The sequence below is a fragment of the Fusibacter tunisiensis genome (assembly GCF_016908355.1).
Lineage (GTDB): Bacteria > Bacillota > Clostridia > Peptostreptococcales > Acidaminobacteraceae > Fusibacter_D > Fusibacter_D tunisiensis.
This window is the reverse complement of the sequence record NZ_JAFBDT010000008.1, coordinates 1-57,671: the sequence shown is the minus strand read 5'-3', so window position 1 is coordinate 57,671 and position 57,671 is coordinate 1. Positions and strand designations below refer to the sequence as shown.

General features: G+C 39.1%; 59 protein-coding genes and 1 other annotated feature (1 of these 60 running past the window's edge). Of the genes, 2 read left to right on the top strand and 57 right to left on the bottom strand.

Annotated elements, in window-relative coordinates; translation table 11 throughout:
- From rplR to JOC49_RS06510, 44 genes are all read right to left on the bottom strand, one after another.
- A protein-coding gene (rplR, locus tag JOC49_RS06725; RefSeq protein WP_204663676.1) for a 50S ribosomal protein L18 crosses the window boundary here: on the bottom strand, positions 1-176 show its start. Its footprint begins 190 nt before the window's first position; only the first 176 of its 366 coding nucleotides appear in the window; its start codon is at positions 174-176; its stop codon lies off the left edge, out of view.
- A 17-nt stretch (positions 177-193) separates the two neighbouring features.
- Positions 194-739 carry a 50S ribosomal protein L6 gene (gene rplF / locus JOC49_RS06720; RefSeq protein ID WP_204663675.1) on the bottom strand — a complete coding sequence of 182 codons (546 nt, stop codon included), beginning with the start codon at positions 737-739 and terminating at the stop codon, positions 194-196.
- A gap of 25 nt (positions 740-764) precedes the next feature.
- Positions 765-1,163, bottom strand: a complete 399-nt coding sequence (gene rpsH, locus JOC49_RS06715) for a 30S ribosomal protein S8 (protein ID WP_204663673.1) — start codon at positions 1,161-1,163, stop codon at positions 765-767.
- Between the two features lie 24 nt (positions 1,164-1,187).
- A complete protein-coding gene (locus JOC49_RS06710) occupies positions 1,188-1,373 on the bottom strand; it encodes a type Z 30S ribosomal protein S14 (RefSeq protein ID WP_204663671.1) in 186 nt (61 codons plus the stop codon).
- Between the two features lie 13 nt (positions 1,374-1,386).
- Positions 1,387-1,926, bottom strand: coding sequence for a 50S ribosomal protein L5 (gene rplE / locus JOC49_RS06705; RefSeq protein WP_204663669.1), 540 nt, complete (start codon positions 1,924-1,926; stop codon positions 1,387-1,389).
- Between the two features lie 26 nt (positions 1,927-1,952).
- Positions 1,953-2,264 carry a 50S ribosomal protein L24 gene (rplX, locus tag JOC49_RS06700; RefSeq protein WP_204663667.1) on the bottom strand — a complete coding sequence of 104 codons (312 nt, stop codon included), beginning with the start codon at positions 2,262-2,264 and terminating at the stop codon, positions 1,953-1,955.
- Between the two features lie 16 nt (positions 2,265-2,280).
- Complete coding sequence (gene rplN / locus JOC49_RS06695) at positions 2,281-2,649, bottom strand: 50S ribosomal protein L14 (RefSeq protein ID WP_204663665.1); 369 nt, start codon at positions 2,647-2,649, stop codon at positions 2,281-2,283.
- Positions 2,650-2,672: 23 nt separating this feature from the next.
- Complete coding sequence (rpsQ, locus tag JOC49_RS06690) at positions 2,673-2,927, bottom strand: 30S ribosomal protein S17 (RefSeq protein ID WP_204663663.1); 255 nt, start codon at positions 2,925-2,927, stop codon at positions 2,673-2,675.
- A 17-nt stretch (positions 2,928-2,944) separates the two neighbouring features.
- The gene (rpmC, locus tag JOC49_RS06685) at positions 2,945-3,115 is read right to left on the bottom strand and encodes a 50S ribosomal protein L29 (RefSeq protein WP_423875320.1); all 171 of its coding nucleotides are present in this window, start codon (positions 3,113-3,115) and stop codon (positions 2,945-2,947) included.
- A gap of 26 nt (positions 3,116-3,141) precedes the next feature.
- Entirely contained in the window at positions 3,142-3,573 is a 432-nt protein-coding gene (gene rplP / locus JOC49_RS06680) for a 50S ribosomal protein L16 (RefSeq protein ID WP_204663659.1), read from the bottom strand.
- Between the two features lie 30 nt (positions 3,574-3,603).
- Complete coding sequence (rpsC, locus tag JOC49_RS06675) at positions 3,604-4,362, bottom strand: 30S ribosomal protein S3 (protein WP_204663657.1); 759 nt, start codon at positions 4,360-4,362, stop codon at positions 3,604-3,606.
- Between the two features lie 15 nt (positions 4,363-4,377).
- Positions 4,378-4,713 carry a 50S ribosomal protein L22 gene (gene rplV, locus JOC49_RS06670; RefSeq protein ID WP_204663655.1) on the bottom strand — a complete coding sequence of 112 codons (336 nt, stop codon included), beginning with the start codon at positions 4,711-4,713 and terminating at the stop codon, positions 4,378-4,380.
- Between the two features lie 29 nt (positions 4,714-4,742).
- Positions 4,743-5,015, bottom strand: a complete 273-nt coding sequence (gene rpsS / locus JOC49_RS06665; protein WP_204663653.1) for a 30S ribosomal protein S19 — start codon at positions 5,013-5,015, stop codon at positions 4,743-4,745.
- A 30-nt stretch (positions 5,016-5,045) separates the two neighbouring features.
- Positions 5,046-5,876, bottom strand: coding sequence for a 50S ribosomal protein L2 (gene rplB / locus JOC49_RS06660; RefSeq protein ID WP_204663651.1), 831 nt, complete (start codon positions 5,874-5,876; stop codon positions 5,046-5,048).
- A 27-nt stretch (positions 5,877-5,903) separates the two neighbouring features.
- Positions 5,904-6,194, bottom strand: a complete 291-nt coding sequence (gene rplW / locus JOC49_RS06655; RefSeq protein ID WP_204663649.1) for a 50S ribosomal protein L23 — start codon at positions 6,192-6,194, stop codon at positions 5,904-5,906.
- On the bottom strand, positions 6,194-6,820 hold the full coding sequence (gene rplD, locus JOC49_RS06650; protein WP_204663647.1) for a 50S ribosomal protein L4: 627 nt from the start codon (positions 6,818-6,820) through the stop codon (positions 6,194-6,196). Before rplD ends, rplW begins: the two co-directional genes overlap by 1 nt.
- Positions 6,821-6,844: 24 nt before the next feature.
- Entirely contained in the window at positions 6,845-7,477 is a 633-nt protein-coding gene (rplC, locus tag JOC49_RS06645; RefSeq protein WP_204663645.1) for a 50S ribosomal protein L3, read from the bottom strand.
- Positions 7,478-7,579: 102 nt separating this feature from the next.
- On the bottom strand, positions 7,580-7,891 hold the full coding sequence (rpsJ, locus tag JOC49_RS06640; protein ID WP_204663643.1) for a 30S ribosomal protein S10: 312 nt from the start codon (positions 7,889-7,891) through the stop codon (positions 7,580-7,582).
- Positions 7,892-8,159: 268 nt separating this feature from the next.
- Positions 8,160-9,350, bottom strand: coding sequence for an elongation factor Tu (gene tuf / locus JOC49_RS06635; RefSeq protein ID WP_204663617.1), 1,191 nt, complete (start codon positions 9,348-9,350; stop codon positions 8,160-8,162).
- 19 nt (positions 9,351-9,369) lie between these two features.
- Positions 9,370-11,436 (bottom strand): elongation factor G, encoded by a 2,067-nt coding sequence (fusA, locus tag JOC49_RS06630; protein ID WP_204663641.1) that lies wholly within the window; start codon positions 11,434-11,436, stop codon positions 9,370-9,372.
- 64 nt (positions 11,437-11,500) lie between these two features.
- The gene (rpsG, locus tag JOC49_RS06625; RefSeq protein ID WP_204663639.1) at positions 11,501-11,971 is read right to left on the bottom strand and encodes a 30S ribosomal protein S7; all 471 of its coding nucleotides are present in this window, start codon (positions 11,969-11,971) and stop codon (positions 11,501-11,503) included.
- A gap of 133 nt (positions 11,972-12,104) precedes the next feature.
- Complete coding sequence (gene rpsL / locus JOC49_RS06620; protein WP_204663637.1) at positions 12,105-12,521, bottom strand: 30S ribosomal protein S12; 417 nt, start codon at positions 12,519-12,521, stop codon at positions 12,105-12,107.
- 34 nt (positions 12,522-12,555) lie between these two features.
- A complete protein-coding gene (locus JOC49_RS06615) occupies positions 12,556-12,804 on the bottom strand; it encodes a ribosomal L7Ae/L30e/S12e/Gadd45 family protein (protein ID WP_341534662.1) in 249 nt (82 codons plus the stop codon).
- A 95-nt stretch (positions 12,805-12,899) separates the two neighbouring features.
- Positions 12,900-16,406 (bottom strand): DNA-directed RNA polymerase subunit beta', encoded by a 3,507-nt coding sequence (rpoC, locus tag JOC49_RS06610; protein WP_204663635.1) that lies wholly within the window; start codon positions 16,404-16,406, stop codon positions 12,900-12,902.
- A gap of 32 nt (positions 16,407-16,438) precedes the next feature.
- Positions 16,439-20,122, bottom strand: a complete 3,684-nt coding sequence (gene rpoB, locus JOC49_RS06605) for a DNA-directed RNA polymerase subunit beta (protein WP_204663633.1) — start codon at positions 20,120-20,122, stop codon at positions 16,439-16,441.
- Between the two features lie 259 nt (positions 20,123-20,381).
- Positions 20,382-20,747, bottom strand: coding sequence for a 50S ribosomal protein L7/L12 (gene rplL, locus JOC49_RS06600; RefSeq protein WP_204663631.1), 366 nt, complete (start codon positions 20,745-20,747; stop codon positions 20,382-20,384).
- Between the two features lie 40 nt (positions 20,748-20,787).
- Positions 20,788-21,285 (bottom strand): 50S ribosomal protein L10, encoded by a 498-nt coding sequence (gene rplJ, locus JOC49_RS06595; RefSeq protein ID WP_204663629.1) that lies wholly within the window; start codon positions 21,283-21,285, stop codon positions 20,788-20,790.
- 12 nt (positions 21,286-21,297) lie between these two features.
- Positions 21,298-21,430 (bottom strand) — a sequence feature (ribosomal protein L10 leader region).
- Between the two features lie 36 nt (positions 21,431-21,466).
- Entirely contained in the window at positions 21,467-22,159 is a 693-nt protein-coding gene (gene rplA / locus JOC49_RS06590; RefSeq protein WP_204663627.1) for a 50S ribosomal protein L1, read from the bottom strand.
- A gap of 53 nt (positions 22,160-22,212) precedes the next feature.
- Positions 22,213-22,638 carry a 50S ribosomal protein L11 gene (gene rplK, locus JOC49_RS06585; RefSeq protein WP_204663625.1) on the bottom strand — a complete coding sequence of 142 codons (426 nt, stop codon included), beginning with the start codon at positions 22,636-22,638 and terminating at the stop codon, positions 22,213-22,215.
- A gap of 23 nt (positions 22,639-22,661) precedes the next feature.
- The gene (gene nusG / locus JOC49_RS06580) at positions 22,662-23,186 is read right to left on the bottom strand and encodes a transcription termination/antitermination protein NusG (protein ID WP_204663623.1); all 525 of its coding nucleotides are present in this window, start codon (positions 23,184-23,186) and stop codon (positions 22,662-22,664) included.
- 49 nt (positions 23,187-23,235) lie between these two features.
- Positions 23,236-23,445 carry a preprotein translocase subunit SecE gene (secE, locus tag JOC49_RS06575; protein ID WP_204663621.1) on the bottom strand — a complete coding sequence of 70 codons (210 nt, stop codon included), beginning with the start codon at positions 23,443-23,445 and terminating at the stop codon, positions 23,236-23,238.
- A 34-nt stretch (positions 23,446-23,479) separates the two neighbouring features.
- The gene (gene rpmG, locus JOC49_RS06570) at positions 23,480-23,629 is read right to left on the bottom strand and encodes a 50S ribosomal protein L33 (RefSeq protein WP_204663619.1); all 150 of its coding nucleotides are present in this window, start codon (positions 23,627-23,629) and stop codon (positions 23,480-23,482) included.
- Between the two features lie 273 nt (positions 23,630-23,902).
- Positions 23,903-25,093: an elongation factor Tu gene (gene tuf / locus JOC49_RS06565; protein WP_204663617.1), complete on the bottom strand. Its 1,191-nt coding sequence runs from the start codon at positions 25,091-25,093 to the stop codon at positions 23,903-23,905.
- Between the two features lie 65 nt (positions 25,094-25,158).
- Positions 25,159-25,788 carry an RNA polymerase sporulation sigma factor SigH gene (gene sigH, locus JOC49_RS06560; RefSeq protein WP_204663615.1) on the bottom strand — a complete coding sequence of 210 codons (630 nt, stop codon included), beginning with the start codon at positions 25,786-25,788 and terminating at the stop codon, positions 25,159-25,161.
- Positions 25,789-25,867: 79 nt separating this feature from the next.
- Entirely contained in the window at positions 25,868-26,608 is a 741-nt protein-coding gene (gene rlmB, locus JOC49_RS06555; protein WP_204663613.1) for a 23S rRNA (guanosine(2251)-2'-O)-methyltransferase RlmB, read from the bottom strand.
- Positions 26,609-26,623: 15 nt separating this feature from the next.
- Positions 26,624-27,382, bottom strand: coding sequence for an FAD-dependent thymidylate synthase (thyX, locus tag JOC49_RS06550; RefSeq protein WP_204663611.1), 759 nt, complete (start codon positions 27,380-27,382; stop codon positions 26,624-26,626).
- On the bottom strand, positions 27,379-27,696 hold the full coding sequence (locus JOC49_RS06545; RefSeq protein ID WP_204663609.1) for a hypothetical protein: 318 nt from the start codon (positions 27,694-27,696) through the stop codon (positions 27,379-27,381). Before JOC49_RS06545 ends, thyX begins: the two co-directional genes overlap by 4 nt.
- On the bottom strand, positions 27,686-28,132 hold the full coding sequence (locus JOC49_RS06540; RefSeq protein ID WP_204663607.1) for a Mini-ribonuclease 3: 447 nt from the start codon (positions 28,130-28,132) through the stop codon (positions 27,686-27,688). Before JOC49_RS06540 ends, JOC49_RS06545 begins: the two co-directional genes overlap by 11 nt.
- A gap of 62 nt (positions 28,133-28,194) precedes the next feature.
- Positions 28,195-29,682, bottom strand: coding sequence for a glutamate--tRNA ligase (gene gltX / locus JOC49_RS06535; RefSeq protein WP_204663605.1), 1,488 nt, complete (start codon positions 29,680-29,682; stop codon positions 28,195-28,197).
- A gap of 33 nt (positions 29,683-29,715) precedes the next feature.
- A complete protein-coding gene (locus JOC49_RS06530) occupies positions 29,716-29,973 on the bottom strand; it encodes a cysteine-rich small domain-containing protein (RefSeq protein WP_204663603.1) in 258 nt (85 codons plus the stop codon).
- Positions 29,974-30,453, bottom strand: coding sequence for a 2-C-methyl-D-erythritol 2,4-cyclodiphosphate synthase (ispF, locus tag JOC49_RS06525; RefSeq protein WP_204663601.1), 480 nt, complete (start codon positions 30,451-30,453; stop codon positions 29,974-29,976).
- On the bottom strand, positions 30,450-31,172 hold the full coding sequence (gene ispD / locus JOC49_RS06520; protein WP_204663599.1) for a 2-C-methyl-D-erythritol 4-phosphate cytidylyltransferase: 723 nt from the start codon (positions 31,170-31,172) through the stop codon (positions 30,450-30,452). The genes ispF and ispD overlap by 4 nt, the downstream gene beginning before the upstream one ends.
- A gap of 86 nt (positions 31,173-31,258) precedes the next feature.
- Positions 31,259-32,356 carry a PIN domain-containing protein gene (locus JOC49_RS06515; protein ID WP_204663597.1) on the bottom strand — a complete coding sequence of 366 codons (1,098 nt, stop codon included), beginning with the start codon at positions 32,354-32,356 and terminating at the stop codon, positions 31,259-31,261.
- Positions 32,357-32,460: 104 nt separating this feature from the next.
- Complete coding sequence (locus JOC49_RS06510) at positions 32,461-32,943, bottom strand: CarD family transcriptional regulator (RefSeq protein ID WP_204663595.1); 483 nt, start codon at positions 32,941-32,943, stop codon at positions 32,461-32,463.
- Between the two features lie 219 nt (positions 32,944-33,162).
- On the opposite strand from JOC49_RS06510, the gene JOC49_RS06505 reads away from it, so the two are divergent.
- Entirely contained in the window at positions 33,163-33,558 is a 396-nt protein-coding gene (locus JOC49_RS06505; RefSeq protein ID WP_204663594.1) for a nucleoside triphosphate pyrophosphohydrolase family protein, read from the top strand.
- 49 nt (positions 33,559-33,607) lie between these two features.
- On the opposite strand, the gene radA is transcribed toward JOC49_RS06505, so the two are convergent.
- From radA to JOC49_RS06450, 11 genes are all read right to left on the bottom strand, one after another.
- Positions 33,608-34,966: a DNA repair protein RadA gene (gene radA / locus JOC49_RS06500; RefSeq protein WP_204663592.1), complete on the bottom strand. Its 1,359-nt coding sequence runs from the start codon at positions 34,964-34,966 to the stop codon at positions 33,608-33,610.
- Positions 34,953-37,382: an ATP-dependent Clp protease ATP-binding subunit gene (locus JOC49_RS06495; protein ID WP_204663590.1), complete on the bottom strand. Its 2,430-nt coding sequence runs from the start codon at positions 37,380-37,382 to the stop codon at positions 34,953-34,955. Before JOC49_RS06495 ends, radA begins: the two co-directional genes overlap by 14 nt.
- Positions 37,383-37,504: 122 nt before the next feature.
- A complete protein-coding gene (fusA, locus tag JOC49_RS06490) occupies positions 37,505-39,586 on the bottom strand; it encodes an elongation factor G (protein WP_204663588.1) in 2,082 nt (693 codons plus the stop codon).
- A 158-nt stretch (positions 39,587-39,744) separates the two neighbouring features.
- Positions 39,745-40,563, bottom strand: a complete 819-nt coding sequence (locus JOC49_RS06485; protein ID WP_204663586.1) for a Nif3-like dinuclear metal center hexameric protein — start codon at positions 40,561-40,563, stop codon at positions 39,745-39,747.
- A gap of 14 nt (positions 40,564-40,577) precedes the next feature.
- Entirely contained in the window at positions 40,578-42,929 is a 2,352-nt protein-coding gene (gene nrdJ, locus JOC49_RS06480; RefSeq protein WP_204663584.1) for a ribonucleoside-triphosphate reductase, adenosylcobalamin-dependent, read from the bottom strand.
- 206 nt (positions 42,930-43,135) lie between these two features.
- Complete coding sequence (locus tag JOC49_RS06475) at positions 43,136-44,434, bottom strand: glucose-6-phosphate isomerase (RefSeq protein WP_204663582.1); 1,299 nt, start codon at positions 44,432-44,434, stop codon at positions 43,136-43,138.
- A 20-nt stretch (positions 44,435-44,454) separates the two neighbouring features.
- Positions 44,455-45,399, bottom strand: coding sequence for an ROK family glucokinase (locus JOC49_RS06470; RefSeq protein WP_204663580.1), 945 nt, complete (start codon positions 45,397-45,399; stop codon positions 44,455-44,457).
- A gap of 29 nt (positions 45,400-45,428) precedes the next feature.
- A complete protein-coding gene (locus JOC49_RS06465; protein ID WP_204663578.1) occupies positions 45,429-47,789 on the bottom strand; it encodes a glycogen/starch/alpha-glucan phosphorylase in 2,361 nt (786 codons plus the stop codon).
- Between the two features lie 46 nt (positions 47,790-47,835).
- Positions 47,836-50,007 (bottom strand): glycoside hydrolase family 31 protein, encoded by a 2,172-nt coding sequence (locus JOC49_RS06460; RefSeq protein ID WP_204663575.1) that lies wholly within the window; start codon positions 50,005-50,007, stop codon positions 47,836-47,838.
- Positions 50,008-50,019: 12 nt separating this feature from the next.
- On the bottom strand, positions 50,020-51,039 hold the full coding sequence (locus JOC49_RS06455) for a LacI family DNA-binding transcriptional regulator (protein ID WP_204663573.1): 1,020 nt from the start codon (positions 51,037-51,039) through the stop codon (positions 50,020-50,022).
- A gap of 83 nt (positions 51,040-51,122) precedes the next feature.
- Complete coding sequence (locus JOC49_RS06450) at positions 51,123-51,929, bottom strand: DinB/UmuC family translesion DNA polymerase (RefSeq protein ID WP_204663571.1); 807 nt, start codon at positions 51,927-51,929, stop codon at positions 51,123-51,125.
- 134 nt (positions 51,930-52,063) lie between these two features.
- Between JOC49_RS06450 and JOC49_RS06445 the strand changes: the two genes are divergently transcribed.
- Positions 52,064-53,776: a recombinase family protein gene (locus JOC49_RS06445; protein ID WP_204663569.1), complete on the top strand. Its 1,713-nt coding sequence runs from the start codon at positions 52,064-52,066 to the stop codon at positions 53,774-53,776.
- A 188-nt stretch (positions 53,777-53,964) separates the two neighbouring features.
- On the opposite strand, the gene JOC49_RS06440 is transcribed toward JOC49_RS06445, so the two are convergent.
- Positions 53,965-56,823 (bottom strand): efflux RND transporter permease subunit, encoded by a 2,859-nt coding sequence (locus JOC49_RS06440; protein WP_204663567.1) that lies wholly within the window; start codon positions 56,821-56,823, stop codon positions 53,965-53,967.
- Positions 56,820-57,389 carry a TetR/AcrR family transcriptional regulator gene (locus JOC49_RS06435; RefSeq protein ID WP_204663565.1) on the bottom strand — a complete coding sequence of 190 codons (570 nt, stop codon included), beginning with the start codon at positions 57,387-57,389 and terminating at the stop codon, positions 56,820-56,822. Before JOC49_RS06435 ends, JOC49_RS06440 begins: the two co-directional genes overlap by 4 nt.
- Between the last annotated feature and the right edge of the window lie 282 nt (positions 57,390-57,671).

Sequence of the window (57,671 nt, the reverse complement as noted above, 5' to 3'; positions counted from 1 at the left end):
TCAAGGGTAGAAGCAGCAATTAAAGTGTTTCCTGTAATATCGTCAATGATTTGAGCATAAATATTCTGGTTTGATCTGTAAACATTAAGTCTTGGTTTTTCAGTTGACCCAGAAATTTTCTTACGCACTCTTGCATGACGCGCTTTTCTATTTTCATTTCTACTTTTAGAAGCCATTTTACGCTACTCCTTTCTTATTTTTTCTTACCGGTCTTTCCTTCTTTTCGGATTACGCGCTCATCAGAATATCGAACACCTTTTCCTTTATAAGGTTCAGGCTTTCTCCACTCTCTGATTTTAGAAGCATAATTTCCAACCAGTTGTTTATTGATTCCTTTAACAACAATTTCTGTTTGTGTTGGAACCAAAGTTTCAATACCATCTGGATCTTCCATCACAACTGGATGAGAATGTCCCAATGATAGTTCAAGTTTTTTACCATTTTTAGCAGCTCTATAACCAACACCTACAATTTGGAGTTTTCTCTCAAAACCATTTGTAACACCAACTACCATATTGTTGATTAAAGCTCTTGACAAGCCGTGTAAAGCTCTATGTCGCTTATTGTCAGATGGACGCGTAACTGATAATGTTTCGCCATCAATTTCAATTTTAATGTCTTTGTCGATTTGCTCTGACAATTCTCCTAGAGGTCCTTTAACAGTGACGAGATTCTTATCAGAAACGTTCACTTGAACCCCTTGAGGTATTGTAATAGGCAATTTACCTACTCTTGACATTGTCACACCTCCTAGTTATTCATGATTACCAAATGTAGCAAATTACTTCGCCACCAACGCCAAGTTTTCTAGCTTCTCTATCTGTAATAATACCATTAGAAGTAGAAATAATTGCACAACCTAATCCACCAAGGACTCTTGGAACATCGGTTTTCTTAGCATAAACTCTAAGTCCTGGCTTAGAAATACGCTTGAGCCCTGTGATAACACGCTCTTTATTTTCACCATATTTTAGTTCGATTCTGATAAGACCTTGCTTTCCGTCTTCTATCACATCAAATCCCTTGATATAGCCTTCTTCCATAAGAATCTCTACAATTCTCTTTTTTACATTTGATGCCGGTATATCTACTGAAGTATGCTTAACCATGTTAGCATTTCTGATACGGGTCAGTAGATCAGCAATTGGATCTGTCATTGCCATGAGTAATTACCTCCTTCCGATTTCTTACCAGCTGGCTTTTCTTACGCCAGGAATTTGTCCTTTATATGCCAATTCTCTAAAGCAGATACGGCAAATTCCATATTTTCTGATATATGCATGTGGTCTACCACAAATTTTACATCTATTGTATTCTCTCGTAGAATATTTTTGCGGTCTTGATTGTTTTACTTTAAGACTGGTCTTAGCCAATGTAAATCCCTCCTTACTTGCTAAATGGCATCCCCATCAATTTAAGTAACTCTCTAGCTTCTTCATCCGTTTTAGCTGTGGTTACAAAAGTGATGTCCATGCCTCTAACAGTTTCTACCTTGTCAATATCGATCTCAGGGAAAATCAACTGTTCTTTAACGCCAAGCGTATAGTTTCCTCTACCGTCAAATGAATTTGGATTTACACCTCTAAAGTCTCTTACTCTAGGCAATGCGATTGTAATGAATCTATCGAGGAATTCATACATTCTGCTACCTCTCAAAGTAACTTTAGCACCAACGCTCATGCCTTCTCTTACTTTAAAGTTCGCAACAGATTTCTTAGCTTTGGTAACAACTGGTGCCTGACCTACGATTGTTGTCAGTTCATCTACTGCAGCCTTAATTACTTTTGGATTGTCTTTTCCATCGCCGAGGCCCATGTTGATAACAACTTTTTCAATTTTTGGAATTTCCATAACGTTGCTATAGCTGAATTTTTCCATCATTGCTTTCGCAACTTCATTATTGTATTTATCTTTAAATCTCGCCATGAGTCAAACCTCCTTTCTCACTGGTTTTAGTCAATTACCTCACCAGTTTTCACTGATACTCTGACTTTTTTACCATTTTCTAATTCTTTAAATCTAACTCTTGTACCAGCTTTCGCTTTTGCATCATACAAAAGAACATTTGAAACATGGATTGCTGCTTCTTTATGAATACGACCACCTTGTTGCACCTTCATTGAAGGCTTTTGGTGTTTTGTTACCATGTTTACGTTTTCTATGATGATTCTTTCAGTTTTTGGGTTTACGCTCAATACTTTACCTTTTTTGCCTTTATCTTTACCAGCAATAACGATAACTGTATCGCCTTTCTTAATATGCATACTACACCTCCTAAGTTTAAAGAACTTCTGGAGCTAGAGAAACGATTTTCATGAATTTCCTGTCTCTTAACTCTCTAGCAACTGGTCCGAAGATACGAGTTCCTACTGGAGATAAATCATCTTTTATGATAACCGCTGCGTTCTCATCAAATTTAACGTAACTGCCATCTGGTCTTCTCAAACCGTAGTTGCTTCTTACAATAACAGCCTTGACAACGTCGCCCTTCTTGACAACCCCGCCAGGTGTTGCATTTTTGACGGTCGCTACTATAACATCTCCGATATTTCCATATTTTCTCTTTGATCCTCCGAGTACACGGATACAAAGTATTTCTTTCGCACCAGAGTTATCAGCAACTTTTAAACGAGTTTCGTTTTGGATCATGCCTTTGTCCTCCTTCCGACCGACTACTTAGCTTTTTCTACGACTTCAATAAGTCTCCATCTTTTATCCTTGCTAAGTGGTCTAGTTTCCATAATTCTTACTTTATCACCAATGCCACATGTATTTTCTTCATCATGCGCTTTGAATTTCTTTGTTCTTTTTACTCTTTTACCATAGAGTGGATGACGGATGAATTCTTCAACTGTAACGACGATAGTCTTATCCATTTTATCGCTGGTTACATATCCAACTCTAACTTTTCTTCTGCCTCTTTCCACAGCATTACCTCCTTTGCTTACGCGTTGATCTCTTTATCTCTCAAGATCGTTTTTACACGAGCAATGTCTTTTTTAATGGCTTTAATTTGCATAGGATTCTCCAATTGTCCTGTAGCCAATTGGAATCTCAAGTTGAAAAGCTCGTTTTTCAACTCTACCACTTTATCATTCAACTCTTGAGTTGTCATTTCTCTTATTTTAGTTGCTTTCAACTTTATTCACCACCCTTTTCGATAGCGTCTTCTTTCTTGACAAATTTACACTTAATTGGCAATTTGTTTGCAGCAAGTCTCATCGCTTCTCTTGCAAGTTCCTCATCTACACCTGAAAGTTCAAACAAAACTCTGCCAGGCTTTACAACTGCAACCCAATACTCCGGTGAACCTTTACCAGCACCCATTCGTGTCTCAGCAGGTTTTTGAGTAATTGGCTTGTGAGGGAAAACTTTAATCCAAACTTTACCGCCTCTTTTGATTCTTCTATTTATAGCAATCCTGGCTGATTCAATTTGATTTGAAGTGAGCCAAACTGGTTCCATAGCAACTAGACCGTAATCTCCGTAAGTTACTGTGTTACCCTTTTGAGCAGTACCCGACATTCTACCTCTGTGAACTCTGCGGCGTTTTACTCTTTTAGGCATTAACATGGTAATTGCCTCCTTTCACAAAACTCTATATTAATTGTTGTTATTTCTAGGCTTTCTCGGTCCTCTGTTTTGTCCCGAATTATTTCTTCCGCCTCTTGGACGCTTGTCAGATGCTTTTCTAGCTTCTTTTCTTTGAAGTCTTGTTTCTTCACTGACACTCGGCAACACTTCGCCTTTATTAATCCAAACTTTGACACCGATTTTACCATAAGTTGTATCCGCTTCAGCAAAACCATAATCAATATCAGCTCTTAAAGTTGAAAGTGGTACATTGCCCTCTGAATAACCTTCAGTTCTTGCCATTTCAGCGCCACCGAGTCTACCAGATGTTTGTACTTTAATACCTTCTGCACCAGCTTTAAGTGCTCTCCCGATTACTTGTTTCATAGCTCTTCTGAATGAAACTCTTCTCTCAAGTGAAAACGCAACATTTTCTGCAACCAATTGTGCATCATTGTCAATGTTATCTACTTCAGAAATATCCAACTGGATAGATTTCTTTGTCATTCTTTCAAGTTCTTCTCTCAAAACTTTAATGTTTTCGCCACCCTTACCAACTACCATACCTGGTTTTGCAGTAAAGATATTAATGTGGACCTTGTCATTTGCAGTTCTATCAATATAAATTCTAGAAATTCCAGCTGTAAACAACCTTTTTTTGATGTATTTACGAATCTCAAAATCTTCAATTAACAAATCTGCGAAATTTCTCTTATTTGCATACCATTTTGAGTCCCAATCTTTGATGACTCCAACTCGGAGTCCGTGTGGGCTAACCTTTTGACCCATTCAGCATACCCTCCTTTACTCTTTTTCAGCGACAACAACGCCTACATGGCTGCTTCTTCTTAAAATAGGGTTTGCTCTCCCCATTGAACCGGCTTTCCATCTTTTCATTGTTGGTCCTTGATTTGCATAAATGTCTTTTACAATCAAAGTTTCAACATCCATGTGATGATTGTTTTCAGCATTAGCAACTGCTGAATTCAATACTTTTAAAAATATTTCAGCACCTTTTCTAGGTGTAAACTTTAAGATTGCTTGTGCATCTTTAACGCTTTTACCTCTAACCAAGTCTGCGATAGGCTTCATTTTACGAGGTGAGACTCTAATATACTTAGCTTCTGCTTTAGCTTGCATTCTCAATACCTCCTTTCGGATTAGTGAAATTATTTACTTTTTTTATCGCCAGCGTGACCTCTGAACGTTCTAGTTGGTGCAAATTCACCAAGCTTGTGTCCAATCATGTCTTCTGTAATATAAACTGGAACATGTTTCTTTCCATCGTGAACCGCAATTGTATGACCAACCATTTGTGGGAAAATAGTTGATGCTCTCGACCATGCCTTAACGACTCTCTTTTCGCCGGATGCATTCATTTCTTCTATTTTTCTCAATAGGCCTTTGTGGACAAATGGACCTTTTTTAAGAGATCTTCCCATGAAATGTCCTCCTTTCAGTTGTAAATCGGATTATTTCTTTCTTCTTGAAACAATATATTTGTTTGATTGCTTGTTTTTCTTTCGAGTTTTGTAACCAAGAGCCGGCTTACCCCATGGTGTAACCGGAGATGGTCTACCAATTGGTGATCTACCTTCACCACCACCGTGAGGGTGATCGTTAGGATTCATTACAGAACCTCTGACTGTTGGTCGAATGCCCATATGTCTTTTACGTCCAGCTTTACCAATTGTAATGTTCTCGTGATCGATGTTACCTACTTGTCCAATTGTAGCGCGACATTCTTTTCTGACATAACGCGTCTCACCTGATGGCAATCTAAGAAGTGCATAGTTTCCTTCTTTCGCCATAAGTTGAGCAGAGTTACCAGCAGATCTAACGAGTTGTGCGCCTTTTCCTGGCTTCATTTCAATGTTGTGAATAATTGTACCTACAGGCATATTCATAAGTGGCATTGCGTTCCCCACTTTAATATCCTGATATTCGCCAGATATAATAGTATCTCCAACTTTCAAACCGTTTGGATGTATGATATATCTTTTGTCACCATCTGCATAGTGTAACAATGCAATATTTGCACTTCGATTAGGATCGTACTCTATTGCCGCCACTTTTGCAGGGACATTGTCTTTATTTCTTTTGAAATCAATGATTCTGTATTTTTTTGTTGTTCCGCCACCTCTATGACGAACAGTGATTTTACCCTGGTTGTTACGACCAGAATTTTTCTTCAATGAAACTACCAAAGACTTTTCAGGTTGCTTTTTTGTAATTTCTTCGAAAGTAGACACTGTCATTTGTCTTACAGCAGGTGAAGTCGGTTTATATCCTCTAATACCCATGGTTTTACCTCCTTCGAGTCTTTTTGATTACATACCTTCAAAGAATTCGATTGTTTTACTGTCTTCAGTCAATTTGACAATCGCTTTCTTCCAGCTTCTTGTGTATCCTTCATTTCTGCCTTGTCTCTTAAGTTTTCCTTTTACGTGCATTGTGCTGATTTTTTCAACTTTTACACCGAAAACTTCCTCAACGGCTTTTCTAATTTCTGTTTTATTGGCATCCTTTAGCACTTCGAATGTATACTTTCGATCTGAAGTCTGCATCATGGAATTTTCCGTTACGATAGGTCTAACTATCACATCATAAGAGGTTCTCATTATGCGTACACCTCCTCGATTTTTTCAACCGCATTTTTAGTAACAACACAATAATCGTGATTCAAAATGTCATAAACATTGATTGAACCAACAAATGTTGTGCTAACGCCTTCAATGTTGTTAGATGCTTTTATCACATTGTTTTCAACATCTCCTGTAACAAAAAGAACTTTCTTTCCATTCACTTTAATGTTGTTAATGATGTTAAGCATATCTTTTGTTTTTGGAGCTGCCATTACAAGCTCATCTAAAACAATTAGTTCTTGATCCCTAACTTTTGCACTTAATGCAGATTTAAGACCAAGTCTTTTTACCTTCTTAGGCAAAGTATATCTGTAACTTCTTGGCTTCGGCGCGAAAACAACACCACCACCTACATAATGAGGGGCTCTGATTGTTCCTTGTCTCGCATTACCTGTTCCTTTTTGTCTGAACGGCTTTCTTCCGCCGCCTCTTACTTCTGCTCTTGTCTTAGCAGATTGTGTACCTTGTCTTTGATTTGCAAGATAATTTTTAACAATTTCGTGCATAACAGGTACATTTGGCTCTATTCCGAAAATAGTTTCGTTTAATTCTATTTCAGTCACTTTCTGACCGGAAACGTTTAATACTTCTAATTTAGGCACTGTGCTTCCTCCTTTCTCAAGCTATTATAGTGTTGCCTTAACAGCTTTGCTAATTACCAGTTGACCACTCTTAGGGCCTGGCACCGCACCTTTAACGAGCAACAGATTTCTTTCTGCATCAATCTTGACTACCTCAAGATTTTGAACAGTAACTGTTTCATTACCCATTCTACCCGCCATTGGCATTCCTTTGAAAACTCGAGCTGGATACGAAGCCGCTCCAATTGATCCGCCACCTCTATGGTATTTAGAACCGTGAGTTTCTGGACCCCTTGACTGATTATGTCGCTTAATTGGGCCGGCAGTTCCTTTACCTTTAGATGTACCAGTTACATCAATTTTTTGTCCGTTTTCAAAAATATCAACTGCGATTTCCTGACCAATTTTGAACTCAGCAGGATTGTCAACTCTAAACTCTTTAAGGGTCTTTTTGTACGCTGTTCCAGCTTTGTCAAAATGACCTTTCATAGGTTTGTTGACATGTTTTTCTTTGATGTCTCCAGAAGCAACTTGAATCGCATTGTAACCATCTGTCTCCACAGTTTTAATTTGAGTAACCACCATAGGTGTCACTTCAAGAACTGTTACAGGAGTTACGATGCCTTCTTCGTTGAATACTTGGGTCATACCGATTTTTTTACCGATAATTCCTACCATGCTTTTGCACCTCCTAATATTCTTACAGCGGATTACCGAAGTAATCATCCTAAGAAAACAGGTTTATCTATTTAAACCGAAATCTTAGTCTCTTTTAGTCGCTTATAACTTGATTTCCACATCAACTCCAGCAGGGAGTTCAAGTTTCATAAGCGCGTCTACAGTTTTTTGTGCAGGATTTAAGATGTCAATCAATCTCTTGTGCGTTCTAATTTCAAATTGCTCTCTAGAATCTTTATATTTGTGTACTGCTCTCAAGATTGTAACAACTTCTTTTTTTGTTGGCAACGGAATGGGTCCTGCTACATCCGCACCAGTGGTTTTAGCCACTTCTACAATTTTTTGTGCTGTGTTATCAAGCACTTTGTGATCAAATGATTTCAATCTGATTCTAATCTTTTGCTTATTAGCCATTTGCTAAACCTCCTTATTTTTTTATCGCATGCCTACTGCATTCATACGACCAAGACAAACATCGTCCACACCGCCAGGTGTTTCGTAATCGTTTGGACAAAAAACTCGTCGTTCATATCCAGTATGAACAATTCTCCGTGGAAATTTTCTCGCAGCATAGTAACTTTCCACATCATCGCATTAGTGCACCACAATATTATACAACAACCCCTTGTAAATTACAAGGGGTTGTTTTTCACTAATTGTATTTAGATTTAGAAACAATTTATTATTCGTAAATCTTGATAACAGATCCAGCACCAACTGTTCTTCCACCTTCACGGATTGAGAATCTTAAACCTTCTTCAATCGCAATTGGTGAAATCAATTCGATGTTCATTTCTACGTTATCACCAGGCATACACATTTCAACGCCTGCTGGAAGATCAATTGATCCAGTTACGTCTGTTGTTCTAAAGAAGAACTGTGGTCTATAGCCTTTGAAGAATGGTGTGTGTCTTCCGCCCTCTTCTTTTGTCAAAACATAAACTTGAGCTTCGAACTTTGTATGTGGGTGAATTGTACCTGGCTTTGCAAGTACTTGGCCTCTTTCAATTTCTGTTCTTTGAATTCCTCTAAGAAGAAGGCCTACGTTATCGCCTGCCTGTCCTTCATCAAGAAGTTTCTTGAACATCTCTACGCCTGTTACTACAAGCTTTCTTGGCGCTTCTGATAATCCAACAAGCTCAACTTCCTCAGAAACCTTTACGATTCCTCTTTCAATTCTTCCTGTTGCTACTGTTCCTCTTCCTGTAATTGAGAATACGTCCTCTACTGGCATAAGGAATGGCTTATCTGTATCTCTTTCAGGTTGTGGGATGTATTCATCGATAATTTCAAAAAGTTCGATGATTTTTTCTGTCCACGCTTCTTCACCTTCAAGAGCTTTAAGAGCTGAACCTCTTACGATAGGTGTGTCATCGCCTGGGAAGTCATACTCTGAAAGCAAATCTCTTACTTCCATTTCAACGAGTTCAAGCAATTCTTCGTCATCTACCATGTCACATTTGTTAAGGAATACAACGATATATGGTACGCCAACTTGTCTTGAAAGCAAGATATGCTCTCTTGTTTGTGGCATTGGACCATCTGCTGCTGATACAACTAGGATTGAACCATCCATTTGCGCAGCACCTGTAATCATGTTCTTTACATAGTCGGCGTGACCTGGACAGTCAACGTGTGCATAGTGTCTCGCTGGTGTTTCGTACTCAACGTGAGCTGTAGAGATTGTAATCCCTCTTTCTCTCTCTTCTGGTGCTTTGTCGATATTTTCAAAATCAACTTTTTCACCAAATCCGTATTTTTCAAACAATACTTTTGTAATTGCCGCTGTAAGCGTTGTTTTACCGTGGTCAACGTGACCGATTGTTCCAATGTTACAGTGTGGTTTAGTTCTTTCAAACTTTTGCTTAGCCATTTTTTATTCCTCCCCAGGATTATTTTTTGCCGATGAGATCATCAGCGATATTTTTAGGTACTTGCTCATAATGACTGAATAACATTGTATATGTTCCACGACCTTGAGATTTCGATCTTAAGTCAGTGGCATATCCAAACATTTCAGACAATGGGACATGTGCATTGATAACTTGTGCACCATGAACCACTTCCATACCTTCAAGTTTTCCACGTCTAGAGTTTATATCACCCATAACGTCACCAAAGTATTCTTCTGGAACTGTAACTTCAACTTTCATGAAAGGCTCAAGAAGAACAGCGTCTCCTTTTTTCATAGCCTCTTTAACTGCCATGGAAGCTGCAAGTTTAAATGCCATTTCATTGGAGTCAACTTCGTGATAAGAACCATCATAAAGATTTGCAGTGATATCTACAACTTCATAACCACCAAGTATTCCCGCTTTCATAGCACCTTGCACACCGTCATCAATTGCACTGAAGTATTCTTTTGGTACTGTACCACCAGTAACAGTCGTTTCAAAGGCATACCCTTTTCCAGACTCATTTGGTGCAAACTTGATTTTAACGTGACCATATTGACCTCTACCACCAGACTGCTTAGCATACTTGTAGTCGATATCAACTGGTTTCGTAATTGTTTCTTTATATGCAACTTGTGGTGCACCAATGTTGGCTTCCACTTTAAACTCTCTCAATAGTCTATCTACGATGATTTCAAGGTGAAGTTCACCCATACCGGCAATAATGACTTGGCCAGTTTCTTCATCTGTATAGGTTCTAAATGTTGGGTCTTCCTCTGCAAGTTTCGCAAGCGCAATGCCCATTTTTTCTTGACCTGCTCGGGTCTTTGGTTCAATTGCAACACGTATAACAGGCTCTGGGAATTCCATAGACTCAAGTACAATCACGTTGTCAGGGTCACAAAGCGTATCACCTGTCGTTGTGTACTTAAGGCCTACTGCTGCAGCAATATCTCCAGAATAAACTCTTTGAATTTCTTCTCTCTTATTGGCGTGCATCTGAAGAATTCGACCAACTCTTTCTTTCTTCTGTTTCGTTGAATTGTATACGTATGATCCTGAATCCAACATACCAGAGTATACTCTAAAGAAAGTAAGTTTTCCTACATATGGATCTGTCATAATTTTAAAAGCCAAAGCAGAGAAAGGAAGCTCATCACTTGAAGCTCTTTCAGCTTCATTGCCGTCTTCATCAAGACCTTGAATTGCCGCTACATCAGTTGGCGCTGGCATAAAGTCAACAACACCATCCAACATTCTCTGAACACCTTTATTTTTATATGCTGACCCACAGAATACTGGTACAATTTCATTATTGATTGTTGCTTTACGAAGTGCAACCTTGAGTTCATCTACATTTAATGCTTCGCCCTCAAGATATTTCTCCATCAATTCTTCATCAGTTTCAGCTATAGATTCCATCATGCTGTGTTGATATTCTTCTGCAAGTTCTACCATATCAGCTGGGATGTCTTCAATATCAATCTGCTCACCAAATTCGCCTCTATAGTAAACTGCTTTCATTTCCATCAAGTCAACCAAACCAACAAAATTATCTTCAGCACCAATTGGCAACTGAAGTGGAACCGCATTGGCTTTAAGTCTATCCTTCATCATTTTAATAACTCTGAAGAAGTCCGCACCAGTTATGTCCATTTTGTTAACAAAAGCCATTCTTGGTACGCCATATTTATCTGCTTGTCTCCAAACTGCTTCTGATTGAGGCTCTACGCCACCTTTAGCACAGAACACAGCTACTGAACCATCTAGTACACGAAGTGATCTTTCAACTTCAACAGTGAAGTCAACGTGACCTGGCGTATCAATAATATTGATTCGCTTTTCTCTCCATGCACAAGTCGTTGCAGCAGAAGTAATTGTAATACCTCTCTCCTGCTCCTGCTCCATCCAGTCCATGGTAGCGCCACCCTCATGAGTTTCACCGATTTTATAGTTGATACCTGTATAATAGAGGATTCTCTCAGTGGTAGTTGTTTTCCCGGCATCGATGTGCGCCATGATCCCGATGTTTCTCGTATTCTCTAGCGAGTAACTTCTACTCATCTATATCCTCCTTTCAAGACAATGCATAAACCCGGCTACCCGAGTTTACACAGTATTTTTAATTTTAGAAACGATAGTGTGCAAATGCTTTGTTAGACTCTGCCATTTTATGAGTGTCTTCTCTCTTCTTAACTGCAGCACCTGTGTTGTTTGCGGCATCCATAATTTCCTTTGCAAGTCTATCTTGCATTGTACGCTCGCCTCTTTTTCTGGCATAAGTTGTAAGCCATCTAAGTCCTAGCGTTTGTCTTCTTTCAGGTCTTACTTCGATTGGAACCTGATAGTTTGAACCACCAACTCTTCTCGCTTTAACTTCTAAAACAGGCATGATATTATTCATTGCTGTTTCAAATACCTCTAACGGTTCTTTGCCAGTTTTTTCTTTCACATTCTCAAAGGCACCATAAACAATGCTTTGAGCAACGCCTCTTTTTCCATCATACATAATGCTGTTGATCAACTTAGTGACAACTTTGCTTCCGTACAGCGGATCAGGCAATACTTCTCTTTTAGGAACACTTCCTTTTCTAGGCACTTTGCTTCCCTCCTTATAATTCGTTTTGGTCATTCATCGGTACTCGACATTTAACTGTCGTTGTGCGGATCTGCTTATTGAATTGTATTTACTATATAAAGCCCCTTCCTTACGGAAGAGGCCAATTTATGCATTACTTTTTCTTAGGTCTCTTAGCGCCATATTTTGATCTTCCCTGCATTCTGTTGTTAACACCAGAAGTATCAAGTACGCCTCTCACGATGTGATATCTACAACCTGGCAAGTCTTTAACTCTACCGCCTCTGATAAGCACAACACTGTGCTCTTGCAAGTTGTGACCTACACCTGGAATGTAAGCTGTAACCTCAAAACCGTTTGTAAGTCTAACTCTGGCAACTTTTCTCAAAGCCGAGTTTGGCTTCTTAGGCGTTACTGTCTTTACGCTCGTACACACGCCTCTTTTTTGAGGGGAGCTAATTTTAACTTGCTTTCTCTTCAAAGTGTTCATACTTCTTTGTAAAGCAGGTGAAGTAGATTTAGTTTCAACTTCTTGTCTTCCTTTTCTCACTAACTGATTAATAGTAGGCATTCTTTCTCTGCACCTCCTTTCATTTTTAAGATGTCTATTTTTCAATAACCGCTGTCGCAGCACCAACGTCAATATTACAGGCTTTTCCCAACTCTTTCATAGACTCCACGAAGACAATATCAACTTCTTGATCTGTCGCCAATTGAATGACACGTCTAACAACATGTTGTTCAGCATCTTTAGCCACAAAAACAACTACAGCTTGATGCGACATTAAAACCTTTGTCGTCTGCTTAACACCTATAACAAGTTTTGGGTTTTTAGCCAGTTCATTTAACTGCACACTGTATCCTCCTTAAAGTCGGCAATATGCACTTCATCATTTTAACACCATAGAAAATGGCTGTCAATAAATATTATGTTAAATACTTTTAAAGCTTAAAGGCTGTCTAAATCGAACTCATCGTTTGATTTTACAGTCATTTCACGGTAATATCGCATACCAGTACCTGCTGGAATCAATTTACCAATAATGACATTCTCTTTAAGTCCCAAAAGTCGATCCTCTTTGCCATTAATAGCCGCTTCCGTAAGAACTCTTGTCGTTTCTTGGAAAGATGCCGCAGAAAGGAATGAGTCAGTCGCCAACGAAGCCTTTGTAATCCCTAGTAAAGTACGCGTTCCTTCAGCTGGTTCTCCGCCTTCACCAACAACTTCATCGTTGATTTTATTAAATTCTTTCAAGCTTATGACATTTCCAGGCATGAGCAAGGTGTCCCCAGACTCATCAACTTTGATTTTAGACAGCATTTGCTTCACAATGATTTCAATATGCTTGTCATTAATATCAACACCTTGAAGTCTATAAACTTTCTGAACTTCTTTAATAATATACTCTCTTACCCCTTTTACGCCTACAACACGCAAAAGATCATGTGGATTAATAGAACCTTCTGTTAAAGGTTGACCGTTAACAACTCTGTCACCTTCTTTTACCTTTACTTTAGCACCAAACACAACCAGAGATGCATGTTGCTCGCCCGTTTCTTCATTTGTAATGACAACTTCACGCTTTTTCTTTGTTTCTTTAAATGAAACAACACCATCAATTTCTGCAATTACTGCCAAACCTTTTGGCTTTCTGCCTTCAAAAAGTTCTTCAACTCTAGGAAGACCCTGAGTAATATCGCCACCAGCGACACCACCCGTGTGGAAAGTTCTCATTGTTAACTGTGTTCCTGGTTCACCAATGGATTGAGCTGCTATAATTCCAACAGATTCACCTACATGTACAGGTTTACCTGTTGCAAGGTTAAGGCCATAACATTTTGCACAAACACCGTATTGAGTTTCACAAGCCAATACAGATCTTATTTTAAGAGATTTAAATCCTGCTTTGATAATTTGATCTGCAAGTTTTTCGGAAATCATTTGATGTTTCGGACAAATCACCTCACCTGTTTCAGGATGAACAACATCCTCAACTGGATAACGTCCTAAAATACGTTCTTCAAGCGGCTCAATCAGTTCATTGCCTTCTCTAAACTCAACAACTTCAATACCTTCGTTTGTATGACAATCCACTTCACGTACAATCACTTCCTGGCTTACATCCACAAGACGTCTTGTAAGGTATCCCGAGTCTGCTGTTCTAAGGGCAGTATCAGCCAACCCTTTACGCGCGCCTGTCGTTGATATAAAGTATTCAAGAACTGTCAGTCCTTCTCGGAAATTGGACACGATTGGAATCTCTACTGTTTTACCAAGTGCGTTGGCCATAAGTCCACGCATACCAGCAAGTTGTCTAATTTGATTTTTAGAGCCCCTTGCACCAGAATCCGCCATGATCTTAATGTTGTTTAAGTTGGAAAGATTCTTCATTAAGGCCTCTGTAACATCTTCTGTTGTTTTGGTCCAAGTCTGAATAACCTTTTCGTATCGCTCATCTTCAGAAATCAAACCTCTTCTATATGCTTTTTGATACTTATCAACTGTATCTCGCGCACTTTCAATCAACAGTTTCTTTGCTTCTGGGATTACCATATCTGAAACCGATACAGTAACTGCACCCTTAGTTGAAAATCTGAATCCCATGTCCTTCATATGGTCCAAAAGTTGGGCAGTTACTGTGTTTCCATATTCTGTAAAACACTTTGCGATAATATCTTCCAAATCTTTTTTCTTGCATAAGAAATCAATTTCAAGTCCGTATGGATTTTCAGTTCGATCTACAAAACCAAGGTTTTGAGGAATCTTCTCATTGAAAATAAAACGACCAACTGTACTTTCTATAATAATGCTACGATTCTCTTCTGGAAGGTATTTTCTAAGTTTAACGCGTTCTTGCAAGTGTACACTTCCGTTGAAGTATGCAAGATTCATCTCATCGTAATCTTTATAAACCTTTATAGGCCCTTCTTGATCTTCTTTTTCAAAGGTCAAATAGTAAGCACCCAAAACCATATCCTGCGTTGGCGTTGTTATTGGGCGACCATCTTTAGGCGCCAAAATATTGTTTACAGAAAGCATCAAAAATCTCGCTTCAGCTTGAGACTCTACAGACAATGGCACATGTACCGCCATTTGGTCTCCGTCAAAGTCAGCATTGTAAGCTGTACATACTAGCGGATGTAATCGAATCGCTTTACCTTCAACTAAAACTGGCTCAAATGCTTGAATACCAAGTCTATGAAGTGTCGGTGCTCGGTTTAGAAGCACTGGATGCTCTCTAATAACTTCCTCAACAATACTCCAAACTTCGGGTTTTACACGCTCAACCATTCTTTTGGCACTCTTAATATTGTGTACATAACCATCTTTAACCAGACGTTTCATTACAAAAGGCTTGAATAGCTCAAGCGCCATTTTTTTTGGCAATCCACACTGGTAAAATTTCAGCTCAGGGCCAACTACAATAACTGAACGTCCTGAATAATCCACACGTTTACCAAGAAGGTTTTGTCTAAACCGACCTTGCTTCCCTTTTAACAAATCCGAAAGGGACTTAAGTGGTCTATTTCCAGGACCCGTTACCGGTCTTCCTCTTCTGCCATTATCAATAAGCGCATCTACAGCTTCCTGAAGCATACGTTTTTCATTTCTAACAATTATATCTGGTGCGCCAAGCTCTAACAGACGTTTTAATCGATTGTTTCGGTTAATTACACGTCTGTACAAATCATTAAGGTCTGCTGTCGCAAAACGACCACCATCGAGTTGAACCATCGGACGCAAATCCGGTGGAATAACAGGTACTACATCTAGAATCATCCACTCAGGATCATTACCAGATTGTCTGAAGGCGTCTACGACCTCAAGTCTCCTTACAATTCGTATACGCTTTTGACCAGTGCTTTCTTTAAGTTGAGATTTTAACTCTTTTGCCAAAGCTTCTAGATCTACTTGACCTAAAATCTCTTTGACCGCTTCAGCACCCATCATTGCTCTAAAAGCGTTTCCATATTTTTCTCTATACTGTGAATATTCACTTTCTGTCAAAAGTTGTTTGTGTTCAAGGCTCGTTTCGCCAGGTTCTATAACAATATAGGAAGCAAAATACAATACTTTTTCCAAGGCTCTTGGAGACAGGTCTAATAGGATACCCATTTTAGACGGAATTCCTTTAAAGTACCAGATGTGTGATACAGGTGCAGCCAATTCAATATGGCCCATTCGTTCACGGCGCACTTTAGATTTAGTTACCTCTACACCGCATCTGTCACAAACAACACCTTTATATCTTACTTTCTTGTACTTACCACAATGACATTCCCAGTCTTTAGTAGGTCCGAAAATCTTTTCACAGAACAACCCTTCTTTTTCAGGTTTTAATGTTCTATAGTTAATTGTTTCTGGCTTTTTAACTTCACCTTTTGACCACGATCTAATTTTATCTGGTGATGCCAAGCCAATTCTTATGGAGTCAAAATTGTTAAATTCGATCAAGGGCTACCTCTCCCTTCTCTAATAAAAGTTGATTAATCTTCAAATTCGTTTTCAGAATCATACGTCTCGTCCTGATTCATATCTTCCTGCTTCAAAGCACCTTCTTCTGACGGATCAAGTGGCGCGTCAATAAAAGCACCTTTTTCAACATCATTCGATATTTTGCTTTCTTTGAGAGCTGCATTGTAATCCAAGCTGTCGTCGTCATCATCAACAAGCTCAATTTCAATTTCGCCTGCATCATCTCTAAGCACTTTTACATCGAGCGCTAGAGCTTGTAGTTCTTTGATTAAAACCTTAAACGACTCCGGAATACCTGGTTCCGGTATGTTCTCTCCTTTAACGATAGCCTCATACGCTTTAACACGTCCAACAACATCATCGGATTTAACTGTGAGAATTTCTTGAAGTGTGTGCGCAGCGCCGTATGCTTCAAGCGCCCATACTTCCATCTCACCAAATCTTTGACCGCCAAATTGAGCTTTTCCACCCAATGGCTGTTGTGTAACAAGCGAGTAAGGACCAGTACTTCTGGCATGAATTTTGTCATCAACCAAGTGGTGAAGTTTCAACATATACATGTAGCCCACAGTTACTGGATTATCAAACGCCTCTCCAGACCGACCATCTCTGACCAATAACTTTCCATTAGCTGGGTATCCTGCATTCTCAAGAATATCCATAATTTGAAGCTCTGTAGCGCCATCAAAAACAGGTGTCGCGATTTTCCAACCATTTTTCTTTGCAGCAAGGCCCATGTGAACCTCTAGAACCTGTCCGATATTCATACGCGATGGAACGCCTAGGGGATTTAAAACAATTTGAAGTGGTGTTCCATCTTCGAGGAACGGCATGTCTTCAACAGGTAAAATTCTTGAAACAACACCCTTGTTACCATGTCGACCTGCCATTTTATCGCCAATGTTGATCTTGCGTTTCTTTGCAATATAAACTCGAATCAACTTGTTAACACCTGGGGACAATTCGTCGCCATTTTCTCTTTCAAATTTCTTAACATCAACTATTATACCTGATTCACCATGTGGAACTCTTAAAGAAGTATCTCTTACCTCACGCGCCTTTTCTCCAAAAATTGCGCGAAGTAACCTTTCCTCTGCAGTTAATTCAGTCTCACCTTTTGGCGTGACCTTACCGACTAAGATATCACCTGAATTTACTTCAGCACCAATGCGAATAATGCCTTCAGCATCTAAGTTTTTAAGCGCATCTTCTCCAACATTCGGAATATCACGCGTAATTTCTTCAGGCCCAAGCTTTGTATCTCTTGCTTCGGATTCATACTCTTCAATATGGATAGAACTCAGTTTGTCTTCCATAACCAACTCTTCACTCAGGAGTATTGCATCTTCATAGTTATAACCTTCCCAAGTCATGAAACCTATCAAGAGATTTGTACCAAGTGCAATTTCGCCATTATCTGTTGAAGGGCCATCTGCAACAATATCGTCAACTCTTACCACTTCACCTTTTTTTACCAATGGCTTTTGATTGATACATGTGCCTTGATTGGATCGCTTAAATTTTAAAAGTTTATATCTGTATTTTCTTTTATCTTCATTTGCTCGGATCACAATTTCATCTGCAGATACGTACTCGACGACACCATCTACAGGCGATTTAATCACAGCGCCGGAATCCTTTGCAGCAATGTGTTCAATTCCAGTTCCAATAATTGGCGCCTCTGCTCTAACAAGCGGCACAGCTTGACGCTGCATGTTTGAACCCATCAAAGCTCTGTTTGCGTCATCATTTTCAAGGAACGGAATCATTGCAGTTGCTACAGAAACCATCTGTTGCGCTGAAACTTCAACCAACTCGATTTCTGAAGCCGGGAACTCTTTAATATCCGAACGTCTTCTTGCAACGATTCGATTGCTAATAAATTTATTATCGTCGCCGATTGGTTCATTTGCCGGAGCTACAATATACTTTTCTTCCACATCTGCTGTAATATAGATGATTTCATCTGTTATTACGTTTGTCTTTCGATCTACTTTACGATATGGCGATTCAATAAATCCATACTCATTAATTCTAGCAAATGTACTTAAAGATCCAATAAGTCCAATGTTTGGACCTTCTGGTGTCTCAATCGGACACATTCTACCATAGTGGGAATGGTGAACGTCACGGACCTCAAAACCCGCACGCTCTCTAGAAAGTCCGCCTGGTCCAAGAGCAGACAATCTTCTTTTATGCGTCAACTCAGTCAAGGGGTTGGTTTGATCCATAAATTGAGATAACTGCGAACTTCCAAAAAATTCCTTTATTGCAGAAACAACAGGTTTAATGTTTATAAGTGCTTGTGGGGTAATTGCTTCCATGTCTTGAATGGTCATTCTTTCTCGAACAACTCTTTCCATCCTAGACAGACCAATTCTGAATTGGTTCTGGAGCAATTCGCCTACCGATCTAATTCTTCTATTTCCCAAGTGATCAATATCATCTACATTTCCGATACCTGAATTCAAATTGAGTATATAACTAAATGTTGCCAGTATATCAGCAGGGATAATATGTCTTGGTACAAGTTCAGACATACGATCTTGCATAAGCTGAACACGTTCATCTTCTGTCTCATACGTATCCAGAATTTCTTTCAAAACTGGATAGTATACTTTTTCTTTTAAAATGATTTTATCAGAACTGAAATGCTTCTTAATGTCGACAAACTGGTTTCCAATTACACGTACGACTTTATCGTCTTCACCGATAATATCGACCTGTTTTACACCTTCGTCTTCAATATCTTGAGCCATTTCCAAAGTGATTTTATCACCTTTTTCTACAAGTATCTCTCCCGTAATAGGACTGACGATATTCTCTGCAGCAATTCTATCATCAATTCGGTTGGAAATCCCAAGTTTTTTGTTAAATTTATACCGGCCTACTTTTGCAAGGTCATACCTTTTTTCGTCAAAGAACAGAGAATTAATTAAATTTTTAGCACTTTCAACGGTTGGTGGTTCACCAGGACGTAATTTCTTATAAATCTCTATAAGGCCTTCTTCCTGATTGGTTGTGCTATCTTTGTCCAAAGTTTTAATTAGCTTGTCATCTTCACCGAATAAGGTTAAAATCTCATGATTTGATTGATAGCCAAGTGCTCTGATCAAAGTTGTTGCTGGTAATTTTCTTGTTCTGTCGATACGAACAGATACAATATCATTTGAATCAGTTTCATACTCCAGCCAAGCCCCACGATTTGGAATGATAGTACTTGAATAGAGTTTGGTGCCCACTTTGTCAATTTTCACATCATAATAAGGCCCTGGTGATCTCACCAATTGACTTACAATAACACGTTCAGCACCATTAATGATAAATGTACCGTTTTCCGTCATTAACGGAAAGTCTCCCATGAAAACTTTTTGTTCTTTGATTTCGCCTGTTTCACGGTTGATAAATCTTACTTGCACCCTAAGCGGGACCGCATAATTAACATCGCGCTCCTTACATTCTTCGACGTCATATTTGGGATCTTCATCAAATTCATAGTCGATAAACTCCAAAATCAACGCACCAGTATAGTCTTCTATTGGCGAAATATCATTGAATGCTTCCTTAAGTCCTTCCGCTAAAAACCAATCGTATGACTTTTTTTGGATTTCAATTAGGTTGGGCTTTTCAAGCAATTCATTAATTCGCGCAAAGCTGACTCTTTCAGTTCTTCCGAGCATTACAGGTTGTGGCATTAAATTTTCACCCCTTGTGTAATAAAATCATTGTATTATAAAAGGAACAAACTCCTTTTTTGCCTAACATGCTACCTCTTTTAGAAGCGAAAAAACTCCATTCTAAACATACTTATAGCATTATAAAATGGTATCACACAGCACAAGTAATGTCAACCACTTTTTATAAGTTTGATTAGAATAGAGTCCTATGATGTTGTCATTTTTCATAAAAAGATAAATAGCCACCATTACTTTGGTGGCTATTTCATTATAAATACTACTTCAATTCAACTGCAGCGCCAGCTTCTTCCAACTTAGCTTTGATTTCTTCTGCTTCTTCTTTAGAAACGGCTTCTTTAACTGCTTTTGGCGCATTGTCAACAAGGTCTTTTGCTTCTTTAAGGCCTAGTCCTGTAATTTCTCTTACAACTTTGATAACGCCAATTTTCTTAGCGCCAGCATTTGCAAGAACTACATCAAACTCAGATTTTTCATCAGCAGCTTCTGCTGCTGCAGCGCCTGCTACTGCAACCACTGGAGCAGATGCAGATACACCAAACTCTTCTTCACATGCTTCAACCAATTCTTTAATTTCTAAAATACTCATGCCTTTGATAGCTTCAATAATTTGATCTTTAGTCATTTTCGTACACCTCCGAAATTATTTTCTTAATTTACACAACTTACGCGTTGCTTTCTTGCTCTTTGATTAAATTCGACAAGAAATAAGCAAAATTAGATACAGGCGCCTTGACGCTTCCAAGGAATCTGCCAATAAGGGCTTCTCTTGACGGTAAATCAGCAATTTTAATGATATCTTCTAGATTACAATATGAACCTTCAACAATACCTGCTTTAAGTTCTAACGCTTTATGATCTTTCGCAAAATCTTTTACAATCTTTGCTGGGATTACTGCGTCTTCAATTCCGAATGCAATTGCATTTGGACCAGTCAAATCTTGAGACAATGGCTCAAATTCTGTGCCTTGAATTGCGAGTTTAACAAGGTTGTTTTTGTATACTTTATACTCAACACCTGCATTTCTAAACTTACTTCTAAGTTCAGTCGCTTCATCAACTGTTAATCCTCTGTAATCTACAAGCACAGCAGACTTGGCTTTAGTAAATCGTTCTTTGATTTCTTCAACAGCCACTTTTTTTAATTCAAGATTCTTTGACATTTGTCCACCTCCTTGTACATAATAAAACCTCTCTTCCGTAGACAAGAGAGGTCATAATTTATCCGAACAATAAATCATTTATCTTTACCTCGGTAGGAAATTAAGCGTTAGCACCTACTGTCTACGGTTATTTACAATTTCACAACAAAGTAATTTTACCAAAGTAAAATCAATTTGTCAATTATAATTTTGCACCGTTTAATCGAATTCCAGGACCCATTGTGCTTGCAACAGTTACACTCTTAAGATAAGTGCCTTTCGCAGCAGCAGGTTTTGCCTTGTTAAGGGCTTCAATAAGCGCCTGAAGATTCTCAGAAAGTTGCTTTTCTTCAAAAGAAGCCTTTCCAATTGAAACGTGAACAATATTTGTTTTATCAAGTCTGTACTCAACTTTACCAGCTTTGATTTCTTTAACTGCTTTTTCAATGTCAAATGTTACAGTACCTGATTTAGGATTTGGCATCAAGCCTTTTGGTCCAAGCACACGGCCCAATCGACCCAATTGACCCATCATGTCTGGTGTCGCAACAATAATATCGAAATCGAACCAGTTTTCTGATTGAATTTTTGCAATGATATCTTCAGCGCCAACAAAGTCAGCACCAGCGTTTTCAGCTTCTTGAGCCTTCTCGCCTTTTGCAACAACCAATACTTTTTTTGTTTTACCTGTACCATGTGGCAAAACAATAGCACCTCTTACTTGCTGATCAGCGTGTCTACCATCGACACCTAATCTAATATGCATTTCAATCGTTTCATCAAATTTTGCTTTTGCTGTTTCTTTTACTAACTTAATCGCTTCATCAAGTTCATACAATTTGTTACGGTCAACAAGTTTGCTTGATGTCTGATAAGCTTTACCTTTTTTTGGCATTTTTTCCTCCTTTGTGGTTACGCGGATAATCCTCCCACAGTTCTAAAGACTTATTAGTCTTCTACTAAGATACCCATACTTCTTGCAGTACCTTCTACCATGCGCATTGCTGCTTCAACACTGCCTGCGTTTAAATCAGCCATTTTGATTTCAGCAATTTCTTTGATTTTGTCTCTCTTAACAGTTGCAACTTTTTTTACATTTGGTTCTCCAGAACCGCTCTGAATACCTGCAGCTTTAAGCAACAAGTTGGCAGCCGGCGGAGTTTTTGTAATAAAAGTATAAGATCTGTCTTGATATACAGTAATCACAACCGGAATAATCATTCCTGCTTGATCTGCTGTTTTTGCATTAAATTCCTTACAGAATTGCATAATGTTAACACCTTGTTGACCCAAAGCTGGTCCAACTGGTGGTGCTGGTGTCGCCTTACCTGCTGGAATTTGCAATTTTACGAGACCTGTTACTTTTTTCGCCATTGTCTACACCTCCTTCAATTACATTAATTTTTTTCTACTTGATCAAATTCTAGTTCAACAGGTGTTTCTCTGCCAAACATCGAGAGGATCGCTTTAATCGATTGTCTTTCCATATGAATCTCTTCAATGGTTCCAACAAAAGTTTCAAATGGACCGCTTATAACTGTAATTGAATCCCCAACTTCAAAATCCACTTCAATGGTACGTTTTTCAAGCCCCATATTCAAGACTTCTTCATCAGTTAACGGAATCGGTTTTGATCCCGGGCCAACAAACCCGGTTACACCTCTTGTGTTTCTTACAACATACCAAGATTCGTCAGTCATAATCATTTTTACCAATGCATAACCTGGGAAGATCTTCTTAGATTTGTCTTTTCGTTTTCCCGCCTTGATTTCCACTACGATCTCAGTCGGTACGACTACTTCGAGGATAACATCCTCCATACCTCTATTCTCTACGATTTTTTCGATGTTCGCCTTCACTTTGTTCTCGTGACCCGAGTACGTATGAACGACATACCATTTTGCGTTATTCGTATCTGACATGATTTTTCGGTATTAACCTCAAACCTCCTCCCATAGTTATCGAATGTGCTTATGCAAGTAAGTTGAAGAAAAATTTAAAAATCGTATCTAGCACGCCGATGGACACTGCTGAAATCAACACCATAACAAGAACAACCACCGTATAGTTCCATACATCTTTACGAGATGGCCATGTTACTTTCTTGACTTCACTTCTTACGCCTTTAAAAAACTTACCCATTCCAGGTTTTTTTTCTTTAACATTATTACTAGAAGACATTTTTATCTCAACCCCTTATCCATGATTTTAAAACCTACTTGGTTTCTTTATGCAATGTATGCTTTTTGTCAAATTTACAATATTTCATCATTTCAATTCTGTCAGGGTTGTTCTTTTTGTTTTTTGATGTATTGTAATTTCTGTTTTTACACTCTGTACAAGCCAAAGTAATATTCACTCTCATCTTGACACCTCCTATACCAACTATTGTCCGTGCCTCTAACCGCACACTTCACCCAATATAACATCACTAACTTAACCTACCACAAAACATTTTGCATGTCAATAAAACCCCAACACTTTAGGGCTGAAATTGTTTTAAAAATGCTTAACCTTTTTTGCCAAGTTAAATAAGGACTAGTTGCCACTAGTCCTTATTACATGTTGTTTCAAGATGAAGACTTTAAACACTTCTGATATTTTATACTATTTATTGCTGAAAATCAAGCGTTTTTTATTATTCGTAAATCTTGATAACAGATCCAGCACCAACTGTTCTTCCACCTTCACGGATTGAGAATCTTAAACCTTCTTCAATCGCAATTGGTGAAATCAATTCGATGTTCATTTCTACGTTATCACCAGGCATACACATTTCAACGCCTGCTGGAAGATCAATTGATCCAGTTACGTCTGTTGTTCTAAAGAAGAACTGTGGTCTATAGCCTTTGAAGAATGGTGTGTGTCTTCCGCCCTCTTCTTTTGTCAAAACATAAACTTGAGCTTCGAACTTTGTATGTGGGTGAATTGTACCTGGCTTCGCAAGTACTTGGCCTCTTTCGATTTCTGTTCTTTGAATTCCTCTAAGAAGAAGGCCTACGTTATCGCCTGCCTGTCCTTCATCAAGAAGTTTCTTGAACATCTCTACGCCTGTTACTACAAGCTTTCTTGGCGCTTCTGATAATCCAACAAGCTCAACTTCCTCAGAAACCTTTACGATTCCTCTTTCAATTCTTCCTGTTGCTACTGTTCCTCTTCCTGTAATTGAGAATACGTCCTCTACTGGCATAAGGAATGGCTTATCTGTATCTCTTTCAGGTTGTGGGATGTATTCATCGATAATTTCAAAAAGTTCGATGATTTTTTCTGTCCACGCTTCTTCGCCTTCAAGAGCTTTAAGAGCTGAACCTCTTACGATAGGTGTGTCATCACCTGGGAAGTCATACTCTGAAAGCAAATCTCTTACTTCCATTTCAACGAGTTCAAGCAATTCTTCGTCATCTACCATGTCACATTTGTTAAGGAATACAACGATATATGGTACGCCAACTTGTCTTGAAAGCAAGATATGCTCTCTTGTTTGTGGCATTGGACCATCTGCTGCTGATACAACTAGGATTGAACCATCCATTTGCGCAGCACCTGTAATCATGTTCTTTACATAGTCGGCATGACCTGGACAGTCAACGTGTGCATAGTGTCTCGCTGGTGTTTCGTACTCAACGTGAGCTGTAGAGATTGTAATCCCTCTTTCTCTCTCTTCTGGTGCTTTGTCGATATTTTCAAAATCAACTTTTTCACCAAATCCGTATTTTTCAAACAATACTTTTGTAATTGCCGCTGTAAGCGTTGTTTTACCGTGGTCAACGTGACCGATTGTTCCAATGTTACAGTGTGGTTTAGTTCTTTCAAACTTTTGCTTGGCCATGGATTGATTCCTCCTTAATTATTATGTACATATTATACAACAAACATCTTCTGTTTGTTTACTGACTAATTAAAATTCACAACTACTTTTCCCAACTTTTTTTTAACTCTTTGAAGTGCATTGTCTATGGATTTTACATGCTTGTTCATCTCCACAGAAATTTCCTGATAGGATTTCCCTTCCAAATAAGCATTCAAAACTTTCCATTCAAGATCGCTAAGCACCTCGCCCATTTTCTCTTCTATCAGCCCCAACTCTTCTTTTTTAATCATTAAATGCTCAGGATTTTGATCCTTACTATTAACCATCAAATCGTATAATGTTCGATCCGATTCATCATCAAAAATTGGTTTGTTCAATGACACATATGAATTTAACGGAATGTGCTTTTGACGTGTCGCTGTTTTTATAGCGGTTATAATTTGACGCTTTATACACAATTCAGCAAAAGACTTAAAAGACGCTACTTTATCTGGTTGATAATCTCGCATTGCCTTAAACAGTCCAATCATGCCTTCTTGTACGATGTCTTCCTTATCTGCCCCAATCAAAAAATATGCCCGCGCTTTGCTTCTGACAAAGTTCTTGTATTTTTGAATCAGCAGTTCTTGAGCCTTTGAGTCTCCAGATCGTGCCAATTCGACAATCAACTCGTCTTCCATCACATCTTGATCCGTTTTTATCATTTGTCCCATCAATGCTGCCTCCCAATGGTTGAATTATTAAATAAAGGTCATAGAATCATTATATATTATTCACAAAGGCAGCGTCAAGTCATCTACGCTGATTCCTCTGTCGCACGACTTCGTAGAGTACAATTGAACAGGCAACTGATGCATTTAGAGAACTCACCTGTCCAAGCATGGGTAAGGATACAAGAAAATCACACTTTTCACGAACCAAACGGCTAATCCCTTTTCCTTCATTACCAACAACCACAGCAAGTGGCCCCTCTAAATTCGCTTCATAATACGTCTGCTCACCCATATCGGTTCCTACAATCCATACCCCTGCCTCTTTCAGACGTTCCATCGTTTGTACAATGTTAGTAACTTTTGCAACCGGTACATATTCAGCTGCTCCAGAAGATGTTTTAACCACAGTTTGATTAACAGCAGCACTTCTTCTTTTTGGGATTATAACCCCGTGTACGCCCGTCGCATTTGCAGTTCTTATTATACTCCCTAGATTATGTGGGTCTGTAATTTCATCACATATAACCAAAAGAGGTGTCTCTCCCTTTTCCGAAGCCATAGCCAAGATTTCATCAACTTCATAATATTTAAATGGCGCAACATAAGCGATAACACCTTGATGATTTTCACCTTCACATAGTTTATCCAACTGCTTCTTATCTACATATTGAATTAATAGATTCTTATTTTTGGCTAAGTCAATAATTTTTTGAACCGTACGGTCCTTGGATGTCTCTGATATTAAAATCTTATTGATTTCTCTGCCCGACTCCATTGCCTCAAAAATTGGATTTCTTCCATATATTATATCTTCTAGCATGGCCACTCCTTATTGTTAAAGCGTCTTAAAAAACTGACGCACCTCATTAATTTCACCACAAGTCATTTTGCCTTCAGGACATGGGCCTACAAGGCAGCCTGGACCGGAATTGTTGAAAATCCCAGGCGCTACGCCTCTAACAATTCTCAACATCTCTATCGCCAAAGCCTGTATTTCCCACTGAGCCCGATTGCAACATCTGTGGTTAAAAAAATTCATTAAACTCCTTGCATTCATTGTAACCACTATCTTTGTTTCACAAGCATTTGGAAAAACAAACCGCGCATCTTCAACTGCTTTTTTTTCAGATTGAGAGCGGGCCTTTTTTTCTGTCATTCCAGCAGCAATCATTTCTTTATAATACCCGTTTTCCAAGATTTCAGTCAGTTCATTATATATCTTTTGATCCTCTGCCATGGCTTGATCAAATAGGGCTTTTGCTTTAGGAATCTTAAGTATGGCCGGCGGTGTGACATACTCAAAGGCATCCAACTTTACATAACGTTGTGATTGCTGGGAATAAGAAGCAATCCTATGCCTAACCAGTTGGTGTGTCAAGACTCTGCTCACACCCTCAATTCCAAATGTAAACGAAACGTGTTCCAGAGGTGACTCGTGTCCGAGTGCCATTAGTTTATTTAAGAAACTGGTCACAGATTCAGAATCCAATTTTTCATTAAGTGCATCAATGCCTACAGCTGAATAGCATAATTTGGCCGCACCAGCTATAATGCGCTCAGGATCCGGTGTATGTGCAAGCAATTGTACTTTCATAGCCCCTCCATATCTTCTTTTGATGAAAAGTAAGTGTCTCCTATTGGAAAAATACCCAGCAAATATTTCCGATAATGTCCCTTAAAATTGTCCGGTCCATCTGCTTTCACCTCAATGATCCTAACTTTCACAATTCCTGTGGTGAAAATCGAGTGGTCATATTGTTCATCAATGATGACCTGCATTTGTTCCACAATTTCCTTTTTTTCAGGACTATCCAATTTAACTGGATCTATAAAAAAAGATTTAATCCCTAAAATGACACATAAAACAAGCGTAAGCCCAATCCAATATTTTATATATTTAGGATTCATCTTTTGACGCCTCCTCTTTTGTCAACACCTTAATCACTTCATGAACAACTTCATAAAGACGCGTCTTTTGATTTGTTAAATAAAGATACCCAATTAAAGCTTCAAATCCTGTAGCATATCTATAATCTGCCAAAACTGCATTTTTAGGTACAGATGCAGAATTCTGATTTCTTCCCCTTTTAATCATTTGCCATTCAGACTCACTTAACAAAGGTTTTATTGCGTGAACAGCTTCAGCTTGAGCCGAAGCCTTAACAAATTTACGTGACATTTTTGACATTTCGTGTGGTGTCATAACGTGCTGTGTCATTAAATAAGTTCTGATATAGGCTTCATATATAGCATCCCCCAGAAACGCCAGTTTAAGCGGATTCATCATGCGAACCGCCATTTCATCCATTTGTTTCATCTCAGCAAATTCCAAGAATTCGTTCATTATCCATCTCCATATTTAAGAAAATGAGGGCTGTGCAATGCAAAAGCCCTCAGATCCAAATCTTATTGACAAAAACAGTCTATACTGTATCTAACACGTTCAACTGCATTCACAGTACCAATCACTTCAATGACACGCGCTATATCAGGTCCATGTACTTGACCCGTTAGAGCTACTCGAACAGGCATAAACAAGTTTTTCCCTTTATGGCCAGTCTCTTTTTGCACTTCTTTCAAAATCTTTTTAACATCATCTGCAACAACAGATTCATAACTTTCCAACTTATCAGCAAAGCATTTCAGCATATCACCTACATGTTCCATTTCTATCATGGATTTTGCCTCTTCATCTTCAAGTATCAGTTTATTGTTGTTGAACAGATTATAATATGCCCCAATTTCATCCAGACGGTTTAAACGTTCTCTCAATATGTCCAGTATCAAAGCAAAATGCGCTTTGTTCGCTTCAAATGACGTTTCATCTGCGTATCCAGAAGCCACAAAAAATGGTTTTGCAATATCAATAAGACGGTCCAACTCATAAGCTCGAATATACTGATTGTTCATCCAGTTTAACTTATCCACGTCAAAGACACCGCTTGATTTAGATACCCGTTCAAAAGAAAATTTATCAATCAAAGTTTTCATGTCCATAATTTCAGTACCATCTTCTGGTGACCACCCAACAAGTGCAATGTAATTCACCAGCGCCTCTGGCAAATACCCTTTTTTCTTGAAATCATCTACTGAAACATCACCTTCACGCTTGCTAAGCTTTTTCTTTGACTGACTTAAAATAACCGGTAAGTGTACAAATTGTGGTGCTTGCCAACCAAAGGCTTCATACGTGTAAATGTGTTTTGGTGTTGAAATAAGCCACTCATCGCCACGGACCACATGCGTAATTCCCATATAGTGATCATCCACCACAACAGCCATATGATAAGTTGGAAATCCGTCAGTCTTCATCAATACCTGATCATCCAAATCATCCGTGCAAACAGATACCTTACCCTTGATTGCATCTTCAAATTCTATAGTTCTTGATTCTGGAAGTTTAAGTCTCACAACATGCGGAACACCATTTGCGAGTTTTTCTGCCACTTCTTCTTTTGACAAGTTCCGGCAATGTCCATCATACTTTGGTGTTAAACCACTCGCCTTTTGCGTCTCACGCACTGCCTCCAATCGTTCCTTGGTACAAAAACAGTAATAGGCATGCCCCGAGTCAATCAAGTCACTTGCATGTTTTCTATACACATCCAGTCTCTTTGACTGAATATAAGGCCCATACTCACCGCGTTCAACAACCCGTCCTGATGCATCATCCATAAAAGGGCCTTCATCATGAACAACACCGGCCCATGTCATTGCGTCAATCATGCCTTCTATAGCACCTTCCACAAGTCTAGATTGATCTGTGTCTTCAACCCTTAAAAGGTATGTACCATCATGTTTTTTTGCATATAAATAATTATAAAGCGCAGTTCTAAGCCCACCTATATGAACATATCCTGTTGGACTTGGCGCAAATCTTAATCTTGGTTTCATATAAACCTCCTATTTTTCTTCCCGCCTATTATACTAAAAATTGGAACCCCTTTCAATCACGAGCTTCATCTTACTCATAATGTATTCATATCCACCCGGCTCATGAGGTTTTGTACAATTGCTGCAATCCTTGATTCCATTTGTCATAACATAATCTCCACCACACTCTTCTTTAAGCATATAGAGGGGACAATAGCAAAACAAACAATTAAACTCAGATTCTTTTACACCTGAATGGCACGGAAAAAATTCGCATTTTTTGTGTTGACAAAACTTATAGTTCTCTGACATTTAAACCTCCCATTTAACAATCATTACAATGGCATGAGCGGATATTCCCTCTTCTCGCCCTTCAAAACCAAGACGCTCAGTTGTGGTTGCTTTTATGTTAATCTGGCTTAAGTCACATTTAAGAACACGCGCCAGCCGGCTTACCATTGCTTCTAAAAAAGGGGCCATTTTAGGCTTTTGAGCAACAATCACAGCATCAATATTTCCAATTTTATAATCCGAAGACTCTAAACTTTTTTGAACTTCCTTAAGAAGCTCAATACTTGAAATGTTTTTATACCGGTCATCTGTGTCCGGAAAATGCTTCCCAATGTCACCTTTACCCAATGCTCCCAAAATTGCATCCATTACAGCATGTGTTAATACATCTGCATCCGAATGGCCAAGCAAACCTTTATCATAAGGCAAATGGACGCCACCTATTATTAATGGACGTCCCTCAACCAATTGATGTACATCATATCCAAGTCCAACTTTCATAAGTCACCTGCTTTCAAACTGTTTATAATCGCCTCTGCAAAAACCAAATCTTCAGGTGTTGTAATTTTTATATTATTTCTGTTTGCTTCACAGAGCATTACTTTATACCCAAGCCTTTCGACCAAGCCAGCGTCATCAGTGGCTTCGAACATAGATTCAATAGCTTTGTAATGTGCCGCAAGCAACTCTTTGTATACAAAAACCTGAGGTGTTTGTATCTGCCAAACACAACTTCGATCAAGAGTAGATACAACATATCCCCTCTCATCCACCTGTTTTAGAGTATCTATTGAAGGAATTGCGGCAACCACCGCATCTGAATCTGACATATGGTGTAAATTGTTTTCAAGCCAACTTGAGTCAACAAATGGTCTCACCCCATCGTGAACAACGACCCAATCCACTGAATTATCAATATACGACAACCCTTTGAAAACAGAGGCTTGACGTGTTTCACCCCCAGGTCTAACATGGATTGGCCTATTAAAGTCATATAAGATATTCCACCGCTTTATTTTATCTTTTAATTCTTCAATAGACGCTTGAGGTGCAATGATCCAAACTTCATCAATGGTTACCGTTTTCATCAAATTATAAAGTGTCCATTCAAGAATTTCTTTGCCACCAACAGTCAAAAATTGCTTATGACCCGTACGCTTCATGCGTTGCCCTATTCCTGCCGCTGGAATAATAGCCCCTATTCGCTTTCCATTATACACTGTAAACGCCACACTTTCTTTTAAATTCCTTTTCTATTATATCAAAAAAATAAGAAGGCTTCTAAAAAACCTTCTTAGTCACTATACTATTGTTTAGGTTTTACAAAGATCATTCTACCAGCAGCAGTTTGCAAGACGCTTGTAACAAGAACTTCAATTGTCTCATGAATAAATTTTTTCCCATCTTCAACCACAATCATCGTACCATCATCCAAGTAAGAAACACCTTGATTGGATTCTTTTCCTTCTTTAATAACTTGAACAACCATTTCTTCTCCAGGTATCACAACCGGTTTTACGGCATTTGCAAGTTCATTGATGTTCAAAATAAAAACGTCTTGAAGTGATGCTACTTTATTTAAGTTATAATCGTTTGTAACAATTGCACCATTATACTTTTGTGCTAATTTAATCAACTTAATATCCACTTCTTGAACATCTTCAAAATCCTCATCAACGATTTTTACGCGCCCTGGGAGCTCCTGCTGAATCATTTTCAAGACATCTAAACCGCGACGTCCTCTATTTCTTTTCAGAGCATCAGCAGAATCCGCAATATGTTGAAGTTCTCTTAAAACAAATTCAGGAATTACAATATCACCTTCTATAAAGCCCGATTTGTATATGTCGGCGATTCGTCCATCAATAATGACACTTGTGTCCAATAATTTGGGCCTTAATTTTTGTTCCAAATCTTTAGATTTAGTTGTTTTTGTAGCAGAAATTTTCCGAGACAATTCACCAACTTTTGCATTGTCCCTTGCAATACGTTGTGCAACACTAATGCCCAAATACCCAAAGAAAATATAAGAAAGAATTTTAAGCGCATTTGCAATTACAGGTAAAGGAATAATATCAAACAACCCACTAATTAAAAATGCAAAAAGCATCCCAAGCACCAAGCCCACAAACGAAACAACAAGGTCTTGTTGTGGAATTTTATCAATTTCATTTTGTGCAATCTGAGCAAGTTTTTTTCCAATAGCAATCACGAGTTTAGATGCCACAAAAGTTATAAATGCAAATAATAATCCAAATAAAACAGGCAACGAAATCGCATAAACCATTCGACCAAACTCAAACCATGGATTTGGATATACAAAGTCTGTCATGTAAATTCCAAAAACAACGCCAATGCTTAGTCCAATAAAAGCTATGATGGATTTAACAATTTTTTCAATCACGAATACCCTCCTTTCAAAGTTATATCCTTATTTTAACATAGACACATGGAAAAACAAACAAACAAAAAACCCGAACTGTAAAGTTCGGGCTTACCCTAAAAAAATTAATGACTTCCAATAGTTGTGTTAACAAGCGAAACAGCTTCATCTTCTTGAATGTCTCTCGCTAAAATCAGCTCACTCACCAAGATTTGTTTAGAATTACTAAGCATTTTGCGTTCTCCAGTGGAAAGTCCTTTTTCACGATCTAAAATTTCTAGATTGCGAACAACTTTTGCCACTTCAAAAATATCACCAGTCTTCACCTTTTCAAGATTTGAACGGTACCTTCTGTTCCAATTGTCTGGCATAGAGCCCTTGTCTTCTGCAAGTACAGTCATAACTTGCGAAAGAACCGTGCTGTCCACAATATTACGGACACCCAAGTTTTCAGCGTTTTCAATTGGCAACATAACTTTCATATTTTTGATTGGTAATTTCAGCACATAAAAATCTCGTTCATCCCCCAAGATTTCCTTTTTTTCAATAGCTTCAATTACACCCGCTCCATGCATAGGGTACACAACTTTATCTCCGATTTTAAACATAAATCCCTCCATGCATCTTGTTTTTCTTTAATTATACACTATTTTTGACCAAAAAACAACAAACTTATATTTTACTATTCGGTAATAGTATTGTCAACCCTTTTTAAATGCCTATTTTATTTATCTTTATTACTTTTTGTTTATTTTTATTTGTGATAAAATGAAATCATCCAATAACCTACACGACTTAAAGTCTTACTATAGGAGGAATGAAATACTATGAAAGATTTAATTTATGACGAATTTCAAAACAAAGTAGATGAAGTCCTTATAAGACATGCCAACCTACTTGATATCGTGAGCAAACTCAACGAAGCTGCATCAAAATCCAACAGAGCAGTAATCAAGACCATTACCAATTGCGGGTGTGTAAAAATTGACGTTTCTAAAGTAGATCTCCCTGAAGATTTGTCTTACGAGGAACTAAAAGATTTCAAATCTGAGCACCTTATTGGCGAGCCTTGTCCTATTTGCCGAGATAAAATTGAAGAAGAACTTGGCAGATTGGAGTTTTACGTGGCCGCCTTATGTAATTTGTTAGACCTTAATATGTATGATATTGTTTTGAAAGAATACAAAAAAATCAGTACACTTGGCCGATTCAGCCTATATTAGACCAAATTTAAACCAATGTTTTGAAGGACATCTCAAAACATTGGTTTTTTTAGAAAAAGTAATTAAACACCTCTTCAACATGTTTCATGCCCACAACGTGCATCTCTTTTGGACGATTTAAGCCTTCTAGATTTGCACTTGGAATCAGGGCTTTTTTAAATCCCATCTTGGCCGCCTCATTAATTCTTTGCTGAACTTGATTCACAGCTCTTATTTCACCTGTCAATCCAACTTCACCCAGAACCACCATATCCTCAGGAAAACGTCGTTCTTTAAAGCTAGAAGCAATGGCCGTTACAATTGCCAAATCGGCAGCTGGCTCATCGATGTTCATACCGCCAACAACATTTATATATACATCTTGGTTGTAGAGCACCATACCAACCTTCTTCTCCAAAACAGCTATCAAAAGCACAAGTTTATTATAGTCAATGCCTACTGCCATCCGTCTAGGCATATTGAAATTTGTTTGAGATACCAAGCATTGCATTTCTACTAAAACAGTTCGAGTACCTTCAATAGTGGGAATCACAACTGAACCTGCTTCACGATTTGAACTTCCAGACAAGAATATTTTAGAGGGATTATCTACCTCTTTTAGCCCTTGACCTGTCATTTCAAAGATGCCAATCTCATTTGTAGAACCAAATCGATTTTTTACTGCCCGTAATATTCTAAAAAGATTATGACCCTCTCCTTCAAAATAGAGTACTGTGTCAACCATATGTTCTAACACCTTTGGGCCTGCAATACTTCCCGACTTGGTCACATGTCCAACCAAAAATGTACTTATACCATTTTTTTTAGAAAGATTCATAAATTGATTGGTTGCTTCCCTTACCTGACTGACGCTTCCCGGCGCCGAAGTCACTTCAGAACCATAGACTGTTTGAATAGAGTCCACAACCAAAACATCTGGTTTCAAAGCGTCTACATGATGTTTAATGCGCTCTAAATTGTTTTCAGCCACAATAAAAAGCATATCTGAATCAGCAGATAACCTAGACGCCCTCAACTTCGTTTGCTTTATAGACTCCTCACCAGATACATAAAGTACTTTTCTATTTTGATTGCCAAGATTATCTGCAACTTGAAGAAGTAATGTAGATTTGCCAATCCCAGGATCACCGCCAACTAAGATTAAAGAGCCTCTAACAACACCCCCTCCTAGCACGATATCAAGTTCTCCCATTCCTGTAGAATATCTCTCTTCCACATCAAATAAAATATCTTTAAGTTTTTGAGGTGTACTCTGACTCGAGATGTCCAGCGTACCTGGTTTTTGAGCTGTCGCAGTTATTTCTTCTACAAAACTATTCCAGGCACCACAATCCAAACATTTTCCAAGCCATTTTGGTGACTCATAACCACAATTTTGACAAACGTATTTCATTTTAGTCTTCGACATACACACATCCATCCTCTTGATTATAATTAAATGAAATTTCATTTTTAGCAAATTCCGTATCTAAAAGAATGTCTGAAACCACATCCTTAATTTCTCGATCTACAGCTCGACTTAAGGGTCTTGCGCCATATGCTTGCGTATAATACCGTTCAGCAATATAAGTACATACGGTATCAGAAACATTTACAACAATCTGTCGTATTGCCATTTGTCTTGAAAATGCATCCACATACTGTCTGACAATCAAAGCTGCTGACTCTAAATCCAGTGGATTGAAAACAACCACTTCATCAATTCGGTTCAAAAATTCTGGCCTAAAATATGCCTTACAAGCATCCCGAACATATTCTTCTGCTAGTATATCTGAATTGGCTGTTGAAAAACCCATTTTTCGACTCGCCTTGAATTCAGACCCAATATTTGAAGTCAATACAATCAATGTATTTCTAAAATCAATTGAAAATCCTTTCCCATCTTTTAACTTGCCTTCATCCATGAGTTGCAATAGGACATCCAAAACTTCCGGATGCGCCTTCTCCACTTCATCAAACAAAACCACTGAATACGGGTTCTTCTTTACTGCATTTGTTAAATGTCCACCTTCTCGATTCCCTTCATAGCCTGGAGGTGACCCTATTAATTTTGATACCGAATGCTTTTCCATATACTCTGACATGTCCACTTGGATCAACTGTCTTTCATCGCCATAATAAATTTCTGCAATTGTTTTTGCAAGTTCAGTTTTGCCAACCCCTGTTGGCCCTACAAACATAAACACGCCCGTCGGTCGATTTGGGGTTTGAATTCCAATTCTCATGCGTTTTAGAGCGCGTGAAACCGACTCAACTGCATGATTTTGACCTAAGATACGCGCACCTAAGTGTTCTGGCAATTGTCTTAACCGTTCAACATCAAAAGCGGACATTTTGTGAATCGGAACACCCGTCCACTCTGAAACGACATGCTCAACATCAGATTTTGTAACAACTAATTTTTGGGTGGCCATTAGCGTCTTAATCGCTTCATCTTTTTCAATACTTGACAATATTTTCTTTTCTTCATCTTGAATTTTCGAAGCGCGTACCAGGTCCATTTCCAATAAACTGTCTTCTTTTTCTTGCCTCAACCGATTTAAACGGTATTTTAATTCATCTATAAGTTCAAGATTTTTTAGATTCTCAAATCGTTTTCGAGAGCAAGCTTCATCTATTAAATCAATCGCCTTGTCCGGCAAACGTCTCCCTATAATATATCGCTTGGATAGGTACACCGCACTTTCAATTGCTTCCTCTGAAATAATAACATTGTGATGCTGCTCATAGTTCACCTTAATATGCCTCATAATATCCAAAGCTTCAGTGTCACTTGGTTCATCAACATCTACAAGGGTTAATCGTCTAACTAAAGCCTGATCTGGTTCAATGTACTTATGAAATTCTTCATAAGTTGTTGCACCAATGAGTTGAATTTTACCCGTTGCAAGATGAGGTTTCATAAGACCAACTGCATCGAGAGATTTTTCACCAGTTGCACCGGTCCCAATTAAGTTATGAAATTCATCAAAAAAAACAATCACGTCGTCATCTCTCAAAAGTTGTTCCATCCATTTTTGCATGCGTTCCTCAAATTGTCCGCGATATGAAGTCCCAGACACAAGAGAAGCAATGTTCACTTCAATTAAACGCTTCCCCTTCAATTCTTCAGATAAATTTCTTGAAGCCAAACGGTTTGCCAACCCATGCACAATAGCAGTTTTCCCTACCCCTGGATCGCCTACCAAGCAGATATTGTTTTTCGTTTTGCGTGAAAGAACTTGAATCATACGATCAATAATACCATCTCGACCAAAAACATCTTCAAAAGGAACATCTTTCGCCATTTCAGTGAGATCTACACCCATTTGTAACGCGTCTTTTTCTTCATAAGACTCAAGTAAGTCCATTGTCTTTATTTCAAATGCACCACTTTGATTTTCTTTTATTATTTTTCCAATCTTTGGCGTAGGTTCTAATAAAATTTTAGAAAAATCAAGTCCCGAATTTTTCAATATACGATACCCCATGCACTGGTTTTCATGCATAATAGATAAAAAAATGTGCTCTGGCATAATTTCAGCATTGTTCGTCTTTAACGCGTAGCCATAGCTCCGCCTCAAAACATCTTTAGCGTGCCGAGTATAATCTTCAATACTGTTGCCACCCTTCCCTCTACCAATTAATTTGATAATTTCCTCATTCAAGCGCTCTGTTGTAACCCCATAATCATCAAGGACTTCAGACAGCTTTACACCACTAATCATCGATAGGCCAAGTACAAGATGCTCTGTTCCTACAAAAGCGTGCCCTAAATCCCGGGCACTGGCAAAGGCATTATTGATTACATCATTGGACTTTTCATCAAAATTATAATTGAGCATTTTGCACCTCCTATTCACTACTTTATAGTTTATCAATAACCCTTTACAAAGGAAAGCACAAATATACTTTTCTATGCACAGATAAGAGGACGCCCCCCAGCGTCCTCTTATTTTAGTCCCATTTATTTAGATTCATTATCCGCTTTTATTTGTTCAATAATTTTAACGGCTATTTGCATTGGAACTTCTTCATACCGTTCAACACGCATACTAAACCAACCGCGCGCCTGTGTCATGGATCTCAAGTCCGTAGCATATTCAAACATTTCTGACTGCGGCGCTTCAGCGATAACTTTCTGATAACCGACTTCATCTGGCTCCATACCTAATATTCGACCACGTCTACGGTTCATATCTCCCATAATGTCACCCATATACTCATCTGGAATATAAATTTCAACATGGGCTATTGGCTCCAAAAGAACTGGTTTTGCCTGCTCCATACCTTTTTTAAAGGCAATGTGAGCAGCCATTTTAAATGCCATTTCCGAAGAGTCCACAGCATGGTATGACCCATCAAGCAGGGTCGCTTTGATATTTACAACAGGACATCCTGCTAAAACACCTTTTTCACAAGACTCTAACAATCCCTTTTCAACCGCCGGAATATACTGTCTTGGAACTGAGCCTCCAAATATTTTTTCTTCAAATATAAAAATCTCATTGGAAGGTTCAAACTTAATGTGAACATCTCCATACTGTCCAGCACCACCAGATTGTTTTTTATGCTTTCCTTGAACCGTCGCCACACTTTTAATGGTTTCACGATAAGCTACTTTTGGGCCTTCAAGCGTTACTTCAACACCAAATAAATTTTTCAATTTACTTGTAATAACCTGAATCTGCATTGTCCCCTGACCACCTAGTAGCGTCTGTTTGGTTTCCTTATTACGCTCAATAATAAATGATGGGTCTTCTTCAGTCAGTCTGTGCAATGAAGACACAATTTTTTCTTCATCCCCTTTTGACTTAGGTTCAATTGCTTGGAAAAGTGCGGGTTTTGGGAGGTTCATGCTGTTGTATTGAATCGGATGATCTCGATCGCAAAGTGTGTCACCTGTTTCAGTATGTTGTAATTTTGCAGTTGCACCAATATCCCCAGCAATTACAGAATCCACTTCCAGCTGTTCTTTACCACGCATCAAGAATAAATTCCCAAATTTTTCTTTTTCATCCTTATTGGCATTTAAAATTTCCATGTCTTTTTTAGCTTCACCCGAGTACACTTTGAAAAGAGATATCTTGCCCACAAAAGCATCTACAATCGTTTTAAATACAAATGCTGAAAACGGTTCTGAAGTCTCGACTTTCCTTAGTTCAGTTTCTCCCGTTTCAGGATGCGCGCCCTGGTAAACACCATCACTCAATTCCTTTGGTGTTGGAAAATAATCAAAGATCATGTCCATTAACGTATGGATTCCAATTCGTTTTTCTGCAGCCCCTACAACAACTGGAACAATATCACCCGAGATAACACCTTTTCGAAGGCCTTCATGAATCTCCTCTATCGAAAATTCTTCCCCTTCAAAATATTTCATCATGAGTTCTTCATCACTTTCAGCAACCGCTTCAATAAGCATGTCCCTAATAGGTTTGATTCTCGGTTCCATGTCTTTTGGAATAGCCGCATCAACACATTGCTTTCCATTAAACTCACGTCCAATCATATCAACAACATTGACAAAACCTCTAAATTCAGGGCCTTCTCCCATTGGAATACAAAATGGCGCAATTTTTTTCCCAAAAGTATCTTTTAACTCTTTTATAACTTTTACATAATTTACATTATCCTTGTCCATCTTATTTAAAAAAATGATTTTAGGCATATTCCGTTTTTCAGTAAAATTCCATGCCTTTTCAGTACCAACTTCTATCCCTGATGATGCATCTACCATAATTACTGCGCCACCTGCAACCCTTAAAGCACCAAATACATCTCCAACAAAGTCAAAATAACCTGGTGTGTCTAAGAAGTTATATTTATGGTCTTGCCATTCAATTGGCACCACCGCTGTGCTGATACTAAAACCTCTATTGATTTCTTCTTTATCATAATCCGAAACGGTATTTCCATCTTCGACCTTTCCCATTCGGCTAATAACTTTTGTAGTAAAAAGCAATGCTTCAGCCAATGTTGTTTTTCCACTTCCTCCGTGACCTAAAAATGCGACGTTTCTAATTTTGTCAACCGTGTAATTCTTCATACGTAAAAGTTCTCCTCTCAGTTGGATTTGAATGAATTGTTGCATTATTTGTAATATTCTATAAATTTCGCAAAACTCCTTCTGTATTCCGAAAAAAATAAAAAAAGTGCTCTCAGAAAGTATCCAAGAGCACGCATTTTTTTAAAACTATATTTTTATTATAAAATCCCTGACATTTTATCAACACTTAGTCCACGTTCTTCCCAAGCTGCAATAATGGCATTAAGTCCAATCGAATCACTGGCCATATGTCCAGCTACAATAATATTGCCAATATTTTGCTCTCGAACTGCGGATATCACATCTTCAGGTGCATGCATCGCAACGATTGTCCCTACACCTGCATCAAAATATGCCTTGTAAACATCAGCGCCACCATTGGTTCCCCCAGCATACAGAACCGCAATTTTTCCTGCATAATCTTCTTTTCCACCGCATCTAATAACTGGGTTTGCCTTTGCATTTTTATATATTTCAAGTGTGTTCAAGGCATCAATAACATCTTGTAAAGTTGCCTTAGGCGATTCTTCAAATTTCTCATCCAAATATTTTTGAACGAACCGTTCACCAATTAAGTCCGCTGGCATATGAATGTTCATATATGGCATCTTCATAAGTCTAGCTGCTGAAGGATGACGGTCATAGTTGGAAACATGGCTGCCTATTTCTACAGATTTCTGTTTTTTGCGCAACATTTTCTGCGCCTTATTCACCGGAATGCCAAATGATAGCATACGATCAATCTGAACAGCCATTACTTTATGAAAATCAGTTGTTGCTGTATCGCCTTTAGGATGGTGGCTCACCACTAGATCATATCCAAGTTGCTTTGCCAATAACAATTCTGGCGTTTCCATATCAATTCCAATTAATACTTTATGAATCTCTGACCCTTCCTGATAGATGACAGTATCCTCTGGCATTGTATCCAATCCTGCTAAATCAAGTGCAATTTTCATTAGGTCTTGAGTTGTCATAGCTTCCTCCTGTTTTATCTAACTGGACAAGCGCCCGTTTCACAACCTTCTGTTCCAATATCGAGTTCAACTTCTTCTTTTTCATATTTTGTAATCAAAGAAGGTCTAAATGGCTTCATTTCACTCACGCGTTTGGTGTATTCGGTTTCTTCTATAGCCTCATACGGCATCATTTGATAGAAACTATCATCAAGTGGCAAGAATGATAGGGCGACCGTCTCATCCCAATGGTTATAGACCCATTCTTCAACTGCATCCCATTCCTCAGGGCGAACATGAACGGTTATCGAACAATTGTGGTCTACATAGTGCTCCATAAACATCTTATAAGTTTCCAATTGCTCAATGGCAGAAACATCATATTTCGTCTTGCCATCCGGAGCCTTACATGGAAATTCGACCACTTTTGTTGTGCAGGTTTCTGCATCTTGTCCAATTTCAGGTAAAACTGAATACCCTAATTCCTCACAAACTTGCACCAGCGGGTCATGCGAATTGATTCTTACACGTCTAATATAATAAGGTGAGTGAGAATAATGAACACCACTTGAAACCCCTGGCAATTGAGACAGTGTGCCTTCAGGTTTTACAGTCGTTACCAAGAGCGGTACACGGCCACCTAATTCTGCTGCGTACATTTCTGCTTCTTTTTTAGCAGCGTCTCTCAACTGGCGTAATAAGTTTTTTTGGTCTTCCAGCGACATGCTTGTGGCATTTACCATGTCCTGCCACCCAGTCAAAGAACATCCTAGCAATTTATCTCTTTGCTGAACATTGTTCCACAAAGGAAGTTCGAGTTCTACACAAGTCATACGGTAGCTTGATCTTGCCGACAATCTTTGTGCTTTTAATAGACCTGCCAAATCCAATTTACCATTTTCATCCACAAATGCATAGACATTAATTGTTGTTAAATTACATAGGCCCTTATTGTCCAAGAGAATTTCACCACAAGGATTAACGCCGTTAAAATTCGGTCGTCTGAGAGAGCCAGCAACTTCATTGACCCAACCAGGCTCTCCAGAATAACGCATTCTCTCCAATTGCCACTTAATCATTTCTCGGGTTGGCTTTTCTTTATAATAAATAGAATTGTTACTCATTTGTCTGTGCAGAATTTCTTCATTAACAACCCATTTACCATCTTCCATTGTATAAAGTTTGCTTTTTGCTTCAATAGATTCTTTGTCATCTGCATCGAGAAGCACAATTTCCGCTGTCCGCCTAACGCCTCCAACAACAACATTTTCTCCGATTACATTTGCAATATCCAAACAATCGATTGGTCGCAATTTAACTTGCTTTGCTTCCACTAAAAAACCCGCTTTTTTTACAACCCGGTCTATTTTGTGGAACATATTCTTCAAACTTGTGTGTCCACTTGCTGTTCCGCCAAAAGTTTTAAGTTTTTCACCTTTAGGTCTTACATGATCATAGTCAATAATAATGGTTTTAATGTTTCTATATTCGTTTGTATGAATCAATTTCAAGAAGAAATCTAACGATTGAACCCAACCTTCTTTAGAATCCCCAATTGTAATTTTTACGGTGTTATTATAAAAGAACTCCAAACTGGTATTATCTTCACGTTCTGATCTTGGAAGCGGGGTATAATCTTTATGAACCACCTCAAAATCAGTTCTTACTTTTGGCAATTGTGCCACATCATCGGATAAAATTCTAATGCCAACTCCAGACCCAATCATAAGTAAATAGAAGATGTCTTTAAATGAATCAAAACTATCAACGACTTGAAAACTACAATTATAATTGGCCATTGGATAATGCTTGGCTACAGGTGTACCACCAACCCAAAATGTTCTACCAGACAAAAATTGTCTTAAATTGAAAATGTTGTCAAAAAGTTCCTCAGCTTCTGCCCGAGTCGTTTTAACGATGGCACAGTTATATTCAACCGCTCTTCTGACGGTTTCCCACCAATACTCACGTCTCTTTTCAGCAGGTAACCACCTAGAATACGTTCTATAATAAACAAAATTACCCAACTGATCCATTGGAGAATTCCTGTGCTTGTATTTACTCATAAATTCATCCGTTAGCAAACGGTGATCTTCTTTTTTTCGACTTAAACGGGTTTTATCTTTTTCATTTCTATAGATAATGTATTTTTTTGCCGCATCTTTTCTGGGGCTTTCCATCAACAAATCTTCCACTAAATCTTGAATTTCATCTACTGAAATCGGTTTATCCCTGTTATCCGCAACTTCTACTATTTGCTCGCCAATTGCCTTACAAAGTGGTTCATCAATACCAACTGTCGTTTCTTTCATTGCGTTTTCAATTGCACGTGTAATTTTATAAACTTCAAATTCAACAACCGTTCCGTCCCTTTTAACGACTTTCATTTGCTACACCCCTCCATTTTAAGCTCAAATGCTCTCAAATACTATATTTAGTATCATTTTTGCGTATCGTACCTATATATTGTACCACCCACTTTTAAGCTTGTAAACGTATTCCTAGCAAAAAAAAGAGAAAAGAATTCATTTTCTTTTCTCTTTCATACCATATATAGTACTTAAGTCCTTAATCCACCACAAAATATATGGTTTTATTTTCCAAGCAATCTAAACATGTTCTTCTTATATGCCTCAACACCCGGTTGATCAAACGGATTAACACCTAAAACATACCCGCTGATACCACATGCTTTCATGAAGAAATAAAGCAATTTTCCCAGTGTGAAGGCATCCTTTTGCGACATAGAAATTACACAATTTGGCACATTTCCATCCAAGTGTGCTTCGAGTGTTCCTTTAAAAGCATTGTCATTGACATAACTCATTGTTTTTCCAGATAAGTAATTGAGCCCATCCAAATTAAGCGCATCCGATTCAATCACAATATCTTTTTCAAACGCTTCTACGCGAACGACTGTCTCAAACAAATGCCTTGGTCCATCTTGTACCATTTGGCCCATAGAATGCAAATCAGTTGTATTGTTGAGCTTGGTTGGGAAAAGGCCTTTACCATCTTTCCCTTCACTTTCACCAAAAAGTTGCATCCACCACTCTGATAAAAACGCCATAGAAGGTTCATAGTTCACAAGCGCTTCAATTGCCTTCCCTTTTCGATATAAAACGTTTCTTACAAGAGCATATTGATAAGCTGGGTTCTCATCAACATTCGGATTTCCGTATTCTTTCATGCCCTCTGCTGCACCAGCCATTAAGGCATCAACATCTATGCCTGCTGCTGCTATCGGCAATAAGCCAACAGGTGTGAGTACAGAATACCTACCGCCAACATTTGCCGGAATCACAAACGATTCATAGCCTTCTGCATTGGCTAATTTTCTAAGCGCGCCATTTTCAGAATCTGTCGTGGCATATATTCTAGATTTCACGCCCTCTTTCCCGTATTTGTCTTCAAGGGCTTTTTTTAACACACGGAATGCAATTGCAGGCTCTGTTGTTGTTCCAGATTTGGAAATCACATTTAAACTTACATCTTGATCCTGTATCATTTCCAGTAATTCTGTCAAGTAAGTGCCACTAATTTGATGACCTGCAAAATAAATCTTAGGCCCCTTACGTTTTTCTTTAGGGAGCTCGTTATAAAATGTGTGCGATAAGGCATCAATCACAGTCTTAGCACCTAAATAAGAACCACCAATACCAATAACAATTAGCACGTCTGAATTGGATGCAATTCTTTTTGCAGATGCCTTAATTCTCTCGTACTCTTCACGATTGAAATTCTCAGGATAATCAAGCCACCCTATATAGTCATTCCCTGGTCCATTTCCTTCATGTAACATCTGATGTGCCAGCTCTACCTGCTTTTTTAGATTTGTGTATTCATGTGGCTGAATCATTGCGTTTGTATAATCAAATTTGATATGACCCATATTTTTGTCCTTTCTTTTCTTTAATCCTGAATTTTTGCGTACATTGCCGCACCAATAATACCTGCATCATTTTTCAATTTCGCAAGTTCTACACGTGCACAGTCTGTAGCTTTAAAATATTTGAGTGCCTCAACGGTGGTTTTAACCTTATCTAAAAGAAAATCTCCAGCATTGGCTAAGCCCCCACCTAAAACGACAATTTCAGGATCGATAAAACTAACAGTATTCATAATTCCTATTGCAAGATATTTTACCATTCTGTCTATGACTTTCACAGCCACAGGATCTTTCAGCATGGCCGCTTTAAAAATAATTTCACCATTAATTTGATCCCAATCACCCTTTGCATATTCCAGTATTAAGGACTCCGGTGTTTCAATCAGCAAATGTTTGGCGTACCTAATAATGGCTAAAGATGAGACGAAAGTCTCTAGGCACCCATTTCTGCCACAATTGCAATCATACAGGCCTTCGCCTACAATCATATGCCCCAGTTCAGACCCGATACCATGATGCCCAGATATTGCCTTGCCGTCCAGGATAATACCGCCACCAACGCCAGTGCCAAGCGTCAACATCACTGCATTGCTGTATTTTCCTTGTTGTGCAACACTAAATTCTGCTACAGCAGCCACTGTGGCATCATTGTCAATATATATCGGCAAGTCAATTGCCGTTTGCAGTCTGTCCTTTAAGGGTACATGATACCAGTTCAGATTCACACAAGCTATCACTTCACCGGTATGTGGATCCGCAATACCAGGGATTCCAATACCAACACCCTTTACGACGTTAGGTTCAAGACCTTCTAACAAACTGTAAATCACCTTCAAAATATCTGCAATAACAGCGTCTGCACCTCTAGACGGGTCGGTTGGAACAGAAGTCTTTTTTATAATATCACCGCTATCCACTACCAAACCTCCGGCAATGTTGGTGCCACCTAAATCAATTCCTATATACACATTGTCCTCCACTAAATTTGATAAGACAATTATACATCAATGCGATTTATATGCCAAATATCATTTGCATACTCTTTGATTGTGCGGTCAGAACTAAATTTCCCTGCACCACAGATATTCATCCAACATTTTTGAGCCCAAGCCAATCGGTCTCGGTAATCAGCATCAACTTGCTTTTGAGCTGCCACATAACTGTCGAAATCTTGAAGTACAAAATAATTGTCTGCTGTATGCCATGTTGCGCCTTCTAGAAGTGCATCATATAGATCTTTAAACATACCCGTACCACCATCATCAAAAGTTCCGTCAATTAGAGTTTCTACAATTTGCTTTAATCTTGGATTCGATTCGAGAACTGCTACGGGGTCATAACTTTCTTTAATGGCTTCAATTTCTTCAACTTTAAGGCCAAATATATAATTGTTTTCAAGTCCAGCTTCTTCCACAATTTCCACATTGGCACCATCAAGTGTCCCAATAGTTGGTGTGCCATTTAGCATGAATTTCATATTTCCAGTTCCAGATGCCTCTTTTCCAGCTGTTGAAATTTGTTCTGACAAGTCAGCTGCTGGAAAAAGTTTTTCAGCATATGAAACTCGGTAATTGCTCACGAATACAACTTTAAGCTTAGCATTCACATCAGGATCATTGTTAACCTTCCTTGCAATTTCATTGATAAACTTTATAATGCCTTTGGCCCTAAAATATCCTGGCGCAGCTTTAGCACCAAAAATAAAAGTTCTTGGTACGATATCCAATTTTGGATTCTCTTTAAGGTCAAAGTATAGATTCAAAATTTGGAATGCATTTAACAGTTGTCTTTTGTACTCATGTAATCGTTTAATTTGAATGTCAAAAATTGAATTCGGATCAATCTCTATCCCCTCAACTTCTTTGATATACTCAGCAAGTTCTATTTTTTTTGCTTTCTTAATTGCCAAAAAACGATTTAAAACAGCTTCATCCGACTTATAATCTTCCAATTTACGAAGGTCAGACAATTCTTTTGCCCAATTTGAATTCCCCAAAAGTTCAGTTATCATATCAGACAATTCCCTATTTGCTAGCTTAAGCCATCTTCTTTGAGTAATACCATTGGTTTTGTTTTGAAATCTTTGCGGATAAAGTGCATACCATTCCTTCAATTCTTGATCTTTTAAAATCTCCGTGTGCAGTGCTGCAACACCATTGGTTGCATGGGTTCCATAAATTGCAAGATAAGCCATATGGATCATATTGTCTTTAATTATACGCATCGCTTCAATCTGTGCTTTTTCATATCCCGCATGCTTTAATTCAGCAACAAATTGCTTGTCTATTTTTTCAATCAACTCATAGATTCGTGGCAACAACTCCTTATAGAACCCAACCCACCATTTTTCAAGTGCCTCTTGTAGAATTGTATGATTGGTATAAGCAAATGTTTTCCTGGAAATTTCCCATGCGCGTTTAAAACTCAGGTTTTCTTCATCAATTAAAATTCGCATTAATTCTGGAATGGCAACAACTGGATGTGTATCATTCAGTTGAACAGCATAGACTTCAGGAAACTTATCAAAATGTTTGCCATGAGTCTTTTTAAATTTTGCCACCAATTCTTGCAATGATGCAGAAACGAAAAAGTACTGCTGTTTCAATCTTAGGATTTTCCCTTTTTCTTCGGAATCATTTGGATACAACACGCGCGAAATATCCTCAGCTCTGTTTTTCTTTTCAACGGCTTCATCATATTCCTGGTCGTTAAAAAGTTCAAAATCAAATGGTTCCAAAGGCTCTGCCTTCCATAACCTTAATGTATTTACCGTGCTTGTATCATAGCCAACAATTGGTGTGTCATATGGAACTGCTTTTATGTCTCCATCTGAAAAGCGCACAATTTGCGCTTCATTCTCACGGCGAATGGACCATGGATCGCCATTTTTTAACCAGTGGTCTGCCGTTTCTTTTTGAAAGCCATCTTTAAAATATTGCTTAAATATGCCATAGTCATACCGAATACCATACCCATTAAGCGGCAAATCCAATGTCGCTGCAGAATCCAAAAAGCATGCGGCTAAACGCCCTAACCCACCATTACCTAGTCCTGCATCTTCTTCTCTTTCTTCTAAAGCATTTAAAGAGAATTTCAGTTCACTCAGTTCTGCTTCAATATCTTTATAAAGTTTTAAGTTCATTAAATTATTGCCTAAAGCGCGCCCCATCAAAAATTCAGCTGAAAGATAAACGGCTTGTTTTTGAGTGGATTGAGCTTCCTTTGTCTTGCGCCATTGATCTGCAATCTGAGACATTACAGTTTTTGAAAGTGCATAGTACACCTCCTGCTCTGTTGCTTTATCCAGGTTTGTACCAAACTCGGATTTAAGAAAACCCTTTACCGATTCAATCATCATTCTAATTAACCTCCTTGGAAACGTTTCCAATTTTTTAAAAAATTATTTACACCATGGAAATCCCTGTATCCTGACCCTCTTGAACGGTCACTTGAACAGCTCCATCGCCATCTATAAGATAAAATGTTGCTTTACCTAGTGAAGCATCATTTGTATCCACTTGAATTGAAAAACCCTCTGTCTTTCGTGTTACTGTAAACTTTGTTTTTAGAGTTTCATAGGCTTTTGTAAAGCCATCATCATTTGTAAGCGTATACTCAGCAACCGTATCAACAAAGCCAATAACTGTGATTTCAGCTAAATCCAAATCATTCACTCTGTTTTTGGGCTTTACTAAAACGATTAATTTGTTTTTCCTAATGAAAATTGGTATCTGTGATAAGTTAAGATCAATATAATGGTGTCCTTGATCTAAGAGAGTAAGCTGGTCTTTTGACAGTGATTCATAGTTTTCCGCTTTCCATAGCACCATATCTTCAGGACAATATGTCATTCTGCCTCTGGCGTTTTGCGTGTAAACTGGTGCCAGCATAATACCATCACCAAACATAACTTGATCTTCTACACTTCTGCTGTAATGATCTGAATAAAAAAAGGAAAGTGGCGCAAACAAAAGTTTGTTCTCCAAAACGGCAGCCATAAATTCAGAATACAAAAAAGGAATCAAGGCATAGCGTAATCTAATGACATCACGAATTAGGCTAAGTGTTTTTGCATCCATTGCCCATGGTTCTTGCGGTCTTGTTCCCATTGCACTATGGTTTCGGAACAAAGGTGTAAACAAACTAAATTGATGCCATCTTGTTAAAAGTTCTGGGCTGACATTCCCGCCAAAACCACCTGTATCAGCTCCCGAATAAACAAATCCTGCCATGTTCAGACCTGGCATCATCTGTACATTGAGCTTTAAATGCTCCCACCATGAATGGTTGTCACCAGTCCAAATACCAGAATATTTGGCCATGCCAATATGTGAAGCTCTGGTAATCATCAGAAATCGCTTGTTTGAATCATAAGATTCAAATCCCTTTGCGGCCGCTTTTGTCATATGATAGCCATATAAATTGTGGACATCTAGATGATTCACTTTCTTTCCTTCATACGTATGATACATGCGCTTGTAGTCGGTCATGCTATTGGATAAATTTAAAATTCGATCTTTGAGTTCAAAAAAAGTATATATATCGAGATTTTTCCCCTTTTGCTGTTCAGCAAATTCAATTGCATCTTTCAACCCTTGCTCTGAGTAGAAAATAGCAGGTTCATTCATATCATTCCAGAATCCTTCAATTCCAAGATCCATTAACTTGTGATACTTTTCTCCAAACCAGCTTTCAACTTCAGGGTTTAAAAAATCTGGGAAATGAACTTTTCCAGGCCATACAGCTGCCGGAAAAGGTTTGCCCTCATCCGTCTTTACAAAGTAATCGTTCTCAATTCCCTCTTCATAAACTTCATAATCGGGCTCTACTTTTACACCTGCATCTATAATTGGCACCAAGTGAATGCCACTTTTATATAAAGTTTCAACAAATTTCTCAAAATCAGGGAAAGCCTTAGCGTCTATTGTGAAGTCTTTAAAACGTTCCATATAATCAATATCCAAATAAATGGCATCACAGGGGATATCATATTCATCAAAAAGAGTTGCAATTTCTGTGACCCTCTCTGCAGTTTCATAGCTCCACCTACTTTGTTGATATCCAAATCCCCATTTTGGCGGGATATAACTCTGTCCGATTAAGGTTCTAAATTTTTTGACAATCTCTTTTCCACTGCCTTCAAAAATATAAAACGTCACATCAACACTCGAGACACGAATCTGTAAAAAATCTGACTTTATAAAATCAACATCAAAAATAACTTCTCCAGCGAAATCCACATAGATACCCACAGGAGACGCGCCATGTATGATTAAAAAATTGTGTGCCCCATAAAGCGCCTGCTTATCTGGTGTATGATTGGGATCATCTGAACAAAATGACCGGTATTCAAACCCCCTCTTATTCATGCCACGAACGGACTCTCCCAACCCATAAACAGAATCTGTAGGGCGTAAGGGAATGTCCCAAATAATACAACCGTCTTTTACATCTATATTTCCAATCACCTCATACGCATCCACTTCATTATAATTGCCTTGTTCAATGGTATGTGTTGGAATCATGTTTCCAAAAACAAGTTTTTTTCCATAATTATCGGATTTAAAATACCGCATAAGTCCTCCCTTTTATAAGAGTTCCGCACAGGATGCTCTCTGAACCAATTGTGTTTCATATACCATATGCTGATGTGTCGCCTCACCCTGTATAACATTAAGAAGAATTTCAGCTGATGCAGATGCAATTTCTTCTACAGGCTGACGGATTGTCGTAAGTGGTGGATTATAATAAGCCGCATAATCAATATCATCGAATCCGATAATAGATAATGTTTCTGGAATCTCTCTTCCAAATTCTTTTGCTGCTTTAGCCGCTCCAATTGCCATAACATCTGAAATCACAACTATTGCCGTTAGGTCTGGCGCTTTTTCTAAAAGGCGCTTGGTCGCTTCATACCCACTCTCAAAAGTATAAGATCCCCACTCAAAATAGTGCTCTTGTTTGGGAATCCCTTTGTTCCCTAATAATTTCAAATACCCATTTGTTCTATAGGTGCCAACGGATCGATCCTCACCACCAGACGTCAACAAGCCAATGTGACGATGACCAATCTCATATAAATACTCCGTTGCTCTATACGCAGCTTTTTCATTATCAATTATGACACTAGAAAACAGAGCTGTGCTTGCGCCACTTGGTACCTCAGTGGATGTAAATACAATAGGAATATCTAGTCGCTCTATATCTACATCTGTCACTTGATCAAAATCACCACCTAGACATATTATGCCTCTTAGTCTTTTTTCAACTACAAATTCATAAGCAGCATCTATATCTCTGTGTTCCTCTGTATTATAATGAATAATCACAGAAAAACCTTCTTTTGCAAGTGTTTTCTCAATCGTTTGTATCATTTTAGCAAAAAAAGGATTATAAAGGCCCTTAATTAAAATGCCAATATTAGATGATTCAGTACGCTTTAAATTACGCGCACTATTATTGGGAATATAATTGTACTTTTCAATAACCGCATGTACAGCTTCACGCGTTTCATCTTTTACATCCGGATGACCATTAATCACTCTTGAAACTGTACTTACGCCGACACCTGCTAGACGCGCAATATCTTTGATATTAGTAGTTTTCATAATATTCTCTCCTATTGGTAACGTTTCCGGTAACGTTACCATTTTAGTATATCATATTTCGCTTTTTTTTCAATCCTAAGAACTCAATCTGAATCTAACAAACTAAACTGTCTAAAATGATCTGATTCCAAATTCGAAATTGTAAGTCCAACCAATCGTACAGGTTTGTAAAAATCAATCTGATCAATTAACAAATAAAGACCTTCTTTCAAAGTTTCATAATGATTTGTGTAATTGTCAAATGAATGGCTTCTTGTAATTTGTTCAAAGTCCGTATATTTAATTTTGACAACTAAAGTCTTGCAAAGCCATTTTTTGCCTTTCATTACTTCATAGATTTTATCTAAATAGTCTAATAAGTATGTGGTTATTTCGTGTTGATCATCTATATCCACATCCAAAGTGGTCTCTTTCCCATATGATTTCCGTTCATAATTCCTTACAATAGGTCGCAAATCAATGCCATGAATTCTATCATAAACATCGCGCTCTCCTAAAATGGTTTGCAACAAATCTTGCGGATAATTGTATAAGTCTTCAATCGTAAATATACCGATTCTATTTAACCTTTCGGCAGTTTTCTTGCCTAACCCATGAATTTTTATTATTGGAAGTGGTTTAAGCAATTCGGGTATATCTGATTTTTTGATTTCAAATATACCATCGGGTTTGTTCCAATCTGACGCTAATTTGGCTAAAAATTTATTATAAGCTGAAAACAATGCTATCTTAAAAAATCTAGATGTAGAAGACATCAAGGCTAAAAGAAAAGAAGTAGAAGAAACAATCGCTGAAAAAACAAAGTTATGGGAGGCTTTTGACAAAGACCATGTCTTTAGAGAAGCATCCTTAAATAAGCTTAAAACCCTCAAGGGTTCAGATAAAGCCATTTATAAAATACTAGATATCTCTTTTATAAGAGCGTGGGTGATTCACATTACAGTGGAGTCACCTTTTTTATTTACCATTAAGTGGATTGATGGAGAAGAAACCGTTGTCGGTCAATTTAGAGGAGGAATGTACTATGACTCAAAATAGAAACTCTTCAGCGATGAATCCTCGAGTTCGGGTAATCCCTGCGAATATGAACATGCAAAGAAGAGGGGAAGGAGAAGAAGAACCAAAGGTTAAAGTTGCAGCCTATGCAAGGGTGTCAACTCTTGAAGAAGAGCAACAGTCAAGTTATCAGCTTCAGGTTTCCTATTTTGAAGAATACATTGAAAGAAAACCGGACTGGGAACTTTATAAAGTGTACAGTGACGAGGGTGTAACAGGAACAAATACAAAGTACCGAACCGGCTTTAACCAGATGATCAAGGATGCCAAAGAAGGTAAATTTGATTACATCATCACCAAATCCATCAGCCGGTTTGCTCGAAATACTCTCGACTGCCTGACCTATGTGAGGATGCTTAAAAATCTAGACAAACCTGTGGGAATCATATTCGATAAAGAGGGAATTAACACATTGGACTCCCAATCTGAAACGATATTAGTTGTCATCGCAAGCGTTATGGAGGAAGAAAGTAGAACAATCAGCGCCAATGTAAGTTGGGGTGTTCAGAAGAGATTTTCAAGAGGAATACCACACATACCGACAACCTATTTTCTCGGCTACGATGAGGATGAGGAAGGCAATCTAATCATCAATGAAGAAGAAGCCAAGATTGTAAGAAGAATATATCGAGAGTTTCTAAGCGGGAAAGGAACACCACTTATTGCCAAGGGTCTAACCAAGGATAAAGTAAAAACAGCTAGGGGAAACACCAAATGGACCAGCGATTCGGTTCTCAAGCTGATAAAAAATGAAAAATTCTGTGGTCATGCACTGTGCCAGAAGTCAGTTACTCTAGACCCTTTAACCCACAAGCGGGTGAGAAATAAAAACCACAAACCACAGTATTTCATACGAAACAATCACCCGCCGATTATTTCAGAGGAAGATTGGAACGCGGCTCAGAAGGAGCTGGAACGTAGAAGCAGAATGCGCCATGATCCAGATGGGAAGTACCGAAGATGTTATAGCAACACAGCTCCCTTTTCTAACATGCTATTTTGTGGGGAGTGCGGGGTTCCGGTGCACAGAAGACGCCTTACCTCAAAGAAAAATGGCCAATCCTATAAATTCACGGTATGGCAGTGCAGGGTATCAGCGATGAAAATGGAAGCGGATTATGAATGCCATACAAAGTATATATGGGAAGAAGTCATTGAAAGAGCTTACAATGAGATGCTTCTGAAAATGACAAAAGAAATCGACCAGATTCGAATGGAAGGTGAAGCGGCCATAAAAGAGGTCAGCCTATCTGAAGAAGAAAATGCACGATTAGAAGAAGTGGAAGAAATCATTGACAGAATCAGCGATCAAATTACTGAAATGTCTATGAGAGAAAGTATCACCAACGATCCCATCTATGACGCCACCCTTAGAAATCTTATTTACGAGTCTCAAATTTACCAACAAGAACATGAAAACCTCCTGAAGAACAAAGAGGAAAGCATCTTTATGAAGAAGAACCTGGATATTCTTATTGAGTATCTACAGGGGCTGCAAGACTTCGAAACCTTCGATGCAAAAATGTTTAGAGAGACTGTTGAACGGGGTCTCATCTATGATGATTACCAAATGGAGTTTATCTTTAAATGTGGGGTCAAGCGAAAGGCCCTCGGCTGGAGGAGAGGAAAGGATCCGGTGGAACCACTGGGTTTAGATACTCTTGAGAAAATAGATTCCTAAGCATTAGTAAGAAACTGAATACCTAGTGTACTTAAAATACTCCTTTGACCATTAGAGATTGTACTTGCACGTTATTTCTGCAGAAAAAGTTTGCCCTTTCCTGAACTCGGAAGAGCTCAATAAAAGAGCCGCTATCCTTACTGAACATTTCAGCAGGACAGCAGCCCTAATCACAGTTAAATATTCTTCTAAGCTGTCATTTCCTCCTTTTCAGAAAGAATCGCTGCAGCCTTCTTTTCCTTTCCTGACAGCAGGAATCTGTCCATCAGATACAGAATGGGGGGAAGCAGCACGAAGGTGGACAGCAGTGCCAGGGAGATATTGACCACGGTCATGAGACCGAAGTCTCTCAGGATCACAAAGTCTGAAAGCATCAGCACGGAGAACCCGCCCACAGTGGTGAGACCAGATGCAAGGATGGCGGCGCCGATGGAGCCCACGGCGTTTTTCATGGACGCTTCTCTACCTTCTCCTTTTCTTCTTTCCTCTGTGTATCTCTCCATGAGCATGATGGTCATTTCCGTACCCATGCCCAGGACCAGTGCACCGAGTGTGGCTGTGATGGGTGTATAGCTGATTCCAGCCAGATACATGATACCACTGGATAGACCAATGATGCTGACCACAGGCAGGATCGGAATCAGTGCCTTCACAGGGTTTCTGTAGATCAGAAGCAGCGCCGCAAATACGAGAATGAGCCCCAGACCTGTCATGGCCAGTCTTCCGCTGGTCAGGCCTTTGACCATTTCGATATCCAGAATGCTTTTACCGGTGACGGCGGCATTCAGGTCACTATCATTCATCGTTTCCTTGAGCGATGTGACAAACTCTTCCAGCTCGCTGGTTGGCAGATGCCTGATGTTTAAGATCAGTGCACTTTTTGTAGCATCTTCCGTGATGAACATGCTCGACATGGATACGGGCAGATCGCTGACTGTATCCGCGTAGTCTTTAAAGGAAAGGGTCTCATCTCCGGAAAAGAGCATGGCGCTGCCAGCAAGGGACTTCACATCCGTGATGACATCAGGATACTTCGCCTCCAGATAATCTCCTGTCTCCTTGATGCGTTCAAGGCTTGCCGCCTTGTCCAGGTCCGTTCCTGTAAGATACAGAATCACCTGGTCTGTGGAACCCATGACGTCTCGTACCGTATGAAGATCCACCAATGCAGGCATTTCCTGGGGCATGAAGGATTCCATGTCTGTTTCGATGCCGATGCTGGAGTCTCTGGAGAATCCCGCCACGGATAGCAGAAGAAAGAGAATCAGGATGGGGTATTTCAGCTTCAGGATGAAACCTGTCATGGCCCCTAAGACGGACTTCACTCTACTTCCCGCCTCAGCTCCTGCACTTTTCTTCTGCACGCTGGAAGGCTTTCCGATGGTGTTTCTGATGTGAAGGATCGGCAGCAGGATGAACAGACTGCCCAGGAAGCTGATGAATACACCCAAGGTCAGCATTTTCCCGAAATCCTGGATCATGGGTACCGGGGAGATATAGAGGGACAAAAAGCCCAGTATGGTGGCAAGGACCGCGATGAACACCGCTTTGCCCACATGCTTCACTGTGGATACCACAGAGCCCTCTTCCTCATATCGGTTGTGGAACTGGATGGAATAATCGATGCCAAGACCGATGAGGATGGGAAACACTGCCATGGAAACCATAGTGACGGGAACACTGATGTGTCCCATGAATCCCAGGGTGGCAATGACCGATACCAGGATCACCGCCAGACTCAGCATTCTCCACTGGACCTTGAAGACCAGTGCCAGTACCAGCAGCATGATGACAAGGGCAGAGCCCACCATGATCATCATGTTGACTTTCATCTCGGACTGAAGGGAGGTATCCAGTACGGGTTTACCCGAAACCATGTAGGTAAGGGTATCGAAGTTTTCACCGGAGAGCCCCTCATTGAGCTCCTCTATGATCTCCACTTTTCTGGCATCGGATACGCCTCCATCAAGCTTCACGATCATCATACCGGTGGTCCCTTCTTTGACCACATCGGAGAAGACCGTTCTCAGGTTGCCCTCTTCATAAAGAAGCAGATCCGCTTCTTCCTGAGACTTTGGAAGCGTCGCTTCCATCATGTCTGATTTTTCATGAAACATGGCCAGTGCGCCTGAAATCTCCGTGAGGCTTCCTCCCATGGTGATGAAGCCTTCTGCCATGGTCTTCAGCTCTTCCGGGGAGATACCGCCCTTCAGGCTGTCTTTCATGGCTTCGGTTTCGCTTCCGAGGCGGTCTTTGATGCCATCAAGTGCAGTTGCAGTTTCCCGGGGTCCCCCTTCCAGCTGCTTTGCTCTGGCAGACATCTCTTTCAGACCTGAAGCGCTTTTATCGAGATTCTCGGCCAGTGCTGTGAGCTGCATGCTCATCTGCGGATTCCCCGCAGCAGTGTTTCCCAGCTCCTTCAGTTTTCCGCTGATGGTGGAAATCCCTTCCGCCGCATTCCATGTACCGTCGGAAAGACCACCGATCCCAGTGGCGATATTGTTCTGACCGTCTATGAGCTTATCGAAATTGGAAGTGGCTTGGGTGAAGCCTTCTAGCTTCTCTTCCATCTCCTTGGGATCAGGCACTTCCTTCAGCAGCAGCGTATGTCCGATTTCACTGAGTTTTGAGCCCATCTCAGATAGACCGCCGCTTAGCTCCAGTACATTTTCTTCCATGACATCCGACTGACGGATGGTCATCTGGTGCAGCAGTGTGGCAGGACTCATGATGGAATAGATGTCCTCATCATAAGCCATTCTCTTTTCCACATTCCACATTTTAGTGAGATTCTCCACGGATAGGAGCTCCTCTTCCGTAGAAGCCTCAAAGACCACAAGGATGGAATCTCCGCCAAAGGTGTCCTCCATCTCCTCGTGCTGCTTGTAGACTTCCGTTTCCGCATCCACCAGGGTGTCATTTCCCGTGGCCATATAGATGTTTCTGGCACCGATGAGCATAACCACCACCAGAAACAGTGCTGTTAAAAGCACCTTGAAGGGATGGTTTTCAATAAGTCTTCCGATTTTCTCAAATAATCTGGTCATAATCTCTCTCCTTGCATGTTATCGAGTAGTAGATCTGTAATCTGATACACGTAATTTCTGATGGACTTCGCATTCTGTTCAGGCATATACAGAAATGAAAGCAGAGAACCCATGATCATTCTCACGGCCATGGGGCGCATGTCTTCTCTGATGGGAGCCTGTCCGATGCTCTTTTCAATGATTCTTCTGATTTCGCTGGATAAATCCACCCCCATGCCGCTGAGCTCCGGAGATTCATTGAGAATCAGTTTTATGGTTTCGTAATTCTCGGATATGAAGGTGATGCGGTCCAGAAGTATCGCCTGCAGCCTTTCTCTGGGTGTCATGCCTGCGGATGTTTCCATCACTTCCTCCAGGGTCTTCACAATGAAGGGTCTGACTCCTTCCAGGTAGATTTCCTGCTTGCTGGTGAAGTACCGGAAGAGTGTCACTTCCGTGATTTCTGCGGAATCAGCGATCTCCGCCGTGGTGGTTCCCTTAAAGCCTTTCTCCTTGAACACATTCATGGCACTTTCTATAATCTGTTTTCTTCGATCTTCTCTGGTCATTCTTGTTCTTGTTCCCATTTTGACCTCCTTATGTAAGTAATCACTTACTTAGTATACCAACCCTCTCATCAGATGACAAGTCTTTTCATAGAGAAAAATCGCAGAATCCTGAAATAACCATCCAATCCCGTCGCAGACCATATGGCAATCATACGGGGTTTCCTATATCATGGAGATATGGAAATAACGAGAAATGGAAAGTATTATACCTAAATTCCACGTGTGTTTTTTATTAGCTTCAAAAATCACTATTTCACGAAGAATTTAGACTGCTTCTCACACATGGTAACATTATTTACA

What these genes read in the sequence shown, in the direction of transcription:
- JOC49_RS06455 (WP_204663573.1), bottom strand. Translation starts at nt 51,039, where the DNA reads ATGAAAACTACTAATATCAAAGATATTGCGCGTCTAGCAGGTGTCGGC.
- rpsJ (WP_204663643.1), bottom strand. Translation starts at nt 7,891, where the DNA reads ATGGCTAATAAGCAAAAGATTAGAATCAGATTGAAATCATTTGATCAC.
- fusA (WP_204663588.1), bottom strand. Translation starts at nt 39,586, where the DNA reads ATGAAGAATTACACGGTTGACAAAATTAGAAACGTCGCATTTTTAGGT.
- JOC49_RS06485 (WP_204663586.1), bottom strand. Translation starts at nt 40,563, where the DNA reads ATGACAACTCAAGACCTAATGAAAATTGCACTTGATTTAGCAGGATTG.
- tuf (WP_204663617.1), bottom strand. Translation starts at nt 25,093, where the DNA reads ATGGCCAAGCAAAAGTTTGAAAGAACTAAACCACACTGTAACATTGGA.
- JOC49_RS06450 (WP_204663571.1), bottom strand. Translation starts at nt 51,929, where the DNA reads ATGGCTTTATCTGAACCCTTGAGGGTTTTAAGCTTATTTAAGGATGCT.
- JOC49_RS06460 (WP_204663575.1), bottom strand. Translation starts at nt 50,007, where the DNA reads ATGCGGTATTTTAAATCCGATAATTATGGAAAAAAACTTGTTTTTGGA.
- JOC49_RS06435 (WP_204663565.1), bottom strand. Translation starts at nt 57,389, where the DNA reads ATGGGAACAAGAACAAGAATGACCAGAGAAGATCGAAGAAAACAGATT.
- sigH (WP_204663615.1), bottom strand. Translation starts at nt 25,788, where the DNA reads ATGGGACAAATGATAAAAACGGATCAAGATGTGATGGAAGACGAGTTG.
- rpoB (WP_204663633.1), bottom strand. Translation starts at nt 20,122, where the DNA reads ATGCCACAACCTGTAATGCTCGGAAGAACTGAAAGAGTCAGCTTTGCG.
- rplE (WP_204663669.1), bottom strand. Translation starts at nt 1,926, where the DNA reads ATGGCGAGATTTAAAGATAAATACAATAATGAAGTTGCGAAAGCAATG.
- rpsL (WP_204663637.1), bottom strand. Translation starts at nt 12,521, where the DNA reads ATGCCTACTATTAATCAGTTAGTGAGAAAAGGAAGACAAGAAGTTGAA.
- JOC49_RS06445 (WP_204663569.1), top strand. Translation starts at nt 52,064, where the DNA reads ATGACTCAAAATAGAAACTCTTCAGCGATGAATCCTCGAGTTCGGGTA.
- rplL (WP_204663631.1), bottom strand. Translation starts at nt 20,747, where the DNA reads ATGACTAAAGATCAAATTATTGAAGCTATCAAAGGCATGAGTATTTTA.
- rplV (WP_204663655.1), bottom strand. Translation starts at nt 4,713, where the DNA reads ATGCAAGCTAAAGCAGAAGCTAAGTATATTAGAGTCTCACCTCGTAAA.
- rplC (WP_204663645.1), bottom strand. Translation starts at nt 7,477, where the DNA reads ATGGTAGGAATTATCGGTAAAAAAATCGGTATGACCCAAGTATTCAAC.
- gltX (WP_204663605.1), bottom strand. Translation starts at nt 29,682, where the DNA reads ATGAAACCAAGATTAAGATTTGCGCCAAGTCCAACAGGATATGTTCAT.
- secE (WP_204663621.1), bottom strand. Translation starts at nt 23,445, where the DNA reads ATGTCTTCTAGTAATAATGTTAAAGAAAAAAAACCTGGAATGGGTAAG.
- rplX (WP_204663667.1), bottom strand. Translation starts at nt 2,264, where the DNA reads ATGCATATTAAGAAAGGCGATACAGTTATCGTTATTGCTGGTAAAGAT.
- rplW (WP_204663649.1), bottom strand. Translation starts at nt 6,194, where the DNA reads ATGAGAACCTCTTATGATGTGATAGTTAGACCTATCGTAACGGAAAAT.
- ispF (WP_204663601.1), bottom strand. Translation starts at nt 30,453, where the DNA reads ATGAAAGTTGGACTTGGATATGATGTACATCAATTGGTTGAGGGACGT.
- rpsH (WP_204663673.1), bottom strand. Translation starts at nt 1,163, where the DNA reads ATGGCAATGACAGATCCAATTGCTGATCTACTGACCCGTATCAGAAAT.
- JOC49_RS06495 (WP_204663590.1), bottom strand. Translation starts at nt 37,382, where the DNA reads ATGCTCAATTATAATTTTGATGAAAAGTCCAATGATGTAATCAATAAT.
- rpsS (WP_204663653.1), bottom strand. Translation starts at nt 5,015, where the DNA reads ATGGGAAGATCTCTTAAAAAAGGTCCATTTGTCCACAAAGGCCTATTG.
- radA (WP_204663592.1), bottom strand. Translation starts at nt 34,966, where the DNA reads ATGTCGAAGACTAAAATGAAATACGTTTGTCAAAATTGTGGTTATGAG.
- JOC49_RS06545 (WP_204663609.1), bottom strand. Translation starts at nt 27,696, where the DNA reads ATGAATCCTAAATATATAAAATATTGGATTGGGCTTACGCTTGTTTTA.
- JOC49_RS06510 (WP_204663595.1), bottom strand. Translation starts at nt 32,943, where the DNA reads ATGTTTAAAATCGGAGATAAAGTTGTGTACCCTATGCATGGAGCGGGT.
- JOC49_RS06530 (WP_204663603.1), bottom strand. Translation starts at nt 29,973, where the DNA reads ATGTCAGAGAACTATAAGTTTTGTCAACACAAAAAATGCGAATTTTTT.
- rplP (WP_204663659.1), bottom strand. Translation starts at nt 3,573, where the DNA reads ATGTTAATGCCTAAAAGAGTAAAACGCCGCAGAGTTCACAGAGGTAGA.
- JOC49_RS06505 (WP_204663594.1), top strand. Translation starts at nt 33,163, where the DNA reads ATGAAAGATTTAATTTATGACGAATTTCAAAACAAAGTAGATGAAGTC.
- rplB (WP_204663651.1), bottom strand. Translation starts at nt 5,876, where the DNA reads ATGGGTATTAGAGGATATAAACCGACTTCACCTGCTGTAAGACAAATG.
- rpmG (WP_204663619.1), bottom strand. Translation starts at nt 23,629, where the DNA reads ATGAGAGTGAATATTACTTTGGCTTGTACAGAGTGTAAAAACAGAAAT.
- nrdJ (WP_204663584.1), bottom strand. Translation starts at nt 42,929, where the DNA reads ATGAAAGTCGTTAAAAGGGACGGAACGGTTGTTGAATTTGAAGTTTAT.
- rplK (WP_204663625.1), bottom strand. Translation starts at nt 22,638, where the DNA reads ATGGCGAAAAAAGTAACAGGTCTCGTAAAATTGCAAATTCCAGCAGGT.
- rplN (WP_204663665.1), bottom strand. Translation starts at nt 2,649, where the DNA reads ATGATCCAAAACGAAACTCGTTTAAAAGTTGCTGATAACTCTGGTGCG.
- rplF (WP_204663675.1), bottom strand. Translation starts at nt 739, where the DNA reads ATGTCAAGAGTAGGTAAATTGCCTATTACAATACCTCAAGGGGTTCAA.
- rplA (WP_204663627.1), bottom strand. Translation starts at nt 22,159, where the DNA reads ATGCCAAAAAAAGGTAAAGCTTATCAGACATCAAGCAAACTTGTTGAC.
- JOC49_RS06475 (WP_204663582.1), bottom strand. Translation starts at nt 44,434, where the DNA reads ATGGGTCATATCAAATTTGATTATACAAACGCAATGATTCAGCCACAT.
- tuf (WP_204663617.1), bottom strand. Translation starts at nt 9,350, where the DNA reads ATGGCTAAGCAAAAGTTTGAAAGAACTAAACCACACTGTAACATTGGA.
- rpmC (WP_423875320.1), bottom strand. Translation starts at nt 3,115, where the DNA reads ATGACAACTCAAGAGTTGAATGATAAAGTGGTAGAGTTGAAAAACGAG.
- thyX (WP_204663611.1), bottom strand. Translation starts at nt 27,382, where the DNA reads ATGAAAGTACAATTGCTTGCACATACACCGGATCCTGAGCGCATTATA.
- nusG (WP_204663623.1), bottom strand. Translation starts at nt 23,186, where the DNA reads ATGTCAGATACGAATAACGCAAAATGGTATGTCGTTCATACGTACTCG.
- fusA (WP_204663641.1), bottom strand. Translation starts at nt 11,436, where the DNA reads ATGAGTAGAAGTTACTCGCTAGAGAATACGAGAAACATCGGGATCATG.
- rplJ (WP_204663629.1), bottom strand. Translation starts at nt 21,285, where the DNA reads ATGTCAAAGAATCTTGAATTAAAAAAAGTGGCTGTTGAAGAAATCAAA.
- JOC49_RS06440 (WP_204663567.1), bottom strand. Translation starts at nt 56,823, where the DNA reads ATGACCAGATTATTTGAGAAAATCGGAAGACTTATTGAAAACCATCCC.
- JOC49_RS06540 (WP_204663607.1), bottom strand. Translation starts at nt 28,132, where the DNA reads ATGAACGAATTCTTGGAATTTGCTGAGATGAAACAAATGGATGAAATG.
- rpsC (WP_204663657.1), bottom strand. Translation starts at nt 4,362, where the DNA reads ATGGGTCAAAAGGTTAGCCCACACGGACTCCGAGTTGGAGTCATCAAA.
- JOC49_RS06465 (WP_204663578.1), bottom strand. Translation starts at nt 47,789, where the DNA reads ATGATGATTGAATCGGTAAAGGGTTTTCTTAAATCCGAGTTTGGTACA.
- rlmB (WP_204663613.1), bottom strand. Translation starts at nt 26,608, where the DNA reads ATGCTAGAAGATATAATATATGGAAGAAATCCAATTTTTGAGGCAATG.